The 49,704-nt window shown below is 41.2% G+C and carries 45 protein-coding genes and 3 pseudogenes; 8 read left to right on the plus strand and 40 right to left on the minus strand.

What is annotated here, in order from left to right; all coding sequences use genetic code 11:
- Window positions 1-81: 81 nt before the first annotated feature.
- The 8 genes and pseudogenes from AB5935_RS12890 to AB5935_RS12925 all read right to left on the minus strand — a co-directional run.
- Window positions 82-309 (minus strand): annotated as a pseudogene (locus AB5935_RS12890) (flavin reductase family protein); the annotation flags it as partial.
- Between the two features lie 4 nt (window positions 310-313).
- On the minus strand, window positions 314-1,237 hold the full coding sequence (locus tag AB5935_RS12895; protein WP_008667086.1) for a RimK family alpha-L-glutamate ligase: 924 nt from the start codon (window positions 1,235-1,237) through the stop codon (window positions 314-316).
- Entirely contained in the window at window positions 1,234-2,199 is a 966-nt protein-coding gene (locus tag AB5935_RS12900) for a U32 family peptidase (protein ID WP_005836178.1), read from the minus strand. The genes AB5935_RS12895 and AB5935_RS12900 overlap by 4 nt, the downstream gene beginning before the upstream one ends.
- A gap of 21 nt (window positions 2,200-2,220) precedes the next feature.
- Window positions 2,221-3,120 (minus strand): radical SAM/SPASM domain-containing protein, encoded by a 900-nt coding sequence (locus AB5935_RS12905; protein WP_005836176.1) that lies wholly within the window; start codon window positions 3,118-3,120, stop codon window positions 2,221-2,223.
- A gap of 9 nt (window positions 3,121-3,129) precedes the next feature.
- Window positions 3,130-4,317, minus strand: coding sequence for an aminotransferase class V-fold PLP-dependent enzyme (locus tag AB5935_RS12910; protein ID WP_005836173.1), 1,188 nt, complete (start codon window positions 4,315-4,317; stop codon window positions 3,130-3,132).
- Window position 4,318: 1 nt separating this feature from the next.
- Window positions 4,319-5,539 carry a hypothetical protein gene (locus AB5935_RS12915; protein ID WP_368327451.1) on the minus strand — a complete coding sequence of 407 codons (1,221 nt, stop codon included), beginning with the start codon at window positions 5,537-5,539 and terminating at the stop codon, window positions 4,319-4,321.
- Complete coding sequence (locus AB5935_RS12920) at window positions 5,536-6,261, minus strand: gamma-glutamyl-gamma-aminobutyrate hydrolase family protein (RefSeq protein ID WP_005837662.1); 726 nt, start codon at window positions 6,259-6,261, stop codon at window positions 5,536-5,538. Before AB5935_RS12920 ends, AB5935_RS12915 begins: the two co-directional genes overlap by 4 nt.
- Before the next feature lie 11 nt (window positions 6,262-6,272).
- Window positions 6,273-7,520, minus strand: coding sequence for a hypothetical protein (locus AB5935_RS12925; RefSeq protein WP_005837663.1), 1,248 nt, complete (start codon window positions 7,518-7,520; stop codon window positions 6,273-6,275).
- A 482-nt stretch (window positions 7,521-8,002) separates the two neighbouring features.
- Between AB5935_RS12925 and AB5935_RS12930 the strand changes: the two are divergent.
- A pseudogene (locus AB5935_RS12930) lies at window positions 8,003-8,401 on the plus strand (transposase family protein).
- Between the two features lie 45 nt (window positions 8,402-8,446).
- Here the strand turns inward: AB5935_RS12930 and AB5935_RS12935 are convergent.
- From AB5935_RS12935 to AB5935_RS12950, 4 genes and pseudogenes are all read right to left on the minus strand, one after another.
- Window positions 8,447-11,059, minus strand: coding sequence for a valine--tRNA ligase (locus AB5935_RS12935; protein WP_005837664.1), 2,613 nt, complete (start codon window positions 11,057-11,059; stop codon window positions 8,447-8,449).
- A 137-nt stretch (window positions 11,060-11,196) separates the two neighbouring features.
- Window positions 11,197-11,958, minus strand: a complete 762-nt coding sequence (locus tag AB5935_RS12940; protein ID WP_005837665.1) for an SDR family oxidoreductase — start codon at window positions 11,956-11,958, stop codon at window positions 11,197-11,199.
- Window positions 11,959-12,248: 290 nt separating this feature from the next.
- The gene (locus AB5935_RS12945; protein WP_080597356.1) at window positions 12,249-12,770 is read right to left on the minus strand and encodes a UpxY family transcription antiterminator; all 522 of its coding nucleotides are present in this window, start codon (window positions 12,768-12,770) and stop codon (window positions 12,249-12,251) included.
- A gap of 600 nt (window positions 12,771-13,370) precedes the next feature.
- Window positions 13,371-14,563, minus strand: a pseudogene (locus AB5935_RS12950) (transposase).
- Between the two features lie 802 nt (window positions 14,564-15,365).
- Here AB5935_RS12950 and AB5935_RS12960 point away from each other — a divergent pair.
- The 5 genes from AB5935_RS12960 (at window position 15,366) to AB5935_RS12980 (ending at window position 20,447) form a co-directional block, all read left to right on the plus strand.
- Entirely contained in the window at window positions 15,366-16,724 is a 1,359-nt protein-coding gene (locus AB5935_RS12960; RefSeq protein WP_227225147.1) for a hypothetical protein, read from the plus strand.
- A 12-nt stretch (window positions 16,725-16,736) separates the two neighbouring features.
- Window positions 16,737-18,410, plus strand: coding sequence for an MAC/perforin domain-containing protein (locus tag AB5935_RS12965; RefSeq protein ID WP_005836165.1), 1,674 nt, complete (start codon window positions 16,737-16,739; stop codon window positions 18,408-18,410).
- 10 nt (window positions 18,411-18,420) lie between these two features.
- Window positions 18,421-18,825, plus strand: a complete 405-nt coding sequence (locus AB5935_RS12970) for a hypothetical protein (protein WP_005836163.1) — start codon at window positions 18,421-18,423, stop codon at window positions 18,823-18,825.
- A 204-nt stretch (window positions 18,826-19,029) separates the two neighbouring features.
- The gene (locus tag AB5935_RS12975) at window positions 19,030-19,575 is read left to right on the plus strand and encodes a hypothetical protein (protein ID WP_227225148.1); all 546 of its coding nucleotides are present in this window, start codon (window positions 19,030-19,032) and stop codon (window positions 19,573-19,575) included.
- A 5-nt stretch (window positions 19,576-19,580) separates the two neighbouring features.
- Window positions 19,581-20,447, plus strand: coding sequence for a WG repeat-containing protein (locus AB5935_RS12980; protein ID WP_005836159.1), 867 nt, complete (start codon window positions 19,581-19,583; stop codon window positions 20,445-20,447).
- A gap of 176 nt (window positions 20,448-20,623) precedes the next feature.
- Here the strand turns inward: AB5935_RS12980 and AB5935_RS12985 are convergent, their stop codons facing one another.
- The 20 genes from AB5935_RS12985 to AB5935_RS13080 form a co-directional block, all read right to left on the minus strand.
- On the minus strand, window positions 20,624-22,807 hold the full coding sequence (locus tag AB5935_RS12985; RefSeq protein WP_005837669.1) for a type IV secretory system conjugative DNA transfer family protein: 2,184 nt from the start codon (window positions 22,805-22,807) through the stop codon (window positions 20,624-20,626).
- A gap of 18 nt (window positions 22,808-22,825) precedes the next feature.
- Window positions 22,826-23,470 carry a DUF1566 domain-containing protein gene (locus AB5935_RS12990; protein WP_372585261.1) on the minus strand — a complete coding sequence of 215 codons (645 nt, stop codon included), beginning with the start codon at window positions 23,468-23,470 and terminating at the stop codon, window positions 22,826-22,828.
- A 173-nt stretch (window positions 23,471-23,643) separates the two neighbouring features.
- The gene (locus tag AB5935_RS12995; RefSeq protein WP_005836156.1) at window positions 23,644-24,186 is read right to left on the minus strand and encodes a hypothetical protein; all 543 of its coding nucleotides are present in this window, start codon (window positions 24,184-24,186) and stop codon (window positions 23,644-23,646) included.
- The gene (traN, locus tag AB5935_RS13000; protein ID WP_005836155.1) at window positions 24,176-25,021 is read right to left on the minus strand and encodes a conjugative transposon protein TraN; all 846 of its coding nucleotides are present in this window, start codon (window positions 25,019-25,021) and stop codon (window positions 24,176-24,178) included. Before traN ends, AB5935_RS12995 begins: the two co-directional genes overlap by 11 nt.
- Before the next feature lie 54 nt (window positions 25,022-25,075).
- Window positions 25,076-26,326, minus strand: coding sequence for a conjugative transposon protein TraM (traM, locus tag AB5935_RS13005; protein ID WP_005836154.1), 1,251 nt, complete (start codon window positions 26,324-26,326; stop codon window positions 25,076-25,078).
- A complete protein-coding gene (locus AB5935_RS13010) occupies window positions 26,304-26,645 on the minus strand; it encodes a hypothetical protein (protein ID WP_004319367.1) in 342 nt (113 codons plus the stop codon). Before AB5935_RS13010 ends, traM begins: the two co-directional genes overlap by 23 nt.
- A 1-nt stretch (window position 26,646) precedes the next feature.
- Window positions 26,647-27,261, minus strand: coding sequence for a conjugative transposon protein TraK (gene traK, locus AB5935_RS13015; RefSeq protein ID WP_004319365.1), 615 nt, complete (start codon window positions 27,259-27,261; stop codon window positions 26,647-26,649).
- A 79-nt stretch (window positions 27,262-27,340) separates the two neighbouring features.
- Window positions 27,341-28,471 (minus strand): hypothetical protein, encoded by a 1,131-nt coding sequence (locus AB5935_RS13020; protein ID WP_004319363.1) that lies wholly within the window; start codon window positions 28,469-28,471, stop codon window positions 27,341-27,343.
- A 3-nt stretch (window positions 28,472-28,474) separates the two neighbouring features.
- On the minus strand, window positions 28,475-29,323 hold the full coding sequence (locus AB5935_RS13025) for a phage antirepressor Ant (RefSeq protein WP_004319361.1): 849 nt from the start codon (window positions 29,321-29,323) through the stop codon (window positions 28,475-28,477).
- 48 nt (window positions 29,324-29,371) lie between these two features.
- Window positions 29,372-30,112 (minus strand): DUF5045 domain-containing protein, encoded by a 741-nt coding sequence (locus AB5935_RS13030; protein WP_004319359.1) that lies wholly within the window; start codon window positions 30,110-30,112, stop codon window positions 29,372-29,374.
- A 31-nt stretch (window positions 30,113-30,143) separates the two neighbouring features.
- Window positions 30,144-30,881 carry a hypothetical protein gene (locus AB5935_RS13035; RefSeq protein ID WP_035449210.1) on the minus strand — a complete coding sequence of 246 codons (738 nt, stop codon included), beginning with the start codon at window positions 30,879-30,881 and terminating at the stop codon, window positions 30,144-30,146.
- Window positions 30,874-33,438 (minus strand): hypothetical protein, encoded by a 2,565-nt coding sequence (locus AB5935_RS13040; RefSeq protein WP_034523140.1) that lies wholly within the window; start codon window positions 33,436-33,438, stop codon window positions 30,874-30,876. Before AB5935_RS13040 ends, AB5935_RS13035 begins: the two co-directional genes overlap by 8 nt.
- A gap of 25 nt (window positions 33,439-33,463) precedes the next feature.
- Window positions 33,464-33,787, minus strand: coding sequence for a hypothetical protein (locus AB5935_RS13045; RefSeq protein ID WP_004319354.1), 324 nt, complete (start codon window positions 33,785-33,787; stop codon window positions 33,464-33,466).
- Window positions 33,788-33,799: 12 nt separating this feature from the next.
- Window positions 33,800-36,508, minus strand: a complete 2,709-nt coding sequence (locus tag AB5935_RS13050) for a TraG family conjugative transposon ATPase (protein WP_004319352.1) — start codon at window positions 36,506-36,508, stop codon at window positions 33,800-33,802.
- Window positions 36,509-36,513: 5 nt separating this feature from the next.
- Window positions 36,514-36,927, minus strand: coding sequence for a hypothetical protein (locus AB5935_RS13055; RefSeq protein ID WP_004319351.1), 414 nt, complete (start codon window positions 36,925-36,927; stop codon window positions 36,514-36,516).
- A gap of 21 nt (window positions 36,928-36,948) precedes the next feature.
- Window positions 36,949-38,493, minus strand: a complete 1,545-nt coding sequence (locus tag AB5935_RS13060; RefSeq protein ID WP_005836147.1) for a fimbrillin family protein — start codon at window positions 38,491-38,493, stop codon at window positions 36,949-36,951.
- Complete coding sequence (locus AB5935_RS13065; protein ID WP_004319349.1) at window positions 38,490-38,792, minus strand: hypothetical protein; 303 nt, start codon at window positions 38,790-38,792, stop codon at window positions 38,490-38,492. Before AB5935_RS13065 ends, AB5935_RS13060 begins: the two co-directional genes overlap by 4 nt.
- A gap of 6 nt (window positions 38,793-38,798) precedes the next feature.
- Entirely contained in the window at window positions 38,799-39,164 is a 366-nt protein-coding gene (locus AB5935_RS13070; protein WP_004319348.1) for a DUF4134 domain-containing protein, read from the minus strand.
- 54 nt (window positions 39,165-39,218) lie between these two features.
- A complete protein-coding gene (locus tag AB5935_RS13075; RefSeq protein WP_004319347.1) occupies window positions 39,219-39,554 on the minus strand; it encodes a DUF4134 domain-containing protein in 336 nt (111 codons plus the stop codon).
- Window positions 39,544-39,963, minus strand: coding sequence for a hypothetical protein (locus AB5935_RS13080; protein ID WP_004319346.1), 420 nt, complete (start codon window positions 39,961-39,963; stop codon window positions 39,544-39,546). Before AB5935_RS13080 ends, AB5935_RS13075 begins: the two co-directional genes overlap by 11 nt.
- Window positions 39,964-40,444: 481 nt before the next feature.
- Here AB5935_RS13080 and dnaN point away from each other — a divergent pair, with 481 nt between their 5' ends.
- Window positions 40,445-41,578 carry a DNA polymerase III subunit beta gene (gene dnaN / locus AB5935_RS13085; RefSeq protein WP_005836144.1) on the plus strand — a complete coding sequence of 378 codons (1,134 nt, stop codon included), beginning with the start codon at window positions 40,445-40,447 and terminating at the stop codon, window positions 41,576-41,578.
- Between the two features lie 76 nt (window positions 41,579-41,654).
- A complete protein-coding gene (locus AB5935_RS13090) occupies window positions 41,655-41,969 on the plus strand; it encodes a hypothetical protein (protein ID WP_005836142.1) in 315 nt (104 codons plus the stop codon).
- Between the two features lie 57 nt (window positions 41,970-42,026).
- On the opposite strand, the gene AB5935_RS13095 is transcribed toward AB5935_RS13090, so the two are convergent.
- From AB5935_RS13095 to AB5935_RS13130, 8 genes are all read right to left on the minus strand, one after another.
- Complete coding sequence (locus tag AB5935_RS13095) at window positions 42,027-43,463, minus strand: RNA-binding domain-containing protein (protein ID WP_004319343.1); 1,437 nt, start codon at window positions 43,461-43,463, stop codon at window positions 42,027-42,029.
- Window positions 43,464-43,543: 80 nt separating this feature from the next.
- Entirely contained in the window at window positions 43,544-44,425 is an 882-nt protein-coding gene (locus tag AB5935_RS13100) for a toprim domain-containing protein (RefSeq protein WP_004319342.1), read from the minus strand.
- A gap of 63 nt (window positions 44,426-44,488) precedes the next feature.
- Window positions 44,489-45,577 (minus strand): AAA family ATPase, encoded by a 1,089-nt coding sequence (locus AB5935_RS13105; protein ID WP_004319341.1) that lies wholly within the window; start codon window positions 45,575-45,577, stop codon window positions 44,489-44,491.
- Window positions 45,574-46,023: a helix-turn-helix domain-containing protein gene (locus AB5935_RS13110; RefSeq protein WP_004319340.1), complete on the minus strand. Its 450-nt coding sequence runs from the start codon at window positions 46,021-46,023 to the stop codon at window positions 45,574-45,576. The genes AB5935_RS13105 and AB5935_RS13110 overlap by 4 nt, the downstream gene beginning before the upstream one ends.
- The gene (locus AB5935_RS13115) at window positions 46,020-46,382 is read right to left on the minus strand and encodes a helix-turn-helix domain-containing protein (protein ID WP_004319339.1); all 363 of its coding nucleotides are present in this window, start codon (window positions 46,380-46,382) and stop codon (window positions 46,020-46,022) included. The genes AB5935_RS13110 and AB5935_RS13115 overlap by 4 nt, the downstream gene beginning before the upstream one ends.
- A gap of 147 nt (window positions 46,383-46,529) precedes the next feature.
- Entirely contained in the window at window positions 46,530-47,306 is a 777-nt protein-coding gene (locus AB5935_RS13120) for a hypothetical protein (protein WP_004319338.1), read from the minus strand.
- Between the two features lie 63 nt (window positions 47,307-47,369).
- Entirely contained in the window at window positions 47,370-48,515 is a 1,146-nt protein-coding gene (locus tag AB5935_RS13125; protein WP_004319337.1) for a site-specific integrase, read from the minus strand.
- Between the two features lie 303 nt (window positions 48,516-48,818).
- Window positions 48,819-49,634 (minus strand): tyrosine-type recombinase/integrase, encoded by an 816-nt coding sequence (locus tag AB5935_RS13130; protein ID WP_368327452.1) that lies wholly within the window; start codon window positions 49,632-49,634, stop codon window positions 48,819-48,821.
- Between the last annotated feature and the right edge of the window lie 70 nt (window positions 49,635-49,704).

The raw sequence follows: 49,704 nt of genomic DNA on the forward strand, positions 1-49,704 counted from the left end.
ATGGCAAAATCCTGAGCAACTTTTTGTTGCTCAGGTACTTAAAAAGTTTAATTTATAATAGTGTTGCGGAATTAAGGCTTTTAAAAAAGACAAAGAAAAATAATCATACTTCTCAATAAATTCAAAAGTATAACGTTCAGGCCGTATAAAGATAAACAAAACAGGTTTATTCCATAGAAAACCTATGCCACCCCAATTTACTGTCATCATATTATAATTGTCCGATGCGCCTGACGTAACAAGTGCCCAATTATTACTAAGATTTTGCACAAAGCTTTTATCCAAATTATTCAAGTTACCTTTTGTCATAATATTATTCGATTATTTGTTTTATATAATTAACCAATACATTAAGTTTCAATTCGTCATTTGAATATGATAAATCGGGATTTTTTATTATTGATTTATCACTATATTTCATGCCAGCTTCAACGAATATCCCCATAATAGGATTCACTTCCAAAATATAATTTCGCTTATTCCTGTCTGTAACAATATCTACAATTGACGTTGTTATCTTCAAGGATTCAACTGCTTTTTGGGCTAAACTAATTTGTTCATTAGATACAGAACATGGCCTCATTATTCCTCCAGATGAGATATTTGTTTTGAAAGTATGAGTTTTTTCTCTAGCATAAGTTCCGATAACATTTCCGTTAAATATCTCAATTCGATAATCATGGTCTCCAAAATCAATAAATTCTTCAAAATAAAAATTATCGACATATCCATTTACAAACTCTTGAAAATCTTTGAATGTTTCATAACTAGTAAACTTCTGGATACCTTTTCCCCCATGTCTATTACGAGGTTTTAAAATCACAGTTTTAAATAAATCGAATATCACCTTGATTTTGTCGTTATCTTTATAAGGAATCAACGAAGCACGGGGTACGGATATGTTATTTTTTCTTAAGATGAAATTTGATACAAATTTATCTCTAGCATTTATGTGCGAATTATAGGGGTTAATTAGTTTAACTCCACTAATGCTAAGTGCATTTAATATCTCCAGCTGATGTTCCGATTGTTCATCTGCATTCATGTAATACAAACAATCTAATTTGGTTAAGTCATATCCATTACTTGTTAGTATTTTATCATTTACTATGTAGCAATCTCGTAAATCAAAATCATTCAGTACAAAAATGTTGTTTTTTATCAGTTTTGATTTTAAACGTTCTTGAATGATATCACCACCATCATTTTTATACATCCACAACCCTACTTTTTTCATACGAATTCATTTTGAATTGTAGTGTACAAATCTTTACAATATCCGCATTTAGCGCAATTTTTGTCGCATTTCATTTTTTTATAAATTAATTCATTGAGCTTATTATTGGGGATATTGATAACTCTCTGAAATCGATTATCCAATATATCTAAGAGATTACCATCATAATATTCATTTCCGTAAGCTTTTATCATATTAACAAGAATATCATCCTCAATTGTGCGACCAACCAATTTGAAATTGTCACATATGCCTTCATAAAGTTTTAAATCTTCGGGGCGAATCACGTTGTTAGTTAAAAACAAGTAAGGATTATCCAGATATTTTTTAGTGCATGAAGATGTATAGTCTATATCATAATTTCTATGGTTTGCCTTTGATAAATGAGCATGATGAAACCGTCTATAAGGACAATTTCCTAGGCAAACCTCATTTACAAGTATTTTTAATGTGGCATGCTGTAAATTATCCTTCATTAAAATTAATTCCTTCAAGTCGTGATTTATACTCACTGAAGGTACTATAATATCGGCTCCTAATTCCTCATAATACAAAGCTGATCTCACATTAGATATTTCAGCAATAGTTGAAGCTACTACAATTAAATTAGTTTTCTCTTTTGCCAGAGAAATCAGAAAAGGATGCGAGCAAATGACTTTATCAACTCCAATACTTTCTAATTCGCAAAGGTAATTTGCAATGTCATCCCACCAAATTTTATCACTTTTTTCTGGAACTCCACTTGGGCTATTTAAAGTAATCGAAAGAGTTATTCCATGTTTATGGCATATTTCAATATTCTCTTTAATCTTCTCATAAGAATCTTCATATTGAAAACGCCCACCATAGATTTTTCCACTAAGACCTCCTGTATAGACATCACCTACTTTATTCGAAGAATTGATAATTTTCAACAGAGTATCTTTTTTCCCGTTGAAACCCACTGATAATTGATAATTCATAATTTTATTTTTTTTTATTTGTTAATCAATATTTAATATAGCAATATTCGAATTGCAATTTGAACAAAATTCATATCTGCCAACTTTGTCTTTCTTATGCTTAATTATATCCTTGAGATTACTATTGCGAATATTAGCCACAATACACTTTCCGGAGAAATCTTGAAAACAACCTAATATGTCACCGTTATAAGTAATAAATAGACTGCTATCACCTACAATACAATACTTAGGATTAGTAAGCTTATTTCTTTTATAATCATTAATATAATCGCTACTATTACCACCATCATATTCTGATTCTGAAGATCTTAAACCTAATTTTTCTATTATATCATGTCTAAATTCCTCTTCTTTGGCTTTTACTTCATTATCTCCCGCTCTATTCCATAGCGGAAACAATCTAAATTCTCTAAAGCCAATCTCCCGCAGTTTTTCTACTGTAATCTCTAATCCTTCATAAATTACACTTCCTCCAGTCAAATGTATAACAGTTTTATACGCATGTTCGTTACCCAGTCGTTTTATATTGTCCCATATTTTATTATAATTCAATCCACAATGTACTTTCTTGAATATTTTCTCATCGTAAGAACTTACAGAAAGTCTAATTACATCAATATATTCTCTAAAAGTATCATTCACTTTATCAGTCAAATTATCAGCAGTTGTTACTACTGCTAATTGGGTGTTTGAATTATTTTTTATAATACGAGACAGTTCATGAAATTTTGGATGTAAAGTTGGTTCTCCTCTTCCTGATAAATCAATTTCCCAAAAAGTATCATCCAGTTCTTTTGATATGATATTTACCAAATCATCATCTATAAATTTATTTTTAGGAACATGTTTTCTTGGACACATAGAACATGCAGCTCTACACTTTGTAGAAATTTCAAGGTTTAATAGAATTTTTCTCATAAGATATTATTACATTTTAGTTGATATTAATATGTTAGATAAAGACTCGAATATATAATCAACATCCTCTTTCGTGTTATATACATGAAATGAAAAGCGTATAGCACCACCATCAATGTGAAATTTTCGATATAATGGCTGCGAACATTGATACCCGTGATTAATTACTATATCATAATTTGTCGCCAATATTTTTGCAACTTCCAAACTATTTAGAATAGTATTATGAGGTAGTATTGAAAAGATAGGAATATGTTCTTTTGATAAAACAAATGGAAATTTTACAAAATCAAATTGTCTAAACTTATCAACTATATACGCATTTAGGGCCCTTAGGTGATTATAGATGGCTAATCTATTATTTCTAAAAAAATCGAGTGAAGCACCAAGTCCAATAATACCTTCTATATTAGGAGTTCCTGCTTCAAAACTATAAGGAGGATCTTTATATATAATATTCCGATTACTATAAATTCTATTTACCATTCCACCTCCGAATTTTAAAATATTCAACTTATCTAACAATGAATCTTTACAATATAATACACCAACTCCTGATGGACCGAAAATCTTATGTGATGAGAAAACTAAATAGTCACAATCTATTTCTTTTACATCAATTGGTATGTGACTAATAGCTTGAGTAGCATCAACTAATACATTTATGCCATTTTGATGTGCAATATCAATTATATTCTTTATAGGTTGAATATTACCTGTCACATTTGAAATATAAGTTACTGCAATAAGCTTGGTCTTGCATGTTATATTATCTCTTAGTTGTTCTATATCAATATACCCATATTCGTCTATTTCCAGACTAATAACTTTAGCCTTCTCAATCCAAGGTAAATAATTTGAATGATGCTCTAATATAGAAACAATTATTTCTGAATCATCTTCATATTCAATACCATTTGCTACAATATTAATACTTTCTGTCGCCCCACTGGTAAATACTATTTCTGATGAATTTGCACCTATAAAAGCTGCTACTATATCTCTTGACATTTCAACTTTCTCAGTAGCGGTTTCTGCAAGTAGATGTAGTCCCCTAAACACATTTGATGTTTCAAATGAATAAAAATTGGAGACAGAGTCAATAACAGTCTTCAGTTTTAATGTTGTTGCAGCACTATCTGCATATATTATATGTTTTTTTTCAAAATAATTGATTATAGGAAAATGTGATTTCATTTTATATTGTTTTTATAATGGCAAATTTTCCTGAGATCTCAGGTCTAATGGATTGTTCGAATATAAAGTTAACAGAAATATTTGTACCGAAATATTCATTTATTTTAGCTTTAAAATCTCTCCGATGTATTTGAGGGATATCCTTTTTATTAAATGTTGTATATCTAAATATGAGGTTACCATTTTTTTCTTCTAACAATAATTGGTAGACAAATATCAAATTATTAGATAATGAATATACAATCTCGTCAAGATCACCATAAGTCATCACTGTTTCTCCAAAAGTTATTATATCTTTCTCTCTACCCATGACCCATTGAATGTTAGTTGGCGTTCTTAATCCACATTCGCATTTATTGTTACTGCTCGTTGCTTTTACAATATCCCCTGTTTTATAATTCACAAATGGCATAAAAGGGTTTCTTAACGAGGTTACTATCAAACTGAACAAGTCTGTTCGATTTTTGAATGGAATTAATTCAACTTGAATTAAATCATCGCATAAATGCATTTGTCCACACTCACATTCACATAGGATATATCCAATTTCAGTTGAACCATAAAGATTGAATATTGGGCACTTAATATGTGACTCGATAAATTTACGTATATTTTTTGTACAGTACTCATATGATAAAGAGATAGCCTGAGGCGTATACTGAAAGTTAATCCCATAATCTGATATTTTATTTAGCAATATAGATAAATAGATTGGATCAACATCAATATAAAGAGGCTTAAATAACTCTATTTCATAACATATTCTTTCAATATCAGTTTTCTTCCATGTATTAGGATCTGGATGAATATTTAAGAATAAGGTATTATGTATAATTCTTTCCTCGTAAGAAGGTGTCTCCAAATAACAAGCCATATTTGAACATATTGCAGTAGTAAGTATAGCTTTTTTCCAATTATTTATTTCTTTTTGCATAAGATATTTATTATAATTGGCCGTTCTCTTGTATTCTCCTTTCCACCAATCTTTCGGTCTAACTATTTGCATTCTTTCACTAGTTGAGCCAGAAGTATATGTGCTTTCATAGTTTTCACACATAAATGCCTCTTTTATTTTGTTAGACATCCATTTGTTAGGGAAACTTTTCATGATCATAGATTTATCAATAATTACTAATTTATTTAAGCTATTATTAATAAATAAATCATTAATACTATTATAGAATTCAATATCCTTGATTGATTTTCTTATTTTTTCTATCATGATAGTATATATTTAATAATTTTGTTATACTCGGTGTAATTTGTTAATATATTTTCAATATGCCCTTGAAAACCAATAATTTTTTGTTTATCGCTACATAGTTCAATAGCTTCCACAATACCATCTGCTGAATAAGCACTCGCTACAATATTCATTCCCAACTTTTTTATACATTGATGATGCGTAGAAGAGACCGTATATTCTTCTATATCTAATAATTGATGAAGAATTGTATTTTTTTTAATCTTTATACTATGATATGGAATCCATCCATCTTTCCTAATTGAATGTTCTAAATATGTATCTATGTTTTGACATAAAGTCCCTCCTTCTGATATATTTATTATTTGCATTCCTCTACAAATGCCAAGTATAGACTTTCCTAATGATTTGCTTATACTATATAATTGGATTTCAAAATAATCACGTTCTAAAGTTGGATTACATGCATTATATTCATAATAGTCATAATTTATTACCTCATTGTAAAATTGTGGATGAATATCTTCTCCTCCAGTCAGGATTAGAAAATCAATCATATTTGCCATCTGTTCAATTTCACTTATATCTACAGTAGGTGATAAGATAATTGGAATGAGATTGTAACTATGAGATATTTCAATAAAGATCCTATTTATGAATATAATAGGATAAGTGTTATTCGTTGCCTTAGCTTTGTTCCCAACAGATGAACAAATTCCTACAATTTTTCTTTTTTTCATTTTTCAAAATCTTATTTGGATTTTAAAAAATCTCTCCACTCTGCCATAAAATATTCCTTCTTGTTCTTAATGCTTAAATATTCTATGGCTGGATTGATTTCTTCAATCATCTGATTTATTAAAACATCAACATACTTTTCTTCACCAAATCCACGAGAACGATACTTTTCTTTGATAATATACAAAATATTTATTGATATTCCCGTTAACCATTTTTTGCTTTCCACAATTTTCGTGTCAAATCCGTTCTGTACAACATCATCTCTCAGCTGAAAAAAATTAAAATTAATATTATTCAGATAGCTAGAGACTTCATTAACAGCCTGTTTTAAGCCAAAGTTAAACACTGCAGGGTAAATCAATCTATTAAATGGCTGCTGACAATCACTTCTAATTTCAATAGTTCTACGATTAGTAATTGCAACATTTTGATATGAACGTAGATATTTATAATCATCAACCGAAGGGTGTATCCATGTTTCACTTATACAATCTTCATCAAATTGTAATCCCTTTACCTGTTTCAATGTTACATATTGATTAAAAGGAATTTGAGATAATAATATAGGCTTTGACTCTCTATACACCATAAATATTAATTTTGAATTATTGAAAGCGTTCAAATCTTCAATATCATTAAATTCTTTCGATATTAATATATTATTACTATCTCTCCCATGACTACTAAATTTCCAAATATAGTCCCTGTAACATAATATCGTTTTATTGCTATTTACTATATGTGGACTGTTTGAGAATAAAAGAGCATTAATCCAATTACACTTATTATATGTATTAATTATTTTAATTAGATCTTCGTCTTTATAGTCTATATGTGATTGAGACGAACATATCTTTGCTATATTATCGTTTCCGTGAAATTCTCTAATTAATTTGTAATACGGATTATTCACATATTTAAATTGTATATTAAAAGGAGCTATGCCATGAGAAATTAACATTAATTCATAATGATCGATGAATAATGAAAAATCATATATAGCAGTATTGATTATGGAATGCAAGCTTAGAATATCATATTGAGGGTCTATTGAAAATTCTATAATACTATATGTAAATTCGAATGATATTGTTACACCTAATTCATTTTTTGCTTTTATACATATTCCGTTGCTATCTTTCTGCATCGAAATGAATCCACTATTATATTTCAAATATCTGGATATAATATCGGGCATATAGAAAGTTTCATCGCTCTTATGACAAATAAAAAATTCAAGTTCTACACCTATTTTCATTTTTATAATTAGAATTTATATCGAATAAATGATTAAAGCGTTCTTTTCCTATCTTTGTGGTCTAAAAAGTTCAATTGATGTATTACGACAAGATTCGCCACCGTCATAACCAAGTGCTGCTACGACAGGGTTACCCCCTGTTGAGTTTGATGCCTTGCTAATAACTTTCAAGTACCATTGGGATGAAATTGCGCTATTTTACTCTGGAGGGTAAAGTGTGTCAACGTATTTTTCTTACAACAGGAAGACCAGTGTATCGCCTTTGGTTCAAGATTAGATGTTCTTTATATTAAGTATACCTGAAGACCAATCCTCTTCAGAAACTCCATGCCTTCCAGTTTGAAATGACCCGGCCTTAAGCCAATAGGTGGATTCACCTTCTTTCAGAAATTCTCCGCCATACATTGAAGACACTTGGTGAATTGCCCGACCGTAACTCCAAATGACTGATACACATTCTTCAAAGATGTGAGGATGTTCTGTTGGATGGAACAGAGAGAACCATTCAGAGTCCTACGGACGAAGACAGGCAGTCAGCATGTTATAGTGGTAAAAAAACTCATAGCATAAAGAACAACCTGCTTTGTATCGGAAACCTTCGGATTGTGTGGCTTAGCTCCACATACGAAGGTCATTGAAGTGTGCATGCCCCAAAAAAACCTAAGGGAAAAGAACTTATAACTGCTGAAAAGCAAGAGAATAGGCGAATTTCCGGAATCAGGATTAAAGTGGAACATGCCATAGGTGGTATGAAAAAATGTCGTATTGTTAAAGAACGATTCAGATGCCATAAATTCGGTTTCGAAGATATGGTAATTCTTATTGCTTGTGGATTACACAACTTTAGAATAACTCACAAAATGAGCCATATAACAATTTAATCTATATAATGTCTATTGTAATGCTAACATTATTCGTTCTATTTATCACTCATTTGTAATAGTTCTCATTTTTTCTTGAAGTAATAGTAATTGAGACTTTGAATCTTCTAATTTTTGTTTTTCTCTTTTTATTATACTTTCAGGAGCTTTGTTAATGAAAGAATCATTTTTAAGCTTTTCTTCTATTTTACTTATAAATCCTTTGAAATATTCAATTCTGTCTATTATATTATCTAAAAGATTTTCATTTTGGCGATTTATATATCCTGTAATAAAAAATTCACTTGAATATTCTATAAATGAATATGAATTTTCCACTAATTCATCAGTATATTCAACAAGTGATAAATTGCACATCTTTTTTATTATGTCAATTTTGAATGTACGCTGATTTGATCTAATAATCAACTTTAAAGATTCTTTGTGAGAAATCTTATAATCTGTCCTGAACTTTCTTATTTTTGAAATTATGCATTTTAATTGCTCGGATTGATCAATTATATATTTATCATATATCGGATTACAATCCCATTTTGATGTGGCTAGCAAACCAGAACTATTATATTTCATTCTAGCCCATATTTCTTCTGTCACAAATGGGATAAAAAGATGTGCAAATTTTAATATTGCCGAAAATATTATATTTGTTGATTCCATTGTTGTTTTATCAATCTTTTTAGAATCAACAGGCTTTATTATCTCTAAATAATATGGACAGAAATTATCCCATATCAACTCATAAACATTATGCAAAGCATCTGACATCCGACAATTTTCTATATTATGTTCTATTTCTAATTGAGTATAAGAAATGAGATTAGTAAACCATTCTATTGCTTGCTGAGAGTAAGTAGGCTGTTGCAAGTTGTTATCAACGGTCCAACTATTAATCAATTTATAAGCATTCCACAATTTATTTACAAAATTTCGTCCTTGCAAACATTGCTGTTCGTCAAAGATTATATCGGTACCTGCAGGTGCACACAAAAGCATTCCTACACGTACTCCGTCTGCTCCATATTTATTTATTAAATCAATCGGGTCCGGTGAATTACCCAAAGATTTAGACATTTTTCTTTTAGACTTATCTCTGACAAGACCTGTAAAGCAAACTTTTTCAAAAGGTATTTCATTTTTCCAATATAATCCAAACATAATCATTCGTGCTACCCAAAAAAAGATAATATCAGGTGCCGTTACTAAAACATTAATTGGATAGTAATATTTCAATTCTTCATTATTCTTATCATGAATTCCACCAAATGACGATATGGGCCATAACCAAGAAGAAAACCATGTATCCAAAACATCTTCGTCTTGCTTTAAATCAGTAATGCTTAAATCTGGATATTTTTGTTTGAATATGATATAAGCTTCCTCTATATCTTTGGCAACTACATATTCTCCGTTATCAATATAGTAAGCTGGTATTCTTTGTCCCCACCATAATTGCCGAGAAATACACCAATCTTTAATATTGTTCATCCAATGTAAATATATATTTTTGTATTTATCTGGATAAAACTTGATCTGATTATTTGTTACAACATTAATTGCAGGTTTTGCTAATTCATTCATTTTACAAAACCATTGTGTTGATAATTTAGGCTCTATTATGGAGTTTGTTCTTTCAGAATATCCTATATTATTAATATATGGAACTTCTTTAACTAATAATCCTAACTCCCTTAATTCTTTCAAAATATTAGCCCTGCATTCAAAACGATCTTGCCCTTGGAATTTCCCACCAAGTTCATTTACGGTCCCATCATTGTTAAGAATATTGATAATGTCAAGATTATATTTTAGGCCTATGCAATAATCATTAATATCATGTGCAGGTGTTATTTTGAGTACTCCAGAACCAAACTCTGAATCAACATAATCATCAAATATTATTGGTATTTTGCGTCCTATAATAGGTGTTATTACATATTTATTTCTTAAATGGATGTATCTCTGATCATTAGGATTAACGCATACAGCAGAATCCCCTAAAAGAGTTTCAGGTCTACTTGTAGCAATTTCTAAAAACTGGTTACTTCCTTCAATTAAGTATCTAATATAGTACAACGTAGATTCAGTTTCTTTGTATATAACTTCTTCATCAGAAAGAGCAGTTTGAGCTTTTGAATCCCAATTAACCATCCGAACACCACGATATATTACACCTTTCTTATAGAGATCAATAAATATGTCAATTACTGATTCGGACATATCATTATCCATTGTGAATTTAGTTCTTTTCCAATCACATGATGCTCCCAAATATCTTAATTGTTTTAAAATTATCCCTCCATGTTTTTCTTTCCAATCCCATACGTACTTCAGAAATTCTGTTCTTGAAAGATCATTTTTCTCTATTCCCTTTTTTTGTAATGCACTAACAACTTTATTTTCTGTTGCAATTGATGCATGATCCATTCCTGGAAGCCAACAGGCATTATAATTTTTCATTCTAGCATATCTTATAAATGCATCTTGAATTGTATTATTCAAAATATGTCCCATATGCAATACGCCTGTTACATTCGGAGGAGGCATGGTTATAGTGAAAGCTTTTTGTTTGTTAGGAATAGAATCAAATACGCCTGAGCATTCCCATTTTTTATACCATTTTGATTCAATTTCATTTGGATTATAATTGTTGTCATTCATAACTATTTATTTTGATAAAATATTTGCTCTTTATTATAAGTCAATTAATCAAAATATGATTATTTTCTGTCGATAATCTTTGATTATAAATAAGCAGAAGAACCATAGTGAATATACACGATACTAACCATGTCTCTTTAGCTTAAATAAACTTCGCCACCATCCACTAGAATTTCTGCTCCGGTTGTAAAACTAGAGTCTGAACTGGCCAGAAACAATACTGCTTTAGCCACTTCTTCAGGTGTTCCTAGTCGATTCATCGGTATAGTGCTTAATTTTTTTTCCCACTCCACTTGCTGAAGTGTGTTACCTTCGCCTTTCAATTTTCTATAAGCAGGTGTGTCAGTCGGGCCAGGACTAACAACATTCACTCGAATTCCTTTTGTAACAAAATCTGCAGCTAATGAACGTGCTAAAGAACGAACTCCAGCTTTGCTTGCTGCATAAACTGGTGACTCTGCTACTGCTAAACGTCCTGCAATCGACCCCATTAGTACAATAGAACTTGGATTACCCATTAATGGAAGCATACCCTGTATTGTAAAAAACATTCCTTTCAAATTTGTATCCATGAGCCAGTCCCAGTTCTCTTCTGTGACTGAATTGATTGAACCAGAAGAGTATTGGCCGGCACTAATAAATAGTACATCAATATAGCCAAACTCTAGTTCAACTTTCACAACTAAATCTTTGATTTGTTCCATATCAGTAACATCACATTGATAGGCTGATGTTCTGCCTCCAATTTCATCTGCTTTAGATGTTAAGGTTTCAACATTTCTTCCAGTTATAATAAGGTTAGCTCCTTCTTGGGAAAAAGCTTTGGCAGCAGCTAATCCTATTCCGCTATTGCCACCAACAACTAAAACATTTTTTCCTTCAAATAAATTACGTGTCATAATTAGTTCACCTCCTATTTAATTTGTTAAGTATCCAACACATAAGAATGAATAAGTTTTATGTGAGTGTGCACGATTATTTTTTATATAGCTGCTATAAAAAGTGTTATTTATTTCTTCAATAGCAACTTAGAAATCTTATTCAGACTTGTCCTAGATACACAGAATCTTTATATTTTTAATTTCCATTTTAGAGTATTGTAAATACATGTTCTTTATCAAACAGTAAGTCTGTGGTTTTACTCTACACTTGTAATTATTTAAGTAGAACCCACTCTTTGACTGGTCGATCATTTAAATATAATCACTTCTCTAAAATTATTAGATATATCACATTTTTCCATTTTTGAGGTATTCAAATCAACTACAGCTGTAAGATTTACACAGCTAATACTTACACCAAACTTTTTCTTACCTTTTATTTCAATTAATATCCCTTCATAACCACATAACGGTCCATCTATAATGCGAATTTTATCTCCAGAGCTAAATTCATTGTTTCTCAATATTTCCACATCCATCTCTTGCATTATTTTTAATGACATTATATCATTGCCTGAAATTACAGCAGGAACTCCGGCACAAGTAACACAGTAACAAATACCATAAATCCTGTTTATGTCAAAAATATCATTACGCGTAGCTAAAACAAAAATATAGCTTGGGAAGAGAGGTGACTTGATAAGTTTACGTTGTCTATTTCTCCAAATCTTAAATTCGCTTTTGAGTGGCAAAAAAGATTCATAGCCTAATGAAAGTAAATATTCATTCACTTTTTTTCTGCTCTTGGAGATGTATAAAATACATACCAATTCTTCTTTTTAATTTCCTTCATTTCGCAATAATAAAATAGGTACAAAAAAGTTGGTCAGTTAGCAACTAGGCTATCAGACACAATTTTATGGAGTGCAAAGAAAGCAAAAAATAAACAATACGTACTGTTTAATGATGAATAAATTCTATGTATTAAGAATAATTAATACTTTTCGAATTAATCGACGGCTACTAGTGCATGTCATTATACTAATAGTTTGCATAAATTATTATATAAAGGTTACGCGAAACTGTAATTAGAGTTGGTAAATAGTCGATTTAAAGTAAGCTCCCGATAAAGTACCTGTATAAATTCATAGAATCACTATATGCATCTAATGTCTGGAAAGGATCACCGTTTAGGTGGTATCTTTCCTTGTTCAAGGCAGTTTTACCCGCCATGCTCTATTCATATTATATAGAACTTCAATTTTTGACTGCTGTTTCCGACAGAAAGAGGTGTGAAGCTCATGCCCGCACCCGTTCATCTTATTACTGCTCTTATTCGTATTTCATTCATTTTTTGGTTCTCCTTTCTTCCATTTTATGGGATTTTACTGTTTCTGTTCACGGCAGGGCATAGCTATCCCATGTTGCTGTCATGCCGCTTTTTTCCGGTGTATGTCGCAATGCTTCAGTACAACCGTATATGTGATGTCACTACTCGTTACTGTAGTGGGGCTGTAAACTCTCATCCGTCCGCAATGCTCGCAGAAATACAGATTTTCGTATTCACTTTCTGCCTGTTGCAACTCGGCTTCTTTTATTTCGCTTTCATCCCGTCCGAAGTATTCTTCCGGCAGGTTGCCTTTGTTGGAATAGAAGCCGTAGTACCTCACGATGCGGAAATAGCGCAGGGGAATGTGTCGCAACAACCGGGGAAGAACTCACGGTAATGCAGTGTCAGTTCCTTTTGAACCGGGTTTCTCCTGTCGGGTGAGTTTTTGTAATCACGGTATCGGAATGAAATGTTCTCACCGTCCATTGCCGTAATCTTGTACTCGCTCAGACACGCCCGCTTGGAATACCTGCCTACATATTGTATCACCTGCTCCGGCATCTGTAAGGGCTGTTCCAAATGCACTATTCAGTCCTTTTTCTTCTCCACCTTTTTGATGAAGCCCATAAACCATAAACTCCATGAGGTCGTGGAAATCATACTCCAGCCTACCCGTATCGAACAATCTAATCAACGCATTTTCAAACTTGTAACGGAACACCTTGCGGATAGAGGGATATGCACATAATCATGTTCGGGAACGACTATCTTATTGCCGTTGTCGATGCCGCCCCATGACATAATCATGTGCGTGTGTACATGAAGCTGCTTTGTTTCCCCATAGGTATGCAGTACGGCAATCACCCTGGTTTTCAACCCGAACTTGTGCATCATCCAGTCTTTCAGCGTATCTGCCGAAGTACGCCTCACAAAGTCCAATAGGATATGTGACAAGGTCATCACCACATGGCGGTGCGGCACTCGTAGTATCTTTTCTTTCATACGAGCCGCCCATTTCAGCGTGTCACGCCAGCCACATGACGGACAAAAGCGGTTCTTGCAGCTATGACTGATTTCCCATATCTCGCCACAATCGGGGCTGGCATATATGTCTATTCCCAAAGCAGTTGTACGGCACACACGGATAACATTCACCGCCTTATACTGTTCGAAGGTGATGTACTCAGTCGGGTGTTATGTGTACTCGTCCCACTACCGATTGAAGAAGTCGGATAAACGGTACTTTTTCGTTTTGCAACCGTCTGTGTATATATCGTTTAACAAATCTGTCATACTTGTGTCGTTATTCCCTTTATTTTTTTGTTAAATCCTTATAAGTCGATGATTTATAATTGCTTTAATTGCTTGGATAAGTTTATAGCGATTCTCTGTTTATGATATGTTTTTCATTAAAGTATTGTTAGATTCCTTTGGGGCTTCTCTATTTCCAATAATTGGGTGGTAACTTTTTTAGTTTTTTCCCTTATCTTTTTGTAATCATGGTAACCAAGCAATTATATCGGTAAGCCATTCTCTGGGATTAACTTGAAATGCCTAGCATGATACTAACAATGAATATATAATAGTTGTGTTTTTCCATCGCCTTATAATTTCTGCAAAACAAGAAGTTTTTAGATGATAAAGTTATTGGCTAGACTGCATTTTATCGGGTCGAGAACTTACGAAATAGCAAAGAAAGAAAAACGAAAATCTAAATAAATGCCACTCTGACTATGCTTGAGCAATTAGAAAAAGATAAATGTACCCCTTTTTTGTAGACTGATTAGCTACGTAAGTGCGTAACTACTCAGGTATCTAAATCAACTTAATTACCTGATTATCAATGGTGATAATTTTATAATATTAAGCATTTTAAGGGTAAAACCTGCAAAATGAGTTTTTCTCAACGATTTAGTCGATTGATAATAAGATATTTAAGATACCTGAGTAGTTACCGTAAGTGCTATGTATTGTTAATGTATGTTAAATGCTTACTCTAAAAACAAACAGTATAGACTGTTAATTAAAATAGTTGTATATTTGCACTCAGTGTGAAACATGCAGATAACTTATGTCTAATTTTAATAGTATAATTATGAAAAGTAAAATTTCAATGCTGTTATTTGTTGCTGCTTTCGCGGCAGCATGTACAAATGAAATGGAGGAATTCGCTAAAGATTCTTTTGAGAATGTTCCAGAAAATGCCTCTTTGACACGGTCATGCCTAAGTGATACGATTGATTTGGGAGAACTTGTGTCTCTTGAAGAAACAGAAGAACTTAAAGAGTTGAAGGCACGTTATGAGAAAATGTACTCTAACAATCGGAAAGTACAAGCTCTTGATGCAACTGTAGATGATTTCTTTTCATCTAACATCTATGCGATTCGAGAACTTCCGGTAACGATTAAGGTTCGTACTGTCGCAAGTGGTTCTACAACTTCAAATTCTTATCTTTTCTGTGATGGAGCAGGAAAAGAGGTTACATTGGGAAATTCATCGACATCATTAGGAAGCCGGTTTTATCTTAAAATTCTTCCGGCAACATCTGGCATTCCATATTTGATATATTCTAGTGCCTCAAACACACCATTATCTGTCGGTTATTACACAAATGCTCCAGATGATAAGATTCTGATGACAGCAAAAGATAATTCAGGGTCATTATATAGTGCAGGTTGGGATCTTATACCATCTACTTATAAAGGGTACTTTTCTATTCAAAGTGAATCATATTTAGGACAATCTGATCCGAATAATAGTTGGTCTGTTTTTTATCACGTACTTGAGGCTAAAGCTAACAATAAATTGGGATATGCCCAGAGAGTAAATTACCGCGCTCAACAAGAGTTTTTAATTACTCCTACAGCTTCATTTACTTTGCAAAATGTAACCTTTGATTTGGAAAATGCAACAATATCAAATGGCGCAGTAATATCTAAGGTAACTAGTTTGACAAACGTACATGAATATACTACAAACGAAAATCTTACAATAAATTTTAATGCAGAAGAAACATCCAATTTCTATGAAACGGCAGGTACTTTAAAAGTTAACATTTCTTCTCCGTCATCCATTAAATTTCCACGTCCTAGACCTATTGCAGGAAAAGCTGTATTAATGGGTGATGAGTCTAAAGATGCTATTTATTCAAGTGCTACGCAAAAATTATCTGCTCCAGTAGAATATTCTACGAGTATTGAAATGAAACCGAGATGTTTATTGCAACTGACTACTAAGTTTAAAACTTTTATACTTAATGTCCCTTATGTTGCTGTTGCAAAATACGGGGACCGTGAAATAAAAGTAAGAGGAACATGGAGAGGTTATTCTGTTGCCGATCCAGAACTTAACAAACCAATTAATGAACCTCACTATTTTGATTTGGAAACAGGTGAGGAATTAAATTATTCTCTATCATTTGATCCTGAACGTAAAATTTATGTAACAAAATAATATATAACTGATATGAACAAATTACACTTTACAGCATTGTCATTGTGCCTTATGGCAATAGGTTGCACGAATGACGAATCTTTTTATGAGCAATCAGAAATAGATGATAACGGTGTCGTAGTGCTACAAGAAAGAAACGCAGCACTTCCTAAGGAAATTCGTACACGTCCTGTGATTTTGGAGGATAAAACAGCTACAAGAGCTGTAAATGAGAGTGGAGGAATTATAGGTAATTCAGATGTGCTTTTGGGATACTCCTATTCTATTGGAAATTCCATTTTGGGTGACTATGAAAATGTTATATCGCCCGTCATTGATTTGATGAAAGTAAAAGAATATGGAAGTGACTATATAACAGGACGCTCTTTACAGGTGTATATGTCAGAACGCTTTTCTTATTCTGATTATAATAGTTATGAGTCAAAGTTATCGCAAACTAAAAAAGTGGCTTCTGGATTCCAACTTAATTTGGGCCTATTTAAATTAGGAAGAAAGAAAAAAACAGAAGAAACTTTCAAATCAGAATTAACATCATCACAAAAAGTTGTATATGGAGAACTGAACTTGATGTTGAAGAATTCTTCTTTTAACCTTCAAGCATCAGATGGAGCACGTAAATTTTATGCTCGTGAATGTTTATCTCCTGTATTTCTTAGAAATCTATATTCGTCCACTCTTGGAAATATATTAGACACGTATGGTGAGTGCATACTTACAGGATATATTACTGGAGGAAAAGCTTGTGCTCTTTATACAGGATTAAGTCGCAATGGTAGTAGTAGTACTTCTAAGGAAACAGGAATGGAGAAAAGTATAGATGCCTCTTTCTCTTGGAAAAAAAACTCAGTTAGCGGAGACTTTCAATTTGGAAAAGGAAACTTCAATTATGAATCTTCAGAGTATAACATGGAACAATTATATACAAAAATGTGGATTTACGGAGGTGATCCTGTAGGATTGAGCATGAATAGTGCAGAAAATCTTGTTAATATTAATTTTGATTTGGCTCCTTGGGTGGCATCATTGTCAGATAGTAAGAAACATACCATTATTGATATTACAGATAATGGGCTATATCCTTTGTCAGCATTTGTCATAGAAGAAAATTTTAAGAAGAGGTTAGATGCTACTACTTCTAATCTTCTAGAAAAATATCCAAGTTTTGTCGAACCTCACATTGAAATAATGCGTGTATTTGAAAGATACAGTTCTTCAAATGAGGCATTATATGATGTTGTTGCTGTGCTATTTACACGGCAAGGAGATAGAATAGTACTCCGCTCTGGTAATGCTTCTACAGCATCTGATGCTGAGTTGAGACAAAATGAGAATGCTACAGTGTTCAGTCAAAAAGCATTGAATATAAAAACACAAAAGCAGAATTTTTATGAATTGCGTATCAGTTCTAATTCTGTTACACGTTTAAACCCTAAAATTGGCAATCCATTGTGTATAGATCTTCCCAAAGTTAACGAAGCTAATATGTACACATATACAAATCCGCGTACCGGTATTCAATACATCTATGACACTGAAAATAAGATAGCGTTTTCACATTATACTGATGATTTGGATGGAGACTGGATTTTAGATGATTACGGAATACGTAGTTGGGTTGAGTCGTTGCCGACAAAATCTATTTCAATGGCTACTCTGGCAAATTCGTATAGAATTATAGGATTATAAAATAATGATTATGAAAAGGATATTATTATTTGTGGTAACAAGTCTATGTCTGTTTTTTGTTGGTTGCGATAATGATGATAAGGACGATGTAATATCACTTACACCTCAAGAATTAATACAAACAACTTGGGATGTTGAACTCAATAGATATACCGAGAACGGAAAAGTTGAACACAAGGAATATGGTATCATAGAGTTTAATTCAGCTGTAGAAGGAATGTATATCAATGGAGAAGGCAGTGGTGATCCGGCAACCGTAAATGCAGTATATTACCAGATTGATGGACGAAAGATTATTTTTAAAAATAGTGCTTTAGTTGGTAGTTGGACGATTATGGAAAAATCTAAAAACAGAATCGTTTTGCAAGCATATTTACCACAAGAATACAAGGTTATTCTTACTAAAAAGTATTGAGTTATGATTATAAGTCGACGATAATCACTACAGACCTCACTGTACAAAGGAGCGGATACCGAAAAGCTGATAGAGTAGGTTCATGGCATATATTAGACGACATTATGGCATATATTTGATTGAAACAATTAGAGCAATAAAAATATTGCGATTGGATTAATGTGAAATTAAAATCTACTTATGTTAAATTTAAATTATGTAAAGATGAAAAAAATGAGATTTTTATTAGTATTATTAGTGGGTATATCTATTGTATCATGTACTAATGACTTAGATGAAATGCTAGGGACTCAAAATTTGCAAACCCGTTCTGTTGAGCCTAGATTCACAGGAAATATATCAGAAAGTCAGGCGATTGCATTAATGAATAAATTTCTGGATGCACCCTCTTTTTTTTATTTTGAAGATGTCATAGGCTTCGATCCGACAACATCTATTTCCACAGGAAGTTTCACTGTCAACAGAAATGGGAAAACTATACATGTACGTTCTATTCAAGTTGGTGTAATAGGAAAGAACGGAAAATATGGAGTTTATGGAACTCCAGTAACGAGCAAAGAATTCTATTCATTGAGAAATGGGATGGTTTTGCATGGAGAACCTATTTATGAAGAGAATGATGTAGAAAGAGCCAACCCAGTAGGAATGCGTTATTACTATACAACTAATGATGTAAATCATAGTCAAAATTGCTGGATTGCGATCAATTGGGCTGATGCTTCTACATTTGAAAGTATAATTGGTTGGTGAGTGTTATGACTATTACATTTTTAAGAAAGTTACCATCGTTTTGGTTGGTAACTTTCTTTATATTGCAAGTTTCCTGTACTGTTACAAGGGAATATCCTTTTATGAATCGTAGTTGTATGCACTGTGATTCTTTTCCTGTATACTATGCAGATAAATATGATCAATTGGTTTTCATGCAAAAATTTCAAGATGGTAGGCAATATTGCAATAACTTGGCCGCCGTTAAGAAGAATGGGAAATGGGGATTTATGGATAGAAATGGGAATATTATAATTTCTATGATGTATGATTGGGTGAGTTGTTTTGGAGAATATGGATTTCATAAATCCTTAGCAATGGCGAAGATAGGTACTGACCAAGATAAAATGCCTATTTTAACACCTTGTTCAACAGTGCTTATTAATCAAAAAGGGGATACTATAACTCCTGTATACTGTATAATATTTCCGATTGAAAAAAAATTATCTATTGTTAATAACGGACTGCAACTTCGATCTGTAGGGAAGTCATTTGCGATATCAGAAGGTAAATGGGGATGCATAAATAATAAAGGTAAGGAAGTTGTAAAATGCCAATATGATTTAATTTATCCGTTTCGTGAAAAGATAACATTTGTCCAAAAATCAGGCAAGTGGGGAATGATAGACGAAAAAGGCAAGGAGGTTATTCCGTGTATGTATGATGATGTATGTTACAAGAGCAATTATCAAACTATAGATACTCAATTTGACATGGCACCAACAACAGTTTTAAAGAAAACAATAATACCATATCAGCAATATGGGATAGTTTATATGTTTCAACAAAATAAAATCTATTCTTTTTCAAGTAACGGAAGCATTTTAAGTATAAATAATCTATCAAATCATTAGATGTAAAAAAACAAGTACGCAAAAATTATTACTGAAATACATGAAGGAATATGGCATAAACATAAATGAGTAGAAAGAAAGTAAATCTATAACAGTATTATCAAAAGTTTTTCAAAAAGTTCTTTCTATAACAGAATATCCGTTCTCTCTGAATAAACTTTTGATAATACAAAACTTTAGATAGCTTTTTTCTTTTGAAAAATCTCGTTAATCATATCTTTCACATCTTTATTTACTTGAATAAAATTGGCATACAAGATACGCTCCCTCACATCCCTCGATTTGAACGTGTAGAACTTGGGCAATGGCACATATGCCGCTTCCTCTTTCTGAATGGTCACCATATTGAAGTCTGTCTTGCAGAAGAATTTGGAGGTCTTAAATTCCTCCGCTTCTTGTATGTTCAGCTGGTCTCGCATTCCGATTTTTGTTTTTGTGAAGTCGCGTGCCACCTGTCCGCATATCCAACCCGTAGCCATATCGGAAATCTTACTGGCAGGCACAAGGTTATCCATATTCTCGTTCAGGTTGATGCTTGTCTTGTCCCGGTCTATCGTCACGCCTTTCTTCAATTGCACCACCTTGCCGAAAATGTCATTACTCAGCCACTCCAAGGTTTCTTTCGCACGTGCTGAGCCCGATACTACATTGCCCACCGTTGTGATAATCTTCTGCATACCCACCTTGCCGTAGTCCGCTTCGAGTTGTGGAAGCTCTTGAAAGCCCAAAGCCACACTTACTTTGTTGCTTCGTGCTGTACCTATCAGCCGGTCTATTTTATGAAAGTATAGTGTAGGCAGCTCATCCACGATGATGCTCACCGGGATATTTTTCCCTTGGCCGGTATTCACTCTCGTTACTAGTCTGTTTAATATCAATGCGTTCAGTGCGCCGATTATTCCTTCCATTTCCGGGTCGTTGGCTATCAGCAGATAACTCGGGCTTTTCGGGTCACTTACCTTTAAGTCAAAATCATCACCGTCTTTGTGGAATATCCAATAGCTTTCTTTGGTGGCAAGTCGGGAGGTATAAACACGTAGTGTACCAATCATACCCTCTAATTGTTCCATTGCCTTGTTTTTCAAGGCTGTTTGAAACGGTCCCAACAGCGGAGCCACCTCATTGTCTGTTTCTAGTACCTCAAAAATGGTTTGGTAGCTCTCGTTCAGGAAGGATAGAATATGCGGCATATCCGAATATTTGCCCAACCAGTAGGCGGGTTCCACCTCATTTCCTTGTGCGTCAAACACCCTTCCGGTCGGTTTCAGCCGTTTGGTCTGTGGTTCTTCCGTCATTTCTGCACACAGTTTGTTCCCCTCCTTGTCGTAAGGTTCTTTCTTATAGTTTACAAAAAAATAGATGCAAGCGGCCAAGAAGTTTACCGCCGAGGTTTGGAAGAACTGGTCGCTACCGCCACCGCCTTCCTTCTTACCCTTTTGCAGAGATTCCAACAGGGTCTCGGCCGTCTCCGAAGCAGCTGCGAGATTATTGATATACTTCTGCTGAATAGGGTTTACCCGTCTGGAGTATTCCACATCCACAAAATTGATCACCGAGAATTTGCAGCCTTCGGGAAGATTGCCGAGCTGTTGGTTTTTAAGGTAATGATAGTAGAGTTTTGTGGCAAGTGTCGGCCATTTGTAATCATAGACCACCATCGCAAAACCCTTTGCCGAGTGCTGACGGATAAACGGCTCGATAATTGAGAATGTCTTTCCCGAACCGGGTGTGCCGACCACCCATGTGCCACGAAAAGGATTGGTGATGTTGCACCAGCCTTTGCGGAACTTGCCTTTATAATAGAACCGCATCGGGATATTTACCGAGTATTTGTTTTCCACCAGTTCCATACATTGCTCAAAGCTCTCATTCTCCAGATTGAATCGGTCTTTCAGCAACCCTTCCTTTAAGAACTTCGATATATTGTCCAACGCCACGTGTACCAATAGGGTTCCGATTACTGAGGACACCATATATAAAACAATGTTCAACCGAAGGGAATATAGTCGAAAGTCTATCATAAAGCTGAATAGCCATACAGCAACAATCAGCAGTGCGATACCGCTGACCAATGGATAAAGCACCTGTTTACGTGCATTAAATTCCAGATGTTTCTTGTTTCTCGTTCCAACGCAGGTGATACATATTAATGCGAACGTGGCAATTTTACTGTACACCAAGTGCCCGTCATGGTAAAGAAACCAACTTTTAATACGGCTATGCACATCGCATACCACTCCGTTCCAGTAGTCCAGTACCTCCGGGTCAATGGCATACATAAAGAACTCTATAAGTAGGGATACATAGATTGCTGTGCGAAATATCTTATATACTCCCTGTAACTCTTTGCTCTCTTCCATAGTGATATGGTTGGATGATTATTCACTCAGTGTGATTATCGGACGCACTTTGTGTGCTTGCCATTTGGGAGTTTCTTGTATCGTACCGCTACCGGTCGAATACAACCATGCTTTGGCGGTTTCCTGTCCGGCCACTTCGGTCGAAGTCCAGTACCAACACTCGTTGGCACTGTCCGGGATAGGCATACCGCCGCATTGCTCGATATACGGATTCACCGCCTCACGGCTGGCATACAGCAGGCGCATTTGCGCTACCGAAGGCACATAGGCACTCTGCCCATACTTCCATAATTCAAAAACCTGCTCAGCTATCGGCGAGGACGTCTCCGTCGTTTCATACAAGGCAAACGTATTCTCATTGCCGTCCAAAGCCGCCAAGTCAGCCGATGTGCCTTGTGCAATCCCGATGCTGTCCGCAAAGGCTTCCGGCGCAAGGTCGTGCAGATAGACCGCATATCCGTTTCCTGCCATCGCTTCATCCCGGTTCAGGTGGAACACCACGGCTATGGCCTCCTTTCCCGATAGGCTGTAGTCCTCATAGCTCATTACCTTACCGTCCGTACAAAGGATATGGCCCACCTTCATGCCGGTGTCCGGAAAATCCCGGTGTTCATCACACGCCACTAACCCCAATACTGTAGCCGGAATCATCCCCAAAAACATTATTCCTAGTCTCATGCCTTTCCCTACCTTATTATGAATAACCCTTGCCATTTGTTCCATTCGTGTCTGCATTTCATTCATATCCTGTGTTTTATTTATCATTGTCTATAATCCTTATTTACCCCTATTGTTATTTCTACTTCTTGTCGTATATTAGTTCAGCGGCATTTTTTTCATTTAATAGGCAATTTCACCCCGATAACCACTCCTGTGCGGAACAAGTCATTCCCACCAATCATCAGGTCGCTTTTCACCTGCCAATATACCTGCCAACCCTTACGCAAAGAGTAACTATGCTCATATCCGGCGTGTACGCTGCCCACCACATTGTGCCGGTCAGAGCCGAGCGAACCGCCTATGCGCAGGTTGCCATGGTGGTTGTGTCCTCGTGTCACGCAAGGCTTGTAGGCTACGCCCAAACCCCACGTGTTGTAGTTGCTCCAAAACGACTTCGGGCATACGTGACCGCACGAAGCGCATTCGTCCCATTTCAGATACACGTTCCCGAAATACTCCCAAGCGTTATGATAACGTGTCTCATGTTCGTAAGCCACCGTCAAGTCCATGCCTTGCTCATACAGGAGTCCGGTGCCAATCTGCAACCTCCCCCTATGGTCGTCCGCAAATCCCGGAACACAAGTGGTAAACAGGATTACCGCCAATACAAACATCTTGTTCAAATAAAAATTCTTCATGCCTGATTCCTCATTCTTCATTAAGTAAGACTTCATTAAAGTTGTCCGCATTCAGCACATCTTCATAGTCGATGTTCAGCGAGATATTGCGCCCCGAAATTTGCTTTTCGCTTAGTTCTATGGTCAGCACCTTGTCATTGGGGAAAGTCATTTTCCGTATCACCACGATGTTACGGTAGCCGTGCAGGAACGACTTACCCTGTTCCAACATCATTTCCGGCTGTAACTCAATCACCTGCGCATTGGTAGCTTTCGACACCTTCTTGTCAGCGAGTTTCACTCGCATCTCATCTATATCGAAGCGGATGCGTGTACGGTTCTCTATCGAAAAGTCAATGAAAAAGTAGTCGCCCACGGCATAAATGTTGTTCAGCCGCATGGTCATACGGTGTTGTTTGCAGCTTACGTTCCGGTATCTAGCCGGAGAAGTCCATACCCTACGGGCAAACCGGTATATGTCCTCTGTGGAGAGCGACACCGCCGGGTTATGGTAAGCTGTGGTCTCTACAGCGTGTATTTCCTTGTCCGTCACCGCCTCTTGCAGCCGGGTGGTGTAAACCAGTGCGTATTGCGTTCGGTAGCGTTCCGTCACGATGGTCACAATGGCAAGCACCTCGCCGTCTTCGTGTCCCGCCTCTTTGGGTTTCAGCCGGATAGTATTGTTGATAGGCTGGTCTCCGGCAACCTTATCCGTGGAAATATCCACGAAGCGCACCGGCTCGGTAGCTGTTATCACCGTTGTCACCTGTTCATTCACCGTCAGTTGCTCCATTTCCTCATACGTGGTCTGTGCCGCCAGCGGACAAACCGCCAATACCTCGGCCACCAGACTCAAGATTTTAATTCGTGCATTCATTCTATTTTCTTGTTTATTACATTATCATTCATTGTATATGCTTCCGCTATGCTTCTATTTCCTTTTCTCCCTGCCATTTACCAGATACACAAATGTGCCGTACTTCAGTTTGGCCTTGTTTTTCTTCACCGCCTTCGATAGAGCGTTGCTCGTTCGCTGGTAGGCATTCTGTATAGCCTGCATTCCCCATTGGGAGAAAGCGTTTCCCGATGTACCGTTATTGATGTTCATCGTGCTGTTCATGGCGTTGGAAGCCACATCCTGTGCCGTCTCCCGGAAAGTGCTGCCCGGCACGTACAGCCCTTCCAGCCCGTCCGTATCATAGAGCGACAGGCTTACCTTCACCAGTTCATCGTCCACCAGTATGCTTTTCACGCTGCCTTTCACACGCTGGTTGCCGAAGCCGCTCATCGTAGCATAGAGGTACGAGCCTTTGGGCACTACTGTCTCGTTGATTTCCACATCATCGAGCAGGCGGAGCCGTACCCGTGAGCCGTCCACCGCCTTAATGTTCTCGTCAATGATTGCCTTTATCAGCTTGGGTTCAGGCGCGTTCTCCGCAAGGGTGTGAAAGTAGTCGGAGGAAGTCTTGATTTTCTTCACCACCTGACCGGTCTCCGCATCATCGGCAATCTCATGCACGATGTTGTCGTTCACTTCCACATTTCTGTCCGTCACCGTTCCTGTCGTCATCGGTCTGGAAACGGATGTGTCAGTATTATCCGGTGTAGGTTCCAATCCTTTTCGACCCTGCAACCTCGCTTCGGCAAGAGCCTTGTCCAGTTCCGCCAACGCTTCCTTGCGCCGTTGTTCGCTTCGGGCAATGCGCCCGTCCTCGTCGGGCAAGGGTAGAGAAACGGTGTCATTGTTCATTGCCTCGCCTTTTTCGGCGCTTTTTCGCAAGCGTTCCTGCATCTCACGCAGCCGCTCCAGTTCTTCCGTCCGCTTGTCCGCTTCCATGTCGAGCAGGGCGAGGTCGTCTTCCGTATATTTGGATTCGTATGCTTCTTTGTCATCTTTATTGTTGTTGCGTTCTATGTTCTCCACGGCGGAAAAGTCCTGTATTCTGCCGTATGATTTCACCATGCTCTCATATTTGCCGTCGATGCCTCCGTTGTTATCCACACGTGCCTGGGGCAGTTCCGGGTTCAGGAACTCCGTGGTTTGCAGCGTATTTCCCGTTTCTGCCGGTTCCGTGTCGAAAATGTCGAATATCAGATAACCGCTAATCAGCAGCAACGGGTAGAGTATGGCAGGCAGCACGTACTTCGGCTGTTTGAAATTAATCTTGTCTGTTATCATCATGCGTCTTATGTCTTTGTTTCAATAATTGTTCCTGGTGTTCCGTGGCAGTCATGCGTTCCTCCGTCCGGTGGATTTGATACACTGCTACCATACGATAGATGTTATGTCCCAAACAGGTCAGCACAATGCCGAACACAATGGCGAGAAACCACTTGGGGTGCTTGCAGGCGAAGCGTTGCACGCCCCCTGCCGCCTTGTCTAGTCTCAGCAGCCGGGCAGCCTTACGACCTGCCGCCACCTCTCTTTCATACCGTTCCTTATACTTCGGATCGTCCTTGTCCGGCATCTTCTCGCCGAAAATCATTTTTTTCCAGCTCATATCAGAAATTGTTTTTATTCTTTTGTTCGATGTCTTTGTTCAGCAGGGTGCGCCAGTCCACTATCAGCAGCCCGTGCGGGTTGTTGTCCGTCCGGGGTACCCGTTTCAGTTTGCCGGCGGTCACCAGTTCACGGGTGAGAATGGAAGTCCTCCGCTCGATGCGTTGGCGGCCATAGTAGGTAAACTCCATTTTCTCCTCGTTGAAGTTGATGCTGTCACAGAATATCGAGAATACCGCACTCGTTCCCATGATATTGTTGTAAAATCCCTTTTCTTTCAGTGTATTGTACTGTGCCAGTCCGGTCTCGTCCACCAAGTACATCGCCTTATCCATGGTGTAGCGTATATATTTGTCATCCGGTGCCAACGTGAAAAAGAAGTGGTGGAACATTTCCACATGGCTTCTCGCTTCCACATCGAGGGTCTCCTCCATTGTAGTGCGTTGCACAAGGATAGGTACATTGCCGTCCAATACATATACCTTCTGTTGGGCATCCGTTACCATCACCCTTGCTGTCCAGATGCTTGACAGGCTGATAAGGACGCATCCGGCAAGGAAAAATCCGCAGAATATCGTCACCAGCTTGATTTTGTTTTCTAAGTTTTTGATTACCATACAGCTTTTTCTATTTTATTTAATTCACTCCCTATTTTCAGAAAATCTTCATTCATCATTCTCAATTTTTCATAATCCCTTATCTCATCATGTGCGCTATCGCCCCCGTGGTGGACATTTTAGCCTGTGAAGCCACACCCTCGCCAAAGTTTCGGGTACTGAATGCCGTATCGCCTTCCGGTATCATCCATGCCGCCAGGTCCGGCACAAGGTTCAGGCATTTCAGGGCTACAATGCTTGCCGCCATCAGATAGCCTGCCGAGAAGAAGGAGTTCTGCAGGTAGGCGGCCATCGTCTGCTCGCTCGCCGTTATCGCCGTCAGGTTCTCCACCTGTATGCACAGCACGATGTCGAACAGTAGCAGCACGTAAAAACCAACGAAGTAGAGCATGGCTCCGTAAAAATGCACCGTCAAATAACGTGTCATCCACTTTGCCCATGCACCTTCCCATTTCGGCAATAACGAGAATGCCCATTGTATCGGTCCGAAAATCGTCAGCATACCGAGCAGGATTTGCTGGCAGTATATGGTTGCCCACCAGCCTATCCGAAAGACAATCAGCGCAATACACATCACGATTTTATCAATGCACACAGTTGCACCGCTTACCAGCGAGGTAAACCAGAGTCGGCTTGCATCCACCTCCATATTCGTCACCTCATCCACTCCGGTCTGCTCCATGGTAGATTCTATCAGATTGGGGTCACTCACCCCCGAATGGGCGACATCCGCCTGTGCCTGTAAACTCGTGTACATCGTGTCCCGTACATAAATCAATTCCTGCACCTCTTGGAATTTGTCGCTTATCTGTGTGGCTTCCGCCTGGTACAGGTCATGCGTGTACGAGCCAATGGCATTCGGAATGTACGACAAGAAGTCCAGCACGCACCAACTGCTTCCGCTCCGGTTCATGCCGGTATCTGCAGGAGGATACCACCACGACAGGATGATAGCGATTGCCAGTGGCTTGAATAGTTTCATCACGTCCAGCGGCTCATGTTTCACCATCATTTTATAAGCCATGTTCGCCGCCACAATAATGGAAAAGAGTGCTGCCAACGCCATGCACATTTGGAGGATCCACCAAAACGGCCCTTGTGAGCCGGTGAAAGTCGCATCGCACAGGAACTCATTGGTCTGGAATATCACATCATCTATTTCTTCTTCGAGAATGTCAATGCCGAAATCCGATAAGATATTGTCTGCCATACATTACTGGATATTAGAGGATGTTTCCGTTTGTTCCGTTTCAATCTCATGTACCGGCAATATGCCGTCCGCTTTCAGCAAGTCATGGATAAATAGCCTGCCTTTTTGTGTCCACCGGGTACGCATCACGGTCTTACCGTTCTCCAACTGGGAGGTTTCGCTACCCACATACCCGTTCCCCTTGTAGGGAGCGTAGAGAATCCATTGCTTGCCGCTCTTGTATTGCACCCTTTTTTCATGGAGAATAGCGTTCAGACGGCGTCCTGAAAGACCGTAGTCTTGCGCAATCTGTGTAATATCCACCAAGTCCTTGTTCTGCAATACGGTCTCTGCGTAAGCGGAACGCTTGCCAAGCTCCTCGATTGTTTCCTTTTGGCGGTCAATCAAAAGCTGTTGTTCCGTGCAACAGCTCTCTATCTCCAGCCGTTGCTCTTTCTCCTTCCGAATGGCATTGGCAAGTCCGATAAAGAACTCCGGGTCTGTCACCGCGCGTTGCAGGGCTTTCTCGCTCAGGTAAGCCCCGTCCTTCCGAATGGCAGGCAGCACTTCCTCACAGACCCAGTCCTGAAACTTTTCAGCTTCCGGAAGTTTGGAGCGCATCACCAATCTATATACATCGGATTCGCTGATAAACTTGGTAGGTTGCATTACAACCGTACCGTATTGATTCTCAATGGGAGTGTCTAAAACGGACACCCCCTTACAGTGGGTACGGACGGCCTTTGCAGCTTCTGCATACCCTAAAGAACGGGCCACATCATTAGCCTTGAACAACACTTTCCCTTCTTCCTGTTGAACGGTACAAATCTCCCCGAATTGCGGATGATTGAACACTTGGTTTTGATGATTCATGTTTGTCATTATTTATAGAGTTAATAAATTCTTTTTCCCTTTCCTTTTTCATTCCCTGCCATCCACGGTAGTCCATCCGGCAGAACGCCACCGCCCCATGGCGGCAGCCACTACTTGCGCTTTCCGGTTTTCTATTTGATTGGTGGCAGCAAGCAGTTCCGAGGTCTTGCGTGCGTTGGATAGCCGGACGAGGTAGCGGATAAGTTCTTCGTTCTTCCTTGCCACATCCGTATAGATGCGCAGGTATTGTTTCTTGCGCTGGGCATTGGGCATATAAGCGTCCTGCGTGGCTCTTATGGCGCATTGGAACATCTGGTAATGCTCCTTCCAATAGCTTTGGTCATCACCGTTGCCGCCTGTTTGCAGGATGCGGTTGATGTTCCGCCCAAAGTCACCCATCTTGTCGGTTATCTTTCCTCCCTCCGCTGCCCAAGCCACATCGAGCGCACCGCCGCTACGGTCAGCCACGTTCAGGGCTTCAATTTTCGCCCGTGCCACCATTGCCGAGTCCAACGCTTCCGCTTCATCCACCTGGTTATACAGGTTCACCCCGGCAAGGGTACGGTACGACAGTTTGTTCTTGCTCGCCGCACTCTTGCTGTACGACTTGTGCAACGCTTGGTAATAGAGTCCGGGCGTAAGCGACCCGGAGCCGATTTCACCCACCGTTATCTGGTTCATCTTGGCAGCATCGTGGCTATAGGTCACGCTTTGCGCCACCACATCCATCGCCCCATAGAGCACAAGCCCCACTACTAAAATTCCTTTCCCCATCTTCCGATTCTTCATGTCCGATTCCTCATTCTTTATTCTTAATTTTTCATTTCGTTTCCGGATTCAGACCGGCTTCCCTCCACCGTCCAAACGCCCCCTCTATGATTTCCAGCTTGCTTTGCCTCCGATAAATGCTCTCTTTCCAGTAGCCAATCCGCAGTTGGATATACCGCCAAGTCTCAAAGTATGCCCGGTTCAGATGCGCTTCGATGTTATCCAGTCCGATATTGATACCCTCCAGTATCAACAGCAGGTCTGAGGTCGAGCAGGCGGCGGCACCAGTGGCGTACAGCACAAGGTCAGCCACCGAACGGTACAGCGATTCCCCTTCATCGGTAATCTTCCGTATGCAGCGCAGGTTCACGCTGATAAGCAAGGTGTCGGCCGGAGAGATTTTCCCCCGTTCCAATACCTTTTCCCGATAATCGTCCAACAGATCCTTGTAATCCCTGATACGGTCACTCACTGTGTCATAAGTAGAATAGACATTCAGCGAGGTACGGAGCGACTGGTACAGCACGTCAATCACATCGAACGCCCTCGTGTATTTGTCAAGGTCGATGTTCAGTTCCTTGTATTCCACGGCGGCATCGCTGCTGTATTCATGCAACAGTTGGTTGCTCAGCTCCAGTGTGGAGCGTGCCAGCAACAGGCTCCGTTGCTGCTTGTGGTCGTTGATATAGGCTTCCACCACAGGAATGTCGAAGTTCCATTGCGCCTTCACTACTACGGTGGGCAGCACCGCCAACAGCAACAGGAGTAGGTATCGTGTCCGGTCATTCATTTCCGTTCCCCCTTTCTTCATCTTCGTATTTGCCGTTGTAGTCCACGGAGTGCAGGTTTTCAGCCGCCCCGTGCAACCACCGTTTCCGGCATTGTTCCACTAAAGTCAGCCGCCTGCCCCGTTCGTCATTGATATAGGGAGCCGCATCACGCAGCACGTCCACAATGGAGAGCTTGTAGTGCATCATTTTCTCCAGCGATACCAGGTCGGCATAGATATGGCTCAGCCTTGTATGTACCTGGCGGGCGATTTCCAGCCGGTCTGACGACCATAGCAGGTGATAGGTATCGCCAGTATTGTCCGTTTCCGGCGGTTCGCTTCGAAAGTATTCCGTGCTTATCTTGCAGGAGGGGTATTCACGGGCGATTTCCGACAGGCGGCTGTTCACTTCGTCCTTTTTCTCAGTCTCGCTTTTCTCTGGATCAAACTGGATAATATCCACCACCTCCGTATCGCTGTATTCGGCGGTCAGCTCCCAACTGATTTCCATAATGGCACGGTGTATCTTGATGCCGAGGAAGTATTTCGGCTTCCGGGCAATCTGCAGGGAGGCACGGAATGTAATCACCCCGTTGATGTTCGGAGCGACAGCTTCACGCAGGTAGGTATAGCCCGACCACCAACCTTCGCCTTTCCATGTCAGGTCGTAGGCGGCCTTGCAGTCCTGCATGATAGCCGGAATACGGTAGTAATCATCGGTAGGCACGTCGTTGTCGGCGGCGGCTTCTTCTTTGGCCTGTGCCAGTTCCGCCTGCTTCCGGCGCACGGCGGAGAGTTCCGTTTCTATCCGGCTGATTTCGTTCTTATTGTTGTTATAGGTTTGCCGGAGCACGGCGGCTTCCTCCACGGTGGCGGAAGCTATCTGCCTGATAAGTTCCGCATTTTCCGCCTCCAGCCCGTCTATCCGGGCTTGCAGCACGGCGGCTTCCCCGTTGTATTCCTGTTCCAGTTCGTCCAAGCCGGACAAGTCCAATTCATCATCTTCCGATACGGTTGTCCGCATCACGCACTCCTTGGAGTGTGCGTTCAGGCTGCTTCCGCAACTGCGGCATTTGTATTGGGTGGTGCCTGAAATCAGGCTCACCCCCTCATGGCAGGTCACGCTTATCATTACGCTCTCGCTGCCTTTCAGTTTCGCTTCATCCGTAGCCTGGTAGTAGTTTTTCGCATCGGAGCCGATGTAATACACGGTGCCTTCCTCGTTCTCGTTGTATTCTGACAGCCGGGCTTGAAGCTGCCCCTTGAAAGTGTTCAAGTCCATGGTATATGAATCGAACACGTCCTCATACACTTCTTCTGTATGGTTCCAGCTTTTCGTCACCTTGATGCTGTATGCATAGGCTTTCTTGGTCTGCTTGCCTCCTTTGGATATGATATAACTGGAACGGTAATAGCTGATACTGTAAGTGTTTCCGTCGTTTCGGCGGTTCAGTTGTTCCACCTGCGCCCTCGACCATCCGGCATATCGTTCCGAATTGCTAAGCACCTGTTCGGTCTGGGTGGTATTCGGGTAAAAGTTGGCATCGGAAGTATTGAAGCGTGTCCATTCCCCACCATTGATTACGCTGTTGTCGTCTGTGGCAGGGGAGTAGTCGCAAAGCACCTCCTGGCCGGCATCCCTGCGGTAAATGTACCACCGTTGGGTATAGTATTGCCCCATCGTCTCACGCAGGTAATCGGTCATCCACGCCGTCAGATTGTAATTGTCGAGTTGGAACAGCCCGGCTACGTTCTCCGGTCCTCCAACTAAGGAGAGCAACGTGCTACCTACCGAATTGTCAAGGCTTTGGTACAGGTCGTAGCTGTTTTCCACGGCGTGGGCAATGGCAGTCACGTTTCCTTGCAACAGGTCGTGGAAGTTGCTCTCTCCCAAGATGTGTTCGCTCAGGTTCTCCGTTCCGGCGGTGGCGATATTGACCCCCATGTTATAGAGGTTGTCAAGGTCTGCCTTCAGGTTCTCTTTGGTGAAGTTATGTGGAATGTCGCCCAAGTCGTCAAGAAAGGTTTTCCAATTAATGCCACCGTTCTCCGACAGGGTGAACAGCGAGGCCACCTGCGGATTCAGTTGCAGGAAAGCGATGTCGTTGAACGACAGGCTGCCATTGGTCACTACCGACTCAAACTGCATACAGAGCGTTTTCACTTCCGTGCAGATTTTCATCAGGTAGCTTCCCCAATACAGGGCAGTCTGGGGCGATCGGAGCATCATCCCGGCCACCGTCCATATCTTTGGCATGATTTTGGCACTCACCAGGTGGTAAATCCTTCGGTAGTATTGGTTCTCCGTCTGGTTGCTCCAGATTCCCAGTTCCGTCAATCCTTTGCGGTCGAGGAATTTGGACGTAAAAATTCCGGCGGCGGCGATTTCGGCGGCATTGTACCGTTCCAGTATGGCTTTCACCTGCTCATTGTAGTAGGCTTCAGCCACCGTTTCCGTCCCATAGGCGGCGACCATGGCGGCCACCGTTTTCTTGTCGTAGTTTACACGCACGTACTGCGCCCTTGTTGGAAAGACAAAGGTGCAGGCTAAGGTCAGAAGCAATAGGATTCTATACATGGCGAGGTGGGGGGTGGTTAAGGGGTTATTTGCCGTTAGCCGTTATCTCTTTCCCTTGTCCTGCTCGTTCCATACACAGGCTGTATTCCCCCGAACACCAGTCCTTTTCCGGTGCCGTGAAGCTGATGTAGTTCCGCTCTTGCAGTTCCTTGCTGGCTGACAGCACATCTTTTACGGTAAATCCGCGTACCTTGCAAAGCAGGCTCGCCGGATGCACATAGAACTTTTCTGGTTTGTTCTCGTTCTTCCAAATATAAATAAGGTAGAAGAACAGTACCGTTGCTTCCTTGGAGAAATTGCTACGTTCGTTGGATTTCCAAAACTCGCTGATAAATTTTTCTTCTTGCATGATAATATGATTTTAGAATTGTTTTTCTTTCAGGTTCAATACTTTGCCTGCCTTATTTACCATTTGTGCAAAAGGCAGCGATTTTTCAATACCCGACCGTTTCCAGTCTCGGCAATAGGCTTCCGTAGCTTCTTGATGGCTGCATTTCAGTTCTGCCTTGTAGAGTTTCAACGCTTCTTTTTCCGCCCGTTCGGTGGTGTAAGTCATGTAGCATTCCCTCGGTTCCTCCACGCCATAGACTTCGCTGGTCGTACCACGCCTGATGAATACTTCCCGGAAGAAACTGCGTCCTTCCTTGTTCTCCAGTCGGTTAATGGTAAAGATTTTCTTGCAGTCCGTTTCCGTCAGTCCGAGAATAGCCTTGATGTTGTCGAAGCGTTCCTTGAACTTGCTTTGGTCAAGAAGCATCACCACATCGGAGTTGTTGATAATGGCCTCTTTTACGATTTCGCTGCCGATGATGTCCTGTATCTCCTGTGTCACCACGCCGACACTTGCCCAAAACTTTCTTGCCGTCTTGTACATAAACTTGATGTACTCGGCCATGAGTGGCGAGGCGATTGCCTTCCATGCTTCCTCTATTACCAGGACTTTTCGCTTCTTTTTCAGACGCATTTTCTGCAAGAACACGTCCATGATGATAAGCGTGACAATAGGAAAAAGTTTCTTATTTTCCTTGATTGCATCCACTTCAAAGACGATAAAGGTCTCTGAGAACAGCGTGGTATCCACATTCTCGTTGAGAATCTTGTCATAGTTGCCGCCTTTGTAGAAAGGCTGAATCATGTATGCGTATTTGTCGTAGTCGATTTCCGTGATGTTGTTCTCTAGGCAGATAAGCTCCAACCGTTCACAAGAGTATTCATAGAAGGTATTGAACGACAGCGAAGCCACCGCCAAAGCTTTTCGCCGTTCCTCCAGCAACTTGATTTTCGCATCAATCTTCTTACCGAGTGTCGCCATTTCCTCCACACTCCACGTACCCTTGCGCTTTTCGGCGGCGGTCAGTGTCTTGCGCAGGGTCTCACGCTGCAACGGGTCATAGCCCTTGAAACCGTGGAAGTAGGCATCGTAGTAGTCTGTCACAATCTGCTCGATGATACGGAACTCCAGTTCCGAAATTTTACTATCCGAACCTTTCCATATCAGCAGAATCAGGTTCTTCAGGAAGTCTATCTTTTCGATGTTCAGTTCCGCCTTCGTGATATTGAAAGGGTTCATCGTAATGGGCTTTTCCTCGGTGTAGCTGATATACTTCCCACCCAAATATTCGCACAATCCCTCGTAGGAATTACCTGTATCCACTATCACCACATCCGTTCCGTGTTCGTGTAGTTGGCGTACCACGCTGTTCATGTGGAACGATTTGCCGCTTCCCGAAGGCCCCAGGCAGAAAAAGTTGGAGTTGTCCGTCAGTTTGTGTTTCCCTTCTTTTCCCGTAATGTCAATGGCCACCGGCACGCCCTGCCTGTCCGTATAGTAAATCTTCAGCGGCGTGTCCTCGCTGTGCTGTATTTTTTCCTTGTACATCAGACAGGCGGCGGCATCGCCCAGCGTCAGGAAGCGGTCATACTCCGCACTCATGCCGTAACAGTTTCCCGGAAACGAATTGACGAACAGTTCCAGTTGGTTGTAAGCCCTCTTGGAGATATGGACGCCCATACGTCCGAACGTGTTTTCCAGATGATTGGTGGGCTTTTGCAGGTCGGCATCACTGTCGCAGCACACCACCAGGTTGTAGTGCGTATAGACTAGTTGCTTTCCCTCCCTGGCCATGACTTCCTGTACCTGCTTGATGTCCTCCACGGCCATTTGGTTGCCCGGATTGGGAATACTTGCGTGGCGGTTTTTCTTCTTTTCCAACAGCGCAAGCTCCCTTTTTTGGTTAGGAATGAAAATCATCTGGTTGTAAACGACCGTCCTCGCTTCCGGGATTTGGTCAATGGCCGCCATCACATCAACAGGCATCTGCGTGTTGTTCACCTCGATGTTGGCAAAGGGACGTACCAAGCTGGGCAGGTTGATGCTGTCCACGTCCACAAGTGAGAATATTTTGCATTTCCGGTCACCCATGCGCACACATTCCTCATCCACCTTGAAATTGTTCATTGAGAGTGTCTTGTGGGTAAAATCCATGGCAAAATAGCGGTCGATATACTCGCTGGCATCTTCCTTTGTCAGAAATTCGGCACGTACACCGGCATCCTTCAATTGGTCTTGCACTTTGCGGATTTTCACCAGGAAGTCACGCCACTTTCTGCCGTCAAAAGAGAAAAGGCGGCTCTTTTGCGCTTCCTGCGTCACGGTCAGATAGGTCTGGCTGTCCGTATATTCCCTGCCATTGAAGTAATGGAAGTAGGATTCGGACAGGTATTCGCGCTTGCTTTCGCTCTCATCACAGAACGGTTTGCGCACGAATATGTCCTGCTTGTGCAGCGCATACCCTTCGCCGAGTGTTTGGGCAATGGCGGTGAACAGCCGGGTGTATTCATAGTACCCGTCTATGTCAGCGGAGTATTTATCCACCGGGTTCTCCATGCGCAGGATAGCCGCATACTCTCCGTTTTTGGTATATACCACGCCGACACCCTCGTTGTCTTCCACGGAGAAGTAAATGTCTTGGAAGATGCGCTTGCGCTTTCCTCCTGTGCCAAAGGCATATACCGATATGGCCATACCCGTGCCTACAGCCGCAAGAATCAGTAGAATATAAATCGTCATGGGCGTTATTGTTTTTGGCTTCCGTCACATCGGGCGAAATAAACCTTTCGGATTCCGAAAGCTAAATCATTCTCCCATTTATCCGAAAACTTGAACAGGTCAAACGTAGGATGCTCATCGTAGCACTCATAAGGCACAATGCCATGTCCCACAAACAGGGCGATGTCTGCCGCAATACAGCGTGCCACCTCCCGACCGATATACAGCCTTTCCTTGTCGGTGAACTGTACATCGGAAAGCTCCTTCCGGTTCGTTTCAATGCACACGGATGCAAAATCCTCTGCACCGTTAATGTCTGTAATCGTCACAGTGGCATCGGTATCGGAGTCCATAACTACCTTTACTTTGAATAAAGGTGGAAGCACGCAGATTTCCACTGAGTTGATTTCTGCTTCGTTGTATATTACCAGATTGTTCATTTGTGTTGTTTTTTAGGTGAATCAAAATAGATAAAATAACCGCAGCCGTAAGCTGGCATATTGTTTTGACAAGGTTCCGGTCACAATACCGTTCTCCATGTCAATCAGATAAAAGGTCTTGTCCGAACTCTCGCTGACGGTCAGGTATTCTCCTCGCATCGGTTCACAGCCGACTGTTTCTCCGAGTTGCCGGTGATGATAGAGCTGTGCCAGTTCCGCAAGTGACGGCACATAGCTTCCCGGATGCTGCTCCACTTCAGCAAGCATTTCTTTCCTGGCGAGCAGCCTCCCGTTCCTTCGGTAGGCATGCTCCGTTTGACGGTACTTGTCAATCAGCCTTTGGGTAAGATCGGCACCGTCTGCATAGCCGAAGGCGCATTGCTCACCGTAGGGCATTCCCGAAGTAAAGATGAGTTTGTTCTCATCGATGATTTCATCCGTTTGCCTGGGATTGACGACTCCCTCTTTACGTTTACCATCAATGGTCTGGAAAGTTTTACCGGAAGTCAAAACTTTTCCCGAATAGCAATACCGACCCTCGCTGTCGCGCAACGCCACCGCTTTGCCGTGCCTCCCGTCCGTTTCCACTACCATGGCAATTGAATTGCTGTCACGTTGAGGACATATCCCACCGTCTTTTTGCAGGTAGTGACCCACTTCCACGGAATCCACACGCTGCACAGGCTGGTAGCGGAGCTTACGCCGGGTTTCCACCCAACTGCCATTCACCGCCAATCCTTCCTTGCCTTTGTGCAGGTTTAGCCTTACAAGGCTTCCTGCTTGCATGGGAGGCAATGTTGTCCGCACGGCGTATGGGTGTCCGTCAATGGTGGCGGCAATCGTCACCGCGCCTTCCGTATCGGTAGGCACCAGATAAAAGTCATGTTTCCGGCCATTGTTCAACAGGCAGTCCGCATCCGTGGCGTTCAACGTGCCTCCTTTGCCCACAGGTCTCCATTTACCCAAGTAAGGCTGATAGACAGCCTGTCCGCAAAGGTTCTCCCCCGTAAGCGTAAGTTCATCCAGCCGCTCTTGCAACCGGTCACTCTCGCATCCGATGCAGAGTAGCACCATTGAACTGCGCCAATCCATTTCCACGGAAATCTCCTTGCCGATATGCCGGGCCGTTTCCACAGCGTACAGGTTTTCCCCGAAAGGAGCAGCCAGTACAAGACTATCATCTGCGGCAAGTCCTTGCCGATAAGGGAAACAGGCATAGATGGCGGCAAGCGTGTCAGCGGTCACGGTATGATGTTTCTGCGCCACATAACGCCCGTTATCATAAATGAACGGCACTCCGTAAAAGGCGTTCCGTTCCGTGTCTGTGGCGTCCGCAAGATGCATATACACCCCGATGTCCGGCAGTCCTGTTTCCATTCCCTCTGAAGTGATTGTCAACGGACGGCAGGCTGTAGCCCAGCCTTGCCGAATTTTACCGGCTGTCTGTTGCGCTTCTACCGTGGCGGATTTCGTTACCTGTCGTTTTCCACAGGATGCGAGCAGTAGGACACATGGAAGAAACAGCCAAGCAATTTTACTTTTTCTACAAACTACGGTTATTGTCATTTCCTTTTTGAATAAGCATAGATGAATACTCCTTTATCGTTCTTCTTGCTGTGCAGCCCTTTGCGCTGTTTCAGCAGGATAAATCCGGCACCCACGGCGAGAGAGGCCACCAAAGTGAGCAGTCCGGCGAGGAAACCTATCAGGCAGTAGGCAAGGATAAAGCCGAGAATGGCCCCGCCGACAGCTCCGGCCGCCCAATAGATGTACCGCCCCTGAAGTCCCATCAGTTCAAGAGGCCGTTGAAGCCCCTTGAACAGTGGGTACCCCGTGTAGCGGCTGTTGTCCGTTTGGGTTCCCATGCGCCGTTAAGCGGAGATACCGAAAAACAACGGAAGTGCCTGTGCAGCAGCTACCAGGAAGATACAAGCTCCTACAATCATCATGATAGACTTCTTCACGTCCTGTTCCTCGTTGTTCATTTTGATATACACGCTGATTGCTCCCACAACGGCCACAATGCCGGCAATGGCGTAACACAGTTTCACTACATACGGCACGTACTTGGCGATTTCGTCCGTCACCGTGCCGAGGGCGGTCGTTCCGGCGGAGTAGTCACCGGCCGCGTTCTGGGCGAAAGCTGTCACCGTTCCGACCAGCAGCATAAATGAAAGCATCTTGATTCTTTCGGAAGAGCAGATGCCCTTCATCATTTTCTTAATTTTTTGCAACATTCGTTCTTGTTTTTAATTAGACATTATGGTACTCTCTGCGCAGATGAGTATTTTTTAAACTTGATAGCCGAAGAAAGCTGGGAACACGATAGAGGCTCCAATCATGAACATACAGGCTCCCACAACCATGAGTATCTCCTTGACGATACCTTCCTCGCCGGCATTCATCTTGATGAAGATTTGTAGGCTGGCGTAAATAGTAACAAGTGCAGCAATGGCATAGGTCAAATACAGCACATAGAGCATCATGGTCACTACATAGTCGTGCATCAGTGCCAGCGCATCGGCTCCCCAACTGTAATCCACGCCGCCACATTTGGCGAAAACGGACTGCGCCGAAAGGAGGCACGACACCGGCAGGCTATAACGGATAATCTTCTTACAATACATTTCGGATGACATTGATTTCGGGTTTGAACAGCGAAGCTTTCTTGCCTTCCAGTAACTCATGGAGTTCTGGGGCTTTGATGCCGTATTCGCTCGTTACGTCCGCTTCATCCAGATTCTCTTGCAGCGAAGCAATGCGTCTCTCTGTCTCGGCAGTTTCTTTCTTTTCGCTTTCCTTTTCCGGGTCAAGCACTTCCGCAGGTTCTTCCGGTTCGGCATCGCCAATAAAAAAGCCGTCTCCCTGTTCATTCACAGAGACGGCGGTTTCAACTGGAACGTCTTCAATCTCAAACACTTCCTCGTTGGAAGTAAGTTGCTTTCCGGTAGCGTATAAATCCTTGCCGATGTTGGCACCGTAGTAAAGGAGGTAGGCGATGCTCAGGCAAATGGCAAATGTCAAAAATGGACTCATTTCGTATTGTGTTTATGCGTTGATTGTTCGATTGATGCCGCAAAGGAATAATGAAATAGAGGTACACGATGAAAGACAAAGCAACAAAGCCTCCTTTTTTAACCGGGTTTATGATTGCAGTGAAAAATCAGACTGTCAATCATACTCCGATACCACAATTACAGGTATTCCGCTCTCTACCATTTATATACAAGGAGATATGAATCATACACATCTATGCCCTCATTGAGCGGAGGCATTTCTGGCGCAAAGTTCCGGCAGGCTTGCTTTGATTGCTCCAAACTTTTAGGGCGGGAGGCAGCGGATTTTCGGATAATCAGTGCCCCAGTGATTGAAATCTTCCTTTTTCCACACGCGTAAAAAGCGTATTTCAACCAAAAAGTTTGTGCCATACGCACCTGCCAAGTCGGAGCACCATAAATAACTTCCTCACAATAAGGGGCAAAGGCTCCCGATGATAGGGAAATAAATCAAATCAGTTATGAAGTTCACAATTTCAGCAACAGAATTGAACGCCAAGTTAATTGCATTGGCAAAAGTAATGAACAGTAAGGTGGCATTGCCTATCTATTCCACGTTCCTATTGGAACTCAAAGACGGTGTATTGAGAATAACGGCATCCGACATGGATTGTAGCCGATGCAGCACGCTCCCTGTCATAGATATGGACGGAGCTAACGGACACAGCGAAAGTATATGTGTCACAGCGAGTTTTTTGCTTGATTCGTTGAAGAATTTAGGAGACCAGCCTGTCACTTTTGAAGCGGACGAGGAAAATTTGTCGGTAGTTATCCGCTACAACAACGGCCAGTTCGACATGGTGGGATTTCCGGCAAAGGATTACGTCCTTCCTGGCACAATGGAGAAAAACGTGAAGGCCACTATCGAAGCATCTGTCTTGAATGATAGTATCGGCAAATCTTTATATGCCGTTGGCAACGATGACCTTCGTCCTATATTTTGCGGCATCTATTTCACTAAGAAGGGCGATGAATTGCAATGTGCCGCTACCAATGGCTCCATGTTGGTACGGAACATTTACAAGGTTGAGGATGACGGACAAGAGTACAATTTCCTGTTACATTCAAGAGCTGCAAAGATTGTGCGCAGTATGACAAGTAAGTCAGATGAGAAAGTGCAGGTATTCATTACTGACCGTGAAATGGCCTTCCAAACAGAAACAGACTATTTCCGCACACGGCTGATAGAGGGAAGATACCCCAACTACAATGCCGTTATCCCCACGGATAGTGACAAAAACGCCATTCTCGACAAAAACGAACTGTTGGCGGCCGTCAGACGGGTAAGCGTATTTGCGGACAAGGCACGTTGCGAGGTGGCCATGAACTTTTCGGGATTGTCGTTGGTGCTTTCGGGAAAGGATATTGATTGTTCCACCCATGCTGAAGAAACGGTATTTTGTGCCTATCAAGGCGGCAATTTGCGCATCGGCTTCAAAGCGGAGTTTTTGAAACAAACGCTGGAAAATATCACCACCAAAGAGGTACAGTTCAAGTTAAGCACGCAAGAACGTGCAGGTGTTATCACCCCTGTAACCGACGATGACCAGATGGAAACCGTAGCATTGATTATGCCCATACTGCTATCGGCTTGATACCGGTATTGAAGAAATTCCCCTGCACTTCAATTGCGGCAGGGGATTAATAATAAAATCCTAAAATTGAAATGACATGACATTCAGAGAATTTATGAAAGAAAACGACTACGAGTTGCAGACCACCTTCTGGAACGATTTTACGATAGCCGACCATTTTGGACTTGCAGGTATTCAGAACACCTTCAACCGTGCGTTTGAAGAATGGAAAGATAATTGTAAGTATCTCACGGAGCTAACATTGGTACTCAACCATAAAGTATGGCAACACCATGAAACAAAACCACAATTTTCAGAACTGTATGAAAAACTTTGGGAACAGACCGAACAATATGCAATGGAGAATCTAAAAGGCGACGAGTTGGATTATTTTTGTGAGATAACAGATTAATATACATGAAAGAAGGTATCAGAGTAGATACCTTCTTCCATTTTATATATTCCTGTTTTATAAAGAAATATTAATTTTCCATGCACCTGTTTTTCTGGCACCGATTCTCGATATGACTCTTTTTTCCGCAAGGCTCTTGATACGTCTGGCAACCGTAGCACGATGCAAATTCAACTGTTCGGACAATTCCGTATAGGTGATGTCAGGCTTGGCTTGAATAAGTCTCAACATCTGCAAATCCTCTTCACTTATAGTCGCGTTTATAGTCGCATCAGCATCACTTATAGTCGCATTTATAGTCGCATCTGCCACTTTTATAGTCTCACTTTCAAACTCAACACTTGTACGGAAAATATCCTGTTCAAAAAAATGGGGATGCCCACCTTGATAATACTTGGCGTATTTGAAAATATTACGCACACCGGAACCGAGTTTGTCGGCCAATCCGATATTGCGGAAAAAGGAGGCGATGATTGGATTTTTGGGATTCGGCTCAAAATTTTCCGGGGTTATCTCACCCGACCACGAGGCACGGTTAGCATTTTCCGTGTATATACGGTTATTCTCAATAACGAATTTGGCAGGATAAGAACTTGAAAATTCTCTATGGATGAGTATGTTTGATACCATTTCCCTGCATATTACTCCACGCAGGCTTATCCGTTGTTCATTTTCAAGATAAAACGGATCCGGCAAATGTTTTTGGGCAAATTCCATCAACAGATCATAGCTTTCCACAAGGTTGGTACATACAATCTCCCTGTCGTCATACCGGTCTATATTGATTCGGCGAAGCAAAGCATCCGTTTCATAAGCCGGTGCCACATCTTTTATAACGTCGTCACGACCTAACAGTAATACGGCTGCAAGATTCAGTCCATGCTTTCCTGTCTCATGATTCGTACCGAACAGACCGGCAGAGCGTAACAACTCCATATCATCCGTCTTTTGCCAAATATGCCGACCGTTAGCGGAATTAGCAGCCATTTGTCTGATAGTCGGCAAAAGGTCGAGTCGCAAATCTTCCACTTTTATATATGGAAATACCTTCCGTTCTGTAAAGATACTTTGCTTACGGATATACATCATCGCTATTTGTGAGGTGCTGGTCACGTGTACGTCCGCATCATCCACCCGGTCAAATATCTCCTTTTTATAGGAATGGACTTCTGCACTCGGATTGACATGAATGTGTATCACGGTTTTACCCTCATAGAGAAGCGGTCTGGGCTCCAAATAAACAGTAGGAGTTATCAAATCCGAATTGCTGACACAACTGATAAAATTCTTAATCATTGAAGATACGGAATTTTCAGGTACGCCGACAACACGACCGGAATCCGTCACGCCTAAAAATAGATCACCGCCAAAACGGTTGAGAAAAGAGCATACCGTTTCATAGGTATCGCTTTCAATGCCATTTCCACAGCGTTTAAACTCCACCCGAATGGTTTCTCCTATTTCCAGTATTTCTTTAAATCGTTCTTGTTCCATTGTTCTAATTGTTAGGCAAAAATACAAAATATCCAGCACATAAACTTGTGTAGGACATGATTCTTTTGTTTAAAGTCAATTCACGGCATCCTTTTCTTATCGCGCAACAGGTCATTGACATCCTTATAATAAGGAAACGCCTCCATCACATTATATACCGTAGCCGTATTCATTTCCCGAAGCAGATCCACCGCCTTTCGTCCGGCATCGTCATTGTCGAGGAAGCAATAGATTTTCTTGTATGCTTTCAACCGGGACAGAGCTTTGGACAGGTTGTTCACCGAGTTCAGTACAATTAAATCCGGCTGTCTGCACGGAGGCGGCAACTTTCCTTGTTTTACTAGTGTCAAATAAGAAAGAAAGTCCATAAAGCCTTCAAACAGGCAACATGCCAAAGTGGTCTTTGTGGTGTTGGTCACTGATATGTCTTTAGGTGCAATGCACCCTTTGTAGTACGGACTGCGCATTTCATATCCACCGGCTATATTAGGAAAACCGATAGCGAAGTAGGCTCTTCCACGGCAGGTATAGTGTATCTCCCAGCATTCCCTGATTCCGATTTCCATATCAATGCCCCGTGAAGCCAGATAGGACTTCAAGGCTACCGAAGTCAGCGCACCGATTTGGATGTTCCGCAAGATCTCATTCCTTTCCTCAGAAGAGGGCAGGAATGTTCTTGCCTTGACAGGTACTCCCGGGGTGGCGTTTTCTATCAGTTTCAGTACACGGGATATATCATTGGTATGATAGATAAGAATACCCAAGTCTATGATGTCGCCACTCCGGGCAAGTCCGAAATCATACCAGATATTCCGATTTTTATTGACTTTGAATGAAGGTGTCATATCTTCCCTATACGGGGCACGGAACCATGCCGCACAAGCGGTTTCCCTTGTAGGGAAACAACCGATTGCTTTCAAGAAGTCCACAATATCTATTTGTTTGGTCTGGGCTATGTTCATAATAACTTTTGTGTTTCTATTCGGGTTTAATAAAGTTTATCTTATATATACACCGACGTTAAACTAAACCTCTTTATCGGAGGTACAGCCGCTATACTCCAGCACCTTCGGATTGTAATGGTAGCTCTTATCCTGTTTCACGATAATGCCACGCCCCATCAGATACTTGTTCAGTTCAATGCAGATGTTCCGGCCACGCTTGAAGCCGATTTCGGTATATCCCTGTTGGAGCGCTTTGATAAGCGGTCTGTATCCGGTTATGTCCCCCTCGCTGAATGCCAGCCTGAGAGCCTGGGCGTGTTGTACATCGGAAATGGATTCGCAGAAGCCCTTACGCTCTTGTGTAAACGAGTATTCTCCCACCAGTTCAGGCAAGGCATCGTTATTGATGCGGAAAGCGAACGGCTCAAACTCCTTTTCACGAATGTGCATGGCTTTTACTTCACTGATATTACCGTCAAACTGGCTCTTGGTGATTTGCAGAATGGTTTCCGCTTTGTTATTCAGTTCTGTGCCAATATGTCCTCTCGTATTGTCATCTCCTTTGTTCAGATGTAATACTGTATGGATATGGAGGTCGTGCATACTTGACCAGCGCATGAGGTCGTTTATCAAATCAACAGACTCACTGGGACTGTTGATGTCATACAGGAGGTCACGGATGCCGTCAATGACAACAAAACCGATACCCGGATCGGAAGCCAGCGCATGGTTGATAATCTGTCGGCGTTGTTTGGGGCTGTATTCCCGCAGCATGAAAAATTCGAGGTTGTCCGTTTCACGGTCAGTAGGTAGCCCGGCCAGTCTCAGGATGCGTTCAAGCACCTTGTGGCAATGGCATTTGCTTTGTTCCGTATCTACATAAAGCACCTTGTGCTTGCCTTCCGGCAAATGTGCGTTGTAGCGTAACACGTTTTTGCCCGACAACGCTGCAGCCACAATTGCCGTGATGTTGAAAGTCTTTTTGCTTTTGGGCTTACCGACCGAAGCACTGAAGTTGCCGAGCGTGGCAATGGTTATGTCATCGACACGGACAATTTCCGGCGGAAAAGCGTAGGTCTCGGTGACACGTAGGCGGATGAATTGCAGGATTTGTTCATAAACCGAACGATCTATGTCATTTCCGGTTTGAAGCAGGTGGGTCGGTATCATGGCTTTCCCCCTTTCTTTTTATGGTTGGGCTTGCCGGTGTGGTCATGGGCGGTCATTATAGCAGCCTGTCTTTCCAGTTCCCTTTGTGAAAGGACTGGATTGCGCCGTTTCCATTCATCCAGTTCCTTCCTTTCAAAGAAGATGTTCTTGCCATTCGGTTTGGTGTAGGATATGTCACGGTTGGAGGTAAGCCGGTACATATGCCCTTTGGAGATATTCAGGTATTTGGCGGCTTCATCAATATTCAGCATATCTTTCAGGTAATAGAGTTGATTCTCCACGCTTTCAAAACGCTCTATCAAGGCTTCAAGCGTCCCGAAACGATCAATGAAGGCTTCAATGGTGGTTATCTTGCCCAATACTACGTTTATATCTTCCATTCGGGTCAGGATGACGGCCACATCTTCTACCCGTTTAAGTGTTTCAAGAAATCCGGCTTCTGTCATGATGCAAATTGTTTATCGGGTTCAACACATTCATTCATGCTGTCCGGCATCTCCTTTGGACAGTTTTTTTCGGTTTCTTCTACTTGGTTCCGGCAGAGCCATTCGTCCAATTCCTGCTTGTTAAAATACAACAGTTTACCGGACGGTCTGTAGTGGGGGATATGCCCGTTCTTGGCAAGTTTGTACAACTGGCTTCTCGACAGCCCCATATACAGGCAGGCTTCTTTGAAATTGAGTGTTTTCTTGATGCAAAACAGCATATTTTCAATCTTCTCCGTTTGTTTCTGGAGCATACTAAGCTTCAGGAAACATGATGAACAGGACACCGCTACACAGTTTCTTTCTTCTTGTTGGTTCATTTTGTATTCTTTTTTGAGTTAGACATGGGGGAGTGATACCCCGAAACTTTATCGCTTCGGGGCAAAGGTAGATATGTGTTTTTCAATGCTTGTAAAAAGGAGAGTAACAGTTCGGAAGTGTTATCCGAACTGTTATCCTTTTCTGTGTCACTTGTTATCCGTTGTGTTTCTTTCTGTCATTTCTCTGACAGCTTGTACGCATTGGCTGATTACCTCCTGCATACTGTTTGGATTGCTCTTGGCAAGACTAAGTGCACTGGAATACTGGCCGTGTTTGAGCGGACGGCCGTCTTTGGAACCCAATATGGAACCGGCCTGTTCCAACAGATGTTCCCAACGTCCGAGAATGAGACGGTGGTGACATAACCGGTCGAAAAAGAAAGCTACCAACCGGTTATTGGCAGACTTCAACGGCTGATGCAACGTGCCTTCCAAAAGAGAACGCAGTATGCCTGCATTCACAGGGGTAGTGAAAAGTTGAGCCTCATTAGCACAATGCGCAATGAGGCTCAGTTGATTGTCATTCAAAAAGCTACCCAAAGACAAGGCAGGAAGGTTCGTTTCAGGGCGTGGCTTATCCGGTTCTTCTTTCAGACCGGAGGATGCTTTCGTTGTGTTGAACAGACGAAGCAACTCATCCATGCGGTTAGGAGCAAAAAGTATATTGGAGAAGAATAGCTCCACAAGGTCTTTACGTTTTGTCAGTATTCCTCTGAGAATACCGATGTTTTTCCGATGTCGGTTTTTCCCGGCGGCATCCCGGTGGTCACTATAATAATGACCGTTCAGAAAATCCTCCACATACAGTTCATACAATTTACTCTCACCGATAACTTCCTTCCGATAAGTAAAAGAGGCTTCTTTCAGCAAGGCAAAAAGTTCATCACGTTCATTTCCGACACTCTTGTGCGGCTTGTTTGCCAATCTCTTGTTTTAAAAAAAGGCAATCATTTCTACGGTTACGCTTCATAAATCTATTGTTTTAAGTTATTGGATAAATGCGTCATCCAAAAGGGAGATGGCATGGTCTTTCTTAGAATTGATGATTTGTGCGTACCTCTGAGTGTGTCTGATATTGGCATGACCCAATAATTGACTTGTCGTATAGATGTCAACCCCTGCGGTCAAGGCCAGCGTTGCGAACGTATGCCTCGCCACGTGGAATGAAAATTTCTTTTCTATTCCGGCATCTGTGGCCCAATCGCGAAGTATGCTTTTATACCAAATACTCAACTTGGGAAATACACGGTCTTCAGAAGAAGCATCCCCTTGTTCCGGCATCCATTTCCGTGCATTCATGTTCAATGGCAAATACAACAATGCGCCGGTTTTATACTGCCGTATTTCTACCTGCCACCTGTTCCCGTTTTTACTAATGTGTTTCCAACACAAGTTTTTGATGTCCATAATGCGCAAACCGCAAAAACAGGAAAACAAAAATGCAGCCTTCATATCATCCCGACGGCAAGGAGTTGCAATAAGACGTTTTACTTCCTCTACTGTAAGATATTCACGTTTGGCTTCCGAACCTGAAAGCATATCCCGTTTGATTTTCTTGAATGGGCTTGACTGGAGCAGGTTCTCCTTAACTGCATAATTCAGTGCAGCCCGTATATAAGAGAGGTAGAGGAAAACCGTATTTTTGGCCAGTTGGTTATGGTCACGTGTGAGTGCAGGTCTATCTAGTAAATGGCTGAGAAATCTCATAATATAATCCCTATCTATTTCTGCAAGGGTAACACTGTTATCGTACTTCTCCAATTCATTAGTTACCCGATCTACCCAAATAAGTGCAGATGCCGAAGCCCGTTTTTCCACATCTTGCCGATAAACTCTCATCCAGTCCGTGAAAAGCATATTCGCTTTATACGAACGGTCTGTGATACCTGCTATCTTGTTGGTCAGGTCCAAAATTTTTTCGGTCTTAATGGCATTGGCTATTGCGAGTGTGTTGGCATTTTGGATTTGCGCCGACACATCCGTTTCTGGTACAAGATAGAGTTTCAATGACTGGTAAGTTCTCCGGCCATTGTAGTAAATATCCAAATAGATGGACTTCCTGCCATCTTTGAGTTCATTAAAACGTAAACGGACAGGTTCCTTTACTTTAACTTGCTTTTTCGTACGTGCCATATACCTTTGTTGTACTATTATTCATGAAAAGATTAATTGCATTTTGTTATCTTGATTAATGTTACTATACAATAATGGATAACATAGCTTTCTGAGGAACAGACATAAAGAGGCTGTTTCTACAAAATGCAAATATACACAGTATTTTTAATTAAACAATACATACTGTATAATTTAAAAATAGAAATAAGATTGTCATGGTCAAACAGAATTGAATTACGAAAAATTTCTTTCTGCTATGACTGATACACAGATAATTGCGACATGCAAAATTTGCAATATATTTCTGTTTGACTATAAATATTAGAATAGAGAATCTATTAGTAATACAGCGGCTTCTTTTTTAGCATCTATGATTTTCGCATAAACTTGTGTTGTTTCCACATCGGCATGACCAAGTAACTGACTAGTTGTGTATAAATCTGCCCCCATGGTAAGCTCCATTGTTGCAAAAGTATGCCGACTCATGTGATAGGTCAGTTTTTTATTGATTCCTGCATTTTGGGCCCACTTCTTCAACTGTAAATCAATGGTAGAAGTGCAAGGCAGAGAAAATACATAATCTTCAGCACTTCTCTTAGTGTGAGGCAGATAGGCTTGCGCTTGCTTGTTGAGTGGCAAGTACAGCATCCGACCAGTTTTCTTTTGTCGCAACTCCATGTGAATATTCCCGTTATCTTCAATGATTTTTTTCCATTGCAAGGCACGGACATCACTTAACCGTAATCCACAGAAACAGGAAAACAAAAATGCAATTTTCACATCTGCTCTTGGTGCATCCGCTTCTATGAGCTTGCGGACTTCATCAATAGTCAGATACTCGCGTGGAGTTTCTTCACCGCAAATGGCTTTCCTGTCAATAGCCAATCCGGGATTTACAGACAACACATCATCATCAACTGCCATATTCAAGGCTGTAATGATAACCCCAAGATAATTGGATATGGTTTTTTTGGCAAAAGGAACTTTGGTACGCCTTGCTTTTTGCCCTTTCATAAATTCAACAAAGCCATCCAAGAAATCCTTATCCACATCGCACAAACGAGCTTTGGCATTGTATTTCCGCAATTGTTTTAAGGCTGAATGCACATGGTTTTCTGATGATGTCTTTCGGCTCACCCGATAAATCAGGGGGAAAATTCTTTAATTCTATAGAAAATTTGCACCTTTGTACCATGAACAATCAAGG

Origin of the sequence: Phocaeicola sp. RTP21198st1_B8_RTP21198_201120, from assembly GCF_040929485.1 — a bacterium.
In the GTDB taxonomy this organism is placed as follows: domain Bacteria; phylum Bacteroidota; class Bacteroidia; order Bacteroidales; family Bacteroidaceae; genus Phocaeicola; species Phocaeicola dorei.

Coding starts and splice junctions, on each gene's coding strand:
- AB5935_RS12895 (WP_008667086.1), bottom strand. CDS start 1,237: ATGAAAAAAGTAGGGTTGTGGATGTATAAAAATGATGGTGGTGATATC.
- AB5935_RS12900 (WP_005836178.1), bottom strand. CDS start 2,199: ATGAATTATCAATTATCAGTGGGTTTCAACGGGAAAAAAGATACTCTG.
- AB5935_RS12905 (WP_005836176.1), bottom strand. CDS start 3,120: ATGAGAAAAATTCTATTAAACCTTGAAATTTCTACAAAGTGTAGAGCT.
- AB5935_RS12910 (WP_005836173.1), bottom strand. CDS start 4,317: ATGAAATCACATTTTCCTATAATCAATTATTTTGAAAAAAAACATATA.
- AB5935_RS12915 (WP_368327451.1), bottom strand. CDS start 5,539: ATGATAGAAAAAATAAGAAAATCAATCAAGGATATTGAATTCTATAAT.
- AB5935_RS12920 (WP_005837662.1), bottom strand. CDS start 6,261: ATGAAAAAAAGAAAAATTGTAGGAATTTGTTCATCTGTTGGGAACAAA.
- AB5935_RS12925 (WP_005837663.1), bottom strand. CDS start 7,520: ATGAAAATAGGTGTAGAACTTGAATTTTTTATTTGTCATAAGAGCGAT.
- AB5935_RS12935 (WP_005837664.1), bottom strand. CDS start 11,059: ATGAATGACAACAATTATAATCCAAATGAAATTGAATCAAAATGGTAT.
- AB5935_RS12940 (WP_005837665.1), bottom strand. CDS start 11,958: ATGACACGTAATTTATTTGAAGGAAAAAATGTTTTAGTTGTTGGTGGC.
- AB5935_RS12960 (WP_227225147.1), top strand. CDS start 15,366: ATGAAAAGTAAAATTTCAATGCTGTTATTTGTTGCTGCTTTCGCGGCA.
- AB5935_RS12965 (WP_005836165.1), top strand. CDS start 16,737: ATGAACAAATTACACTTTACAGCATTGTCATTGTGCCTTATGGCAATA.
- AB5935_RS12970 (WP_005836163.1), top strand. CDS start 18,421: ATGAAAAGGATATTATTATTTGTGGTAACAAGTCTATGTCTGTTTTTT.
- AB5935_RS12975 (WP_227225148.1), top strand. CDS start 19,030: ATGAAAAAAATGAGATTTTTATTAGTATTATTAGTGGGTATATCTATT.
- AB5935_RS12980 (WP_005836159.1), top strand. CDS start 19,581: ATGACTATTACATTTTTAAGAAAGTTACCATCGTTTTGGTTGGTAACT.
- AB5935_RS12985 (WP_005837669.1), bottom strand. CDS start 22,807: ATGGAAGAGAGCAAAGAGTTACAGGGAGTATATAAGATATTTCGCACA.
- AB5935_RS12990 (WP_372585261.1), bottom strand. CDS start 23,470: ATGTTTTTGGGGATGATTCCGGCTACAGTATTGGGGTTAGTGGCGTGT.
- AB5935_RS12995 (WP_005836156.1), bottom strand. CDS start 24,186: ATGAAGAATGAGGAATCAGGCATGAAGAATTTTTATTTGAACAAGATG.
- traN (WP_005836155.1), bottom strand. CDS start 25,021: ATGAATGCACGAATTAAAATCTTGAGTCTGGTGGCCGAGGTATTGGCG.
- traM (WP_005836154.1), bottom strand. CDS start 26,326: ATGATGATAACAGACAAGATTAATTTCAAACAGCCGAAGTACGTGCTG.
- AB5935_RS13010 (WP_004319367.1), bottom strand. CDS start 26,645: ATGAGCTGGAAAAAAATGATTTTCGGCGAGAAGATGCCGGACAAGGAC.
- traK (WP_004319365.1), bottom strand. CDS start 27,261: ATGGTAATCAAAAACTTAGAAAACAAAATCAAGCTGGTGACGATATTC.
- AB5935_RS13020 (WP_004319363.1), bottom strand. CDS start 28,471: ATGGCAGACAATATCTTATCGGATTTCGGCATTGACATTCTCGAAGAA.
- AB5935_RS13025 (WP_004319361.1), bottom strand. CDS start 29,323: ATGAATCATCAAAACCAAGTGTTCAATCATCCGCAATTCGGGGAGATT.
- AB5935_RS13030 (WP_004319359.1), bottom strand. CDS start 30,112: ATGAAGAATCGGAAGATGGGGAAAGGAATTTTAGTAGTGGGGCTTGTG.
- AB5935_RS13035 (WP_035449210.1), bottom strand. CDS start 30,881: ATGAATGACCGGACACGATACCTACTCCTGTTGCTGTTGGCGGTGCTG.
- AB5935_RS13040 (WP_034523140.1), bottom strand. CDS start 33,438: ATGTATAGAATCCTATTGCTTCTGACCTTAGCCTGCACCTTTGTCTTT.
- AB5935_RS13045 (WP_004319354.1), bottom strand. CDS start 33,787: ATGCAAGAAGAAAAATTTATCAGCGAGTTTTGGAAATCCAACGAACGT.
- AB5935_RS13050 (WP_004319352.1), bottom strand. CDS start 36,508: ATGACGATTTATATTCTACTGATTCTTGCGGCTGTAGGCACGGGTATG.
- AB5935_RS13055 (WP_004319351.1), bottom strand. CDS start 36,927: ATGAACAATCTGGTAATATACAACGAAGCAGAAATCAACTCAGTGGAA.
- AB5935_RS13060 (WP_005836147.1), bottom strand. CDS start 38,493: ATGACAATAACCGTAGTTTGTAGAAAAAGTAAAATTGCTTGGCTGTTT.
- AB5935_RS13065 (WP_004319349.1), bottom strand. CDS start 38,792: ATGGGAACCCAAACGGACAACAGCCGCTACACGGGGTACCCACTGTTC.
- AB5935_RS13070 (WP_004319348.1), bottom strand. CDS start 39,164: ATGTTGCAAAAAATTAAGAAAATGATGAAGGGCATCTGCTCTTCCGAA.
- AB5935_RS13075 (WP_004319347.1), bottom strand. CDS start 39,554: ATGTATTGTAAGAAGATTATCCGTTATAGCCTGCCGGTGTCGTGCCTC.
- AB5935_RS13080 (WP_004319346.1), bottom strand. CDS start 39,963: ATGAGTCCATTTTTGACATTTGCCATTTGCCTGAGCATCGCCTACCTC.
- dnaN (WP_005836144.1), top strand. CDS start 40,445: ATGAAGTTCACAATTTCAGCAACAGAATTGAACGCCAAGTTAATTGCA.
- AB5935_RS13090 (WP_005836142.1), top strand. CDS start 41,655: ATGACATTCAGAGAATTTATGAAAGAAAACGACTACGAGTTGCAGACC.
- AB5935_RS13095 (WP_004319343.1), bottom strand. CDS start 43,463: ATGGAACAAGAACGATTTAAAGAAATACTGGAAATAGGAGAAACCATT.
- AB5935_RS13100 (WP_004319342.1), bottom strand. CDS start 44,425: ATGAACATAGCCCAGACCAAACAAATAGATATTGTGGACTTCTTGAAA.
- AB5935_RS13105 (WP_004319341.1), bottom strand. CDS start 45,577: ATGATACCGACCCACCTGCTTCAAACCGGAAATGACATAGATCGTTCG.
- AB5935_RS13110 (WP_004319340.1), bottom strand. CDS start 46,023: ATGACAGAAGCCGGATTTCTTGAAACACTTAAACGGGTAGAAGATGTG.
- AB5935_RS13115 (WP_004319339.1), bottom strand. CDS start 46,382: ATGAACCAACAAGAAGAAAGAAACTGTGTAGCGGTGTCCTGTTCATCA.
- AB5935_RS13125 (WP_004319337.1), bottom strand. CDS start 48,515: ATGGCACGTACGAAAAAGCAAGTTAAAGTAAAGGAACCTGTCCGTTTA.